We start from the raw sequence: 57,274 nt of genomic DNA on the forward strand, positions 1-57,274 counted from the left end.
CGTTGCTGCTGCTCGCCTATGTGGGATCGCGCTTCGTTCTCGAAGTCGTCCTCTCGCGCACGCCCTCATGAAATACCTGCTCGTTCTGGCCGTCATCGCCATTGCCATATGGTTCTGGCGCCGCGGCCGTCAGGAAGAAATGCGCTCGCGCGCACCCAAGCCGCAAGCCCCACCCGCCGTCGGGCCGCCGAAGGCCATGGTTCGTTGCGCCCACTGCGGCTTGCATCTGCCGGCCACTGACGCCATCACCGGCCCTGCTGGCATCTATTGCAGCGCAGCCCACCGCAAAGCAGCGGAAAGCCGCAGATGACTGCCTACCTGTGGTCGCGAGGCGAACCGGCCACCGATTGGAGTTCGCTCGAGAAATTCAACGCTGACAGTTCGGCGTTGCTGCGTCTTTGGCGCGGCTTCATGGCGGCACGGTGCTTTGTCGCGGCGGTGCTCCTGCTCCTTCCGGGAGTCGCCTTGGCGCTCAAGCAGCCCGTCCAGGCCCAAGGCATCGCTCTGACGATCTGCTATCTGATCGCGGTGCTGCTGGCCGCGCGGTATGCGCCTTTTCAACCGATTCGCAGGTTTGGCGGCGCGTGGCTGTCGACCATCGGCATCGACCTCGTCACGTTCACCGCGCTGCAAACACTGCAGGTGGGCGGCGTCAACTACACGCCCTTGTTCGCGCTTCCGGTGCTGATGGGGGCCGTGCTTGGCACCGGCGCAGTCGGGCTGGGCACCACTGCGGCAGCCACCCTCTTGCTGCTCGGCCACGCGGGCTGGTATTGGTTCGAGCAACCCGCAGACACCTCGCCGCGCTTTGTCCAGGCAGCTCTGACGGGCACCGGGCTCTTCGTGGTGGCCCTGATCGCCCACGAGCTGGCCCGCCGCCTCACCCGCGAGGAAGCCATGGCGCAGCGCAGCCGCAGTGCCGCGGAGATGCACGCGATGGTCAACGATCTCGTGATCGAAACACTGAGCGAAGGCGTGCTCGTGGTCGATGCCGCGGGCCGGGTGCATGCGGTCAATCCTGCAGCGGACGCGATCCTGGGCAACGGTCTCGCGCAGATTCCCCAGCCTTTCGCGCTCAGTGCCTATCCGGCCTGGGTGCCGCTTGCCCATCTCGCCCGCCAGACTTTTTCGCGGCGCGCGCCCCAGGCCACCGAGGTGCCGGTCGCGCAGCCGCAAGGCGCTCCGCGCGAAGTCCGCGTCCGCACACGCCTGACGCAGGCCCGGGACCTGCGCGCCGAAAGCCTCTGCGTGATGTTCCTGCAGGACTTGCGCGAGCTCGAAGCACGCATCCGCACCGAAAAGCTGGCGGCCATGGGCCGGATGTCGGCCGCCGTCGCGCACGAGATCCGCAATCCGCTCGCCGCGATCACGCAGGCCAGCGCCCTGCTCGGCGAGGATCTCGTCGACCCGGGTCATCGCCAGTTGACCACCATGGTTCAGCAGAACGCTCAGCGTCTGTCCCGCATCGTCGACGACGTCCTGGACGTGGCGCGGGCTCGGCAGCAACGCGTGCTGCCGCTGGGCGAGCAGGTATCGCTCGACCCGACGGTTCGCTCGCTAGCGGAGGAATGGGTCCAGCACGCGCAGCAGCAAGGCGTGTTGCTTTCGCTCGAAGCGGGCACCGACGTGCGTTTCGATGCAGAACATCTGCGGCGCATCCTCGTCAATCTGCTGGACAACGCCTCGCGCTACGCCGGGGACCGGGAGGGCTCGATCCAGGTGAGCACCCGGCGCAACGCGACAGGGCGCGCGACCCTTCAGGTCTGGAGCGACGGTGCGCCGCTCGAGCCGGCAGTGCAGCGGCATCTTTTCGAACCGTTCTTTTCCTCCGAGAGCCGCTCGAGCGGACTCGGACTGTTCCTGTGCCGCGAGCTGTGCGAACAGCACGGCGCCACCATCGGCTATGAACGCAGGGCCCTTTCCGCGGCAGGCCCCGAAGGCAACGAGTTCTTCGTGGCATTTGCATCAGTTGAAAGTCGACTGACACAATAGCGGCGTGAGCACCCCCAACCCGCCCGTGTCGCAGCCTGCCCAGATCCTGGTCGTCGACGACGAGCCGGACCTGCGCACGCTGTATGAACTCACCTTGCTGCGCGAGGGCTATCGCGTCGAGGCGGCGGGCAGCGTGTCGGAGGCTTGGCAGCATCTCGACGCCGGCCGCTTCGATGCAGTGATCACCGACATGCGCCTGCCAGACGGCCTTGGCATGGAGATCCTCCAGCGCATCCAGCAAGACCAGCGCAGCGAGCGCTGTGTGGTGATGACCGCTTACGGATCAGCGGAAAACGCCGTCGAGGCCCTCAAGGCAGGCGCCTTCGACTACCTCACCAAGCCAGTCGACCTGAAGCAATTCCGATCGGTGGTGGCTTCTGCCGTACAGGCGCCTTCGCAGCCTGCGCCGATCCGGGCCGCGCGGCCGGCGGACGACAACGGTGTGTCCATCGCAACGACGATCGGAGACAGCGGCGTCGCAGCGCTCCAACGGCTGGTGGGCGACTCCGAACCCATGCGGCTGGTCAAGGCGCGCATTGCCAAGGTGGCGCGAGGCATGGCACCGGTGCTCGTGCGCGGCGAGTCCGGCACAGGCAAGGAACTGGTCGCGCGCGCCGTTCATGCCTGCAGCCAGCGAAGCGACGGACCTTTCGTGGCCGTGAACTGCGGCGCCATTCCCGAAAACCTTCTCGAAGCCGAATTCTTCGGCGCGCGAAAAGGCTCCTATACCGGCTCTTCGCAGGACCGCGACGGCTACTTCCAGGCGGCACGCGGCGGCACCCTGTTTCTCGACGAAATCGGTGACTTGCCGCTCGCCATGCAGTCGAAGCTGCTGCGCGCCATCCAGGAACGCAGCGTTCGCCCCATCGGTTCCACGCAGGAAGATGCCGTCGACGTCCGAATCGTGAGCGCGACCCACAAGGACCTGCATGCCGAAGTGCAAGCCAGCCGGTTCCGGCAGGATCTCTTCTACCGGCTCAACGTGATCGAGATCGCTGTGCCTGCGCTGCGGGACCGTCGAGGCGATCTGCCAGCACTGTGCAACGCCTTGCTCGCGCGCATCGCCCGCGATGCCGGCATGCCGGTGCCTACGCTTTCCGCCCAAGTCCTGCAGAGGCTCGCCGAACATCCGCTGCACGGCAACGTTCGCGAGCTTGAAAATCTCCTGCACCGTGCGGTGGCGCTCAGCGATGGCGATGTGCTTCACCTCGATCTCATGGGGGGCGCAGGCACGGCAGTTCCGTCCGAATCCCAGCAGACGGGACCCGCGCCGCTTGCCGAGCCCGTGCCAGCGGCCGCCGCGGCCCCTGTCAGCATCCATCCCCGGACGCCGTCCGCCGTACCACGCGATCTGCAAAGCTATCTGGACGAGCAAGAGCGCCAGATCCTGGTGCGGGCGCTGCAGGAAACAGGCTTCAACCGAACTGCCGCCGCCGCGCGCCTCGGCCTGAGCCTGCGACAGATTCGCTATCGGATTGCGCGCCTGGGCATCACCACACCGCATGGCGACGATGCCAGCGGTCTAGGCGCCGATGAGTGAAGCCGACACAGCACTTTGGGAATCGGGGTGGTATCGCTTCGCTCGCCGCTTGCCGTCCCCCAATTTCGGGGCGCGACCCAGAGGCGCGAACATCGACCTGATCGTGCTGCATTCAATCAGCCTGCCGCCGGGACATTACGGCGGCGATGAAGTTCAGCAGCTCTTCACGAACAGCCTCGACTGGGATGCGCACCCTTATTTTTCGGGCATCCGCGGCCTCGAAGTCTCTGCGCATTTCTATGTGCGGCGCAATGGCGAACTGTGGCAGTTCGTGAGCTGCGACGATCGCGCATGGCATGCCGGCGCCTCGTGCTGGCGTGGACGCGAGAACTGCAACGACGATTCCATCGGCATCGAACTCGAAGGGCTCGAAGGCGACGCCTTCGAGCAAGCGCAGTACGAAACCCTGGCCAGCCTTTGCCCATCGATCGCGCAGCGCTACGCGATTTCGTACATCGCAGGCCACGAACACATCGCTCCCGGCCGCAAGGAAGATCCGGGGCCGGGCTTCGACTGGCGCTTGCTTCGTGAGCAACTCGGCTGGCAACAGGCGATGTTTCCGCCGGCCGCGCTTGGCTCTTGAAGTTTTTTTCAATGGCAAAGTAACAGCCGATGCGCGGGCCTTGAGGCACGTGCGTCCCTCGGTGGCTCGGCGGCAGCGCAGTATCCATGCGCTTTCCCAGCGTAAATCGGCCTGGAATGCGCATGGGCAGGGGACCTCGCTGCCTTGTCCCAACCGGGATGCGGCTTCGCTGCCGATCAAAAGGCCGGCGAGAATTTTCACATCCGTTGCTAATTGTCGAAAACGCTATATCTAGTGGCTTGTAGCCCTCTTTGCCACTAGATATAGTGTGCCCTGCCCCGGCACTCACTGCCGGAAACAGCGGCCCGACAACGCCGCACCGAACAAGAATCGCCCATACGAGGATCGCATGCAAACTGCACTGAACACCCCTTCCACCTCTCGCGCCGTACCCTCGACGCCGCAAAGCCGGGATGTCGCCGGCTCCCCCGCCGGCAACGCGCTGGCCCACTACCAGATCATCCGCCGCAATGGCGCGGTCGTGCCCTTCGAGCCGAACAAGATCGCCATCGCGATGATGAAAGCGTTCCTGGCCGTGCATGGCACGCAGGGCGCGGCTTCGGCCAGCGTGCGCGAGACCGTCGACACACTGACGCAGGCCGTCGTGCGCGCCATGGTGCGTTCGCGTCCGGGCGGCGGCACGTTCCACATCGAAGACGTGCAGGACCAGGTCGAACTCGGCCTCATGCGCGGCGGCCATCATGAGATCGCCCGCGCCTATGTGCTGTACCGCGAACGCCGCTCGCAGGAGCGCACCAAGCAAGGCGAACAGGACGCGCCCGTGGCCCAGCCCGCGCTGCACGTACTCGACCGCGGCGAAAGAGTCGCGCTCGACCTGAACGAGCTCAAGGCCCTCATCGAATCGGCCTGCACCGGCCTGGGCGACACGATCACGGCCGACCCGATCCTCGCCGAGACGATGCGCAACCTCTACGACGGCGTTCCGCTCGACGAGGTCTACAAGGCGTCGATCCTCGCCGCACGCACGCTGATCGAGAAAGATCCCGACTACACCTTCGCCACCGCGCGCCTGCTGCTGCACACGATCTTCAAGGAAGTGATCGGCCGCGAAGTGCCGCCAGCCGACCGCGCGCAAGCCTACGCCGACTACTTTCCCCAGTTCATCAAGAAGGGGGTCGACAACGAGCTGCTGGACGAGAAGCTGCTGCAGTTCGACTTGGCCCGCCTGGGCGCCGCGCTCAAGCCGGAGCGCGACATGCAGTTCGACTACCTCGGCCTGCAGACGCTCTACGACCGCTATTTCCTGCACGTGCGCAAGACGCGCATCGAGCTGCCGCAAGCCTTCTTCATGCGCGTCTCGATGGGCCTCGCGCTCAACGAGATCGACCGCGAAGCCCGCGCGATCGAGTTCTATGAAGTGCTGTCTTCCTTCGACTTCATGTCGAGCACGCCGACGCTGTTCAACAGCGGCACGCTGCGATCGCAACTGTCGAGTTGCTATCTCACGACTGTGCCCGACGACCTCGACGGCATCTACGAGTCGATCAAGGAAAACGCGCTCCTGTCCAAGTTCGCTGGCGGCCTGGGCAACGACTGGACGCGCGTGCGCGCCCTCGGCAGCCACATCAAGGGCACCAACGGCGAATCGCAAGGCGTCGTGCCCTTCCTCAAGGTGGTGAACGACACCGCCGTCGCGGTGAACCAGGGCGGCAAGCGCAAGGGCGCCGTGTGCACCTACCTGGAAAGCTGGCATCTCGACATCGAGGAATTCCTCGAGCTGCGCAAGAACACCGGCGACGATCGCCGCCGCACGCACGACATGAACACCGCGAACTGGATCCCCGACCTGTTCATGCGCCGCGTGATGGAAAAGGGCAACTGGACGCTGTTCTCGCCATCGAACGTGCCCGACCTGCACGACAAGTTCGGTGCCGACTTCGAAGCGGCCTACGTCGCCTACGAAGAAAAGGCTTCGCGCGGCGATCTCAAGCCAAGCCGCACCATCCCGGCCTCGGACCTGTGGCGCAAGATGCTCACGATGCTGTTCGAAACCGGCCATCCGTGGATCACGTTCAAGGATGCCTGCAACGTGCGCTCGCCCCAGCAGCACGCCGGCGTCGTGCATTCGTCGAATCTCTGCACCGAGATCACGCTGAACACCAGCGACACCGAAACCGCGGTCTGCAATCTCGGCTCGGTCAATCTGCTGCAGCACCTGAAGAACGGCAAGGTCGACCAGGAAAAGCTCAAGCGCACCATCTCGACGGCGATGCGCATGCTCGACAACGTCATCGACATCAATTACTACGCGGTCAAGAAGGCACGCGACTCGAACCTGCGCCACCGTCCGGTCGGCCTCGGACTGATGGGCTTCCAGGACGCGCTGTACGAACTGCGCATTCCCTACGCCTCACAGGAAGCCGTTCAGTTCGCCGACGAATCGATGGAAGCGATCTGCTACTACGCCTACTGGGCCTCGACGGACCTGGCGCGCGAGCGCGGCAAATACTCGAGCTACAAGGGCTCGCTGTGGGACAAGGGCGTGCTGCCCTCCGACACGCTCGACCTGCTCGAGAAGGCGCGCGGCGGCTACGTGGAAGTGGACCGCTCGTCCACCCTCGACTGGGATTCGCTGCGCCAGAAGATCAAGTCCGACGGCATGCGCAATTCGAACTGCGTGGCCATCGCACCGACGGCAACCATCTCCAACATCATCGGCGTGGACGCGTCCATCGAGCCCTGCTTCGGCAACCTCTCGGTCAAGTCCAACCTCTCCGGCGAGTTCACCGTCATCAACCATTACCTGGTGCGCGACCTCAAGCGCCTGGGCCTCTGGGACGATGTGATGGTGATGGACCTCAAGCATTTCGACGGCTCGCTGCGCCCCATCGATCGCGTACCGCAGGACATCAAGTCGCTCTACGCCACGGCGTTCGAGATCGAGACCACGTGGCTCGTCGAAGCCGCTGCACGTCGCCAGAAGTGGATCGACCAGGCGCAATCGCTCAACATCTACATGGCCGGCGCATCGGGCAAGAAGCTCGACGACACCTACAAGCTTGCATGGCTGCGTGGCCTCAAGACCACCTACTACCTTCGCACGCAGAGCGCGACGCACGCGGAGAAATCCACCGTGCAATCGGGTCGGCTCAACGCGGTGTCATCGGGCAGTGGCGATTCGTCATCGGGCATGAGCGCGCTCGAAGCCGCGGCACTCGCAGCACAAGCGCAGTTGAGTGCGATGCCCGCAACCGACATCGCATTCTGCGGCGTCGATGATCCGACGTGCGAAGCATGCCAATGATGTCGGCGTGAAGTGGAGGTCGTTTGCGGCATCGCCTGACAATTTGCGATGCAAGCGAACAACATAACGACAACATAATTGGAGCGCGATGTGAAGGAGCACTTTGCAACTCACATCGTTGCTCACATAATTTGAGCATTGGATTTTTCTATGTTGACCTGGGACGAAGAAGTCAAGCCCTCCTTGCCAAAGGATCTGCAACAAGGATTGCGGCACACATCGAACAGCGGCACGCAAGTCGGCCGCTCGTCGGAGTTTCCGACTTCGCAAATTGCTTCCCACATTTCTCCTGCTTCGCTTTCCCCCGTTTCGATTTCGTCGCCCGCCGTGCGCACGCTCGATGACGGCGCAGCGGTGCGACCCGCACCAGCAGCCACGCGGCGCGTCAACGCAGCAGACAAGCGCATCATCAACGGCCAGACCGACGTCAATCAGTTGGTTCCGTTCAAGTACAAGTGGGCTTGGGAAAAGTATCTCGCCACCTGCGCCAACCATTGGATGCCGCAGGAAGTGAACATGACGCGCGACATCGCGCTATGGAAAGATCCCAACGGCCTGACCGAAGACGAGCGCCGCATCGTCAAGCGCAACCTCGGCTTCTTCGTGACGGCCGACTCGCTGGCCGCCAACAACATCGTGCTGGGCACCTATCGCCACATCACGGCGCCCGAGTGCCGGCAGTTCCTGCTGCGCCAGGCGTTCGAGGAAGCGATCCACACGCACGCCTACCAGTACATCGTCGAATCGCTCGGCCTGGACGAGAGCGAGATCTTCAACGCCTACAACGAAGTGCCGTCGATCCGCGAGAAGGACCAGTTCCTGATCCCGTTCATCGACGCCATCAGCGACCCGAACTTCCACACCGGCACGCACGAAAACGACCAGACCCTGCTCAAGTCGCTGATCGTCTTCGCCTGTCTCATGGAAGGTCTCTTCTTCTACGTCGGTTTCACGCAGATCCTCGCGTTGGGCCGCCAGAACAAGATGACCGGCGCTGCCGAGCAATACCAGTACATCCTTCGCGACGAATCGATGCACTGCAATTTCGGCATCGACCTGATCAACCAGCTCAAGCTCGAGAATCCGCACCTCTGGACCGCCGAGTTCAAGGCGGAGATCAAGGCCCTCTTCATGAAGGCCGTCGAGCTCGAATACCGATACGCCGAAGACACGATGCCACGTGGCGTCCTCGGCATGAACGCCTCCATGTTCAAGGGCTACCTGCGGTACATCGCCAACCGGCGCGCACAGCAGATCGGCCTCGAAACGCTCTTCCCGAACGAAGAAAATCCGTTCCCCTGGATGAGCGAAATGATTGACCTGAAGAAGGAGCGCAATTTCTTCGAAACCCGTGTGATCGAGTATCAGTCGGGTGGCGCCCTGTCCTGGGATTGAATTTTTTCGACAAGAACAAAGTGAATTCAAGAATCGCCCTCACGAACGAATCGCACCGGAGAGTGCGGCATCGATGAGGGCTCAGGTGTTCATGGTGCTGGGGCTTGCTCCAACGCCATGAATCGCTTCACGCTGACCAACATGCGTGGAGTGCTTCAAAAGGTTGATTTTTTCAACTTGATCAAGGAGAAATAGAAATGGCAACTGCAAAGAAAGCTCCGGCCAAGAAGGCCGCTGCGAAGAAGGCTCCGGCAAAGAAGGTCGCGGCCAAGAAGGTTCCGGCTAAAAAGGTCGTAGCCAAGAAGGCCCCGGCGAAGAAGGCTCCGGCAAAGAAGGTCGCGGCCAAGAAGGCTCCTGCGAAGAAGGCGCCCGCCAAGAAGGTCGTAGCCAAGAAGGCCCCGGCGAAGAAGGCCGCAGCGAAGAAGGCTCCTGCCAAGAAGGTAGCAGCCAAGAAGGCTCCTGCGAAGAAGGCGCCTGCCAAGAAGGCCGCTGCAAAGAAGGCTCCCGCCAAGAAGGCCCCTGCGAAAAAGGCTGCAGCCAAGAAGCCTGCCGCCAAGAAAGCAGCGAAGAAGCCTGCTGCCAAGAAGGCCAAGGCGCCCGCCAAGGCTGCTGCAGCGCCTGCCCCTGCTCCCACTGCGGCGCAGACGACGCTGAACCCCCAGGCAGCTTGGCCGTTTCCTACGGCCAGCAAGCCCTGAGTTTCTCAGCAGCGCTTAAGGCAAAGCCCGGTACCGCAAGGTGCCGGGCTTTTTTATTTGTGCGGGGCTGGGCGGCTGGCCGCCGCGCAGGTCAGAGGCCGAGCGCCTTCAGGTCGACCTTGTAGTTTTGCGGGCCGCGCTGTGCGATCTTGAGCGCGCCCAACTGATTGCCCAGCGCCGCGCAGCGCGCGAGCGGCCAACCCTCTTCGAGGCCGAAGAGCAATGCGCCGCGCCATGCGTCGCCGCAGCCCGTCGGCTCGACGACTGCTTCCGGTGTCACTGCCTGCACATGCTCGCGTTCGCCGTTGACCCAGACTTCGCAACCCTCGGCAGCCAGCGTGACCACGAGACCGCGCACCCGTTTGGATATCTCCGCAAGGCTCCATCCGGTGCGCTGGGAAAGCATCTTTCCTTCGTAGTCGTTGACCACGACCCAGCTCGCCAGATCCACGAAGTGCGCCAGCTCCTTGCCGTCGAACATCGGCAGGCCCTGGCCCGGATCGAACACGAAGGGGATATCGGCCGCCTTGAACTGCTCCGCATGCTGCAGCATGGCTTCGCGGCCATCGGGCGCCACGATCCCGAGGCGGATGTCCTCGCGTGCTGCGATGCGCGTGATGTGTGCCTGCTGCATCGCGCCGGGATGGAACGCCGTGATCTGGTTGTTGTCGCGGTCGTTCATGATCATCGCCTGCGCGGTGAAGGTGTCCGCGACCTGGCGGACGAATTCAGTGCTGATGCCGAGCGAACGCAGGCGCTCCAGATAATCGGCACCGTCGCTGCCGACGGTTGCCATTGGCAAAGCAGTGCCGCCGAGTGCGTTGAGGCTATAGGCGATGTTGCCAGCGCAGCCGCCGAAATCGCGCCGCAAGCCGGGCACGAGGAACGACACGTTGAGGATGTGCAATTGATCAGGAAGAATCTGGTCGGCGAACCGGCCCTCGAAAGTCATGATCGTGTCGAACGCTAGGGACCCGCAAATCACTGCTGCCATGGATGATGAACGATGAACGTTGGTTGTTGAATGGAACGGAAGGCGAACAGAGGCTCAGGGATAGAGCGCTTCGAGCCGAAACCCGGCGACCGGCGGCAGAGACTGCACCTCGGGCCCGGTGAGCTTCAACGCGAGCGACGCCGCACGCTCCGTGCGGGCCGGCAGAACGACCGGCGCTCCGAATTCCGCCGGCATGAGCACGCGACGAACGACGGCTCTCTCCTGTGTGTCGAGAAGCGACAGCTCGACTGCCGGCATCGCAAGCGGCACGTCCGCAGCATTGCGAAGCGTGAAGCTCAGCTGATAGCCTTCGTCGTTCTTGCCGCGCGCGAACGACGCGCCGTCGACCTTGATGTCGTTGATCTGGCGCAGCGCGGAGAGCTCGCAGCCCAGCAGCTTGCACATCGATGCGAGCGCGGGCCGAGCCGCCGGCTGGCGAGCGGCGATCAGGTCGCGCTCTTGATAGACCACCTGGGCCGCCAGCAGCGCGGCAGCAAGAATGGCGAGTACGACCATCGAACGCCGCACTGCTGCCCCCTGCCAGAAGCCTCTCTTTTCTTCCGCGCCGAAGAGCGACGGGATGTCCGTTGCACTGGCGTCGCGCGCTTCGGGTTCGCTGGCGGCAAGGATCACGGGTGCGGCATCCGCAGCCGCGGCCTTCTGCTCGCGGGCCTTCGCTTTGGCAATCTTGGCGGACTTGATGTGCGCACGCCGCAATGCCTTTTGGAACTGGACGTCGGTGGCGGCGTCCAGCAGCGCGCCTTCTGAGTTCGCCTTCACCGCTGAAGGCGAAGGCGCCGGTGAAGGTGCGGGGACGGGCGAAGACAGGCTCAGGTCGATATCGGGAAAAGAAATCGGCGGTGGGAGAGGTGGACGCACCGCGATGCGACCCTCATCCTCCAGCGTCAGAGATTCCGGATCGGGCCAGTGCTTGTCATCGGCAAGCCTGGGCGGCAGAGGCGAGGCGTCTTTTGCGGACTCTTCAGGGGGGTTGAATTCAGGAGCTTCCGAGACCTCCGGAACATCAGAGAGCTCCGGGTGCGACGGTCCGTGGTCGTCGTCGAAAAAGTCTGTATCCGCTTCATTCCGAGCGGCTTCTTCGGGAACGGGCTCGGGAACGGGTTCAGGATCGGGCTGAGCTTGAGTCTCGACATCGCCATCGATCGTTGCTGGCACGGCCGCTTCGTCAACCGTGCTTTCTTCAGGCGCCGGCGCAGTGGTGTCGTGCAATTCAATCGTCGCATCGAACACCTCGCTGCAGCGCCCGCAGCGCACCCATCCATCGGAAATGCGAAGCTGGTCCCTCACCACCTTGAAAGTGGTGGCGCACGCAGGACAGCGGGTGACCAGACTCATGTGGCGAAGATTGTAGGGGTGGCACCCACCCGAAACCGGCTGGTCGCGACGCGGACCCGTTTGGCGAGCTAGATGCTCTTCATCAAGATCCAGCCGTCCTCACTGTCGCTCACCTCCAGCGTCGCATAAGGCGCGTAGGCCAGCTTGAGCTCGTCGGCCTGGCGCTCGAGGATGCCGGCCAGCACCAGGGTGCCGCCCGATGCGACATGGGCGCACAGCAGCGGAGCCAACACCTTCAGCGGCGTCGCGAGAATGTTCGCGAGCACGATCTCGTAGCGGCCCGTCGCGGCCTCGGGCAGCCCTGCGTTCAGATTCACGCCGTTGGCCTCCGCGTTGAGCCGCGTCGATTCGACCGCTGCTTCATCGATGTCGACCGCATCGATCTGGACAGCGCCGAACTTCGCCGCCCCGATCGCGAGGATGCCCGATCCACACCCATAGTCGAGCACGCGACGGCCAGCCAGATCCCCCTGCGATGCGATCCACCGCAAACACATGCGCGTGGTCGGATGCGTGCCGGTGCCAAAGGCCAGCCCCGGATCGAGCCGAATCACCTGCTTCGCCTGAGTTGGGGGCTCATGCCAGGTCGGAACGATCCAGAACTCGGGCGTGATCTCGACCGGCGAAAACTGCGACTGCGTCAGCCGAACCCAGTCCTGCTCGGGCACATCGACCACGCCCAGAACGCTGCACCCGTCGAAGAAATCCTGCGCAGCCAGCACCGAAGCCGCTTCGCGCGCCAACTGTTCGGTGGCAAACAGGGCGATCACCCGTGACCGTTGCCAGCCTTCCTTGGGCGGAGGCATGCCTGGTTCGCCAAACAGCGCCTGCTCCGCATCCGTCTGCGCGTCCGCATCTTCAACCGAGACACTCAGCGCATCCAGCGCATCCAGCGCATCACTCACAGCCTCGACGTGGTCCTCAGGCGCAAGCAATCGAAGTTCAAACACAGCACCCCCCCTTTCTCAACCACCGCACAAATCCGAGAAACACCGCGGAACCGGCTTAGCCGGGCCGCTGGTGTTGCCCCCTGCAAGGGGGTAGGCGAAGCGACACGAAGTGCGCGCAGCCTGGGGGTGTTCACCTCTTATGCGCAGCCAGCCACTCTTCAAGATAGTGGATGTTGGTGCCACCACTCATGAACTTGGCATCGACCATCAGTTCGCGGTGCAGCGGCACGTTGGTCTGGATGCCTTCGATCACCGTTTCGTTCAGCGCGGTACGCATGCGCGCAAGCGCCTGCTCCCGCGTGTCGCCGTGCACGATGATCTTGCCAATCATCGAGTCGTAATTGGGCGGCACGAAGTAGTTCGTGTAGACGTGCGAATCGACGCGCACCCCTGGACCACCCGGCGGATGCCACATGGTGATACGGCCGGGCGAAGGCGTGAACTTGTACGGGTCTTCGGCATTGATGCGGCACTCGATGGCGTGGCCGCGCATCTCGATCTGGCGCTGGGTGAAGGGCAACTTCTCGCCAGCGGCGACCATGATCTGCGTCTTGACGATGTCGATGCCGGTGGTGAATTCCGTCACCGGATGCTCCACCTGCACGCGCGTGTTCATTTCGATGAAATAGAACTCGCCGTTTTCGTAGAGAAACTCGAAGGTGCCGGCGCCGCGATAGCCGATTCGCTTGCAAGCGGCAGCGCAGCGCTCGCCGATCTTTTCGATCAGCTTGCGAGGAATGCCGGGGGCGGGGGATTCTTCGATCACCTTCTGGTGGCGCCGCTGCATCGAGCAGTCACGCTCGCCGAGGTACACCGCGTTCTTGTGCTTGTCGGCCAGTATCTGGATTTCGATGTGGCGCGGGTCCTGGAGAAACTTCTCCATGTAGACCGCCGGATTGTTGAAAGCCGCGCCGGCTTCCGCCTTGGTCATCTGGATCGCATTGACCAGCGCCGCTTCGGTGTGAACGACGCGCATGCCTCGTCCACCGCCGCCGCCTGCCGCCTTGATGATGACGGGGTAGCCGATGGCGCGCGCGATGCGCTTGTTGGCGGTCGGGTCGTCCGACAGTTCACCGTCCGAGCCGGGCACGCAAGGCACGCCGGCCTTGATCATGGCTTGCTTGGCGGACACCTTGTCGCCCATGAGGCGGATCGATTCGGGGCTGGGTCCGATGAACTGAAAGCCGCTCTGCTCCACGCGCTCGGCGAAGTTGGCGTTCTCGCTCAAAAATCCGTAGCCGGGATGGATGGCCTCGGAATCCGTCACCTCGGCGGCCGAGATGATGGCGGGCATATTCAAATAGCTTTGCGCGGACGGCGCGGGGCCGATGCACACGGCCTCCTCGGCCAGCTTGACGTATTTGGCTTCTCGGTCGGCCTCGGAATACACCATCACCGCCTTGATGCCGAGTTCGCTGCATGCCCGCTGGATCCGCAGGGCAATCTCGCCGCGGTTGGCGACCAGGATCTTCTTGAACATGGTCACTCGATGATGAACAGCGGCTGGCCGTACTCGACCGCCTGGCCGTTCTCGACGAGGATTTGTGTGACGGTGCCGCTCTTGTCGGCTTCGATTTCGTTGAGGATCTTCATCGCCTCGATGATGCAGACGGTGTCGCCTTCCTTCACCTGAGTGCCGATCTCGACAAAGGCTGCGGCGCCAGGACTCGAAGAGCGGTAGAAGGTGCCCACCATGGGAGACTTGACTGCGTGACCCGCCGCGGCTGCTTCAGGCGTGGCTGCTGGGTTGGCTTGTGCAGGAGCGGGGCCGGCGCCGATCGCGGGGGCCGCCGCGGCAGGCGAGGCGACAGCTTGCACGTATTGCACTGGTGCGGCCGTGCCGCCCTTGACGATCCGGACCTTCCCCTCGGTCTCGGTGATTTCCAGTTCGGAAATGTTGGATTCAGACACTAGGTCGATCAGTGTCTTGAGCTTGCGTAGATCCATGGGACTCCAGCGTCGGCTTTGCCGATTATTAGAACTTAACTCGCCTGAAAACCGGTCTTTTTCGGCGTTTAGGCGCCATCTACCGAATGTGGGGCTGGATTCTAGCCGTGAAATCAGGCACGCCGCCAAGCCTGGAGGTCGCCTGGTTCGAGCTTGCCCATTTTACGCGCCGCGACTGAGCCGCTGCTGTCGATCACCAGCGTGAAGGGGAGTCCCCCCGACGTGTTGCCAAGCTGCTTGACGAGCTCGGTGCCCTGGAGCCCGGCCAAGCCGACCGGATATGTCACCGGCGTCTTGCCAAGGAATTTGCGGACGGAGCTCGGCTGGTCGATGGCCAATCCGATCACTTGCCAACCGTTGGCTCCGTTTTCCTTGAAGAAAGCATCGATCAGCGGCATTTCCTCGACGCAAGGCGGACACCAGGTCGCCCAGAAGTTGACCAACAGCGGCTTGCCGCGCAAGCTCTCGAGGACCAGCTCGCCGCCCTCGGGCCGATCGAAACGCTGCGCCCAAAAGGTCTCGTCCATGCGATCGGCGGCGCCTTGCGAATCCCTGCTGCGCCAATAGGCACCGCCGATTCCGGCCGCGGCCGCCACTGCGGCAACCGCGCCATAAAGCAGGCCGCGACGAGTAGGGCCGGGGGTCATCCGTTTTCCTGTTCTTTCTCTACCAGCCGCCGCAGCGCGGCCAGATTGCCGCGGGGCACCCGACCCTGGGCGTCCGGCTTGAGCGCCCCGCGCAGGTCGTCGAGGTCGTAGACCAGCAAGTGCACGCCGATCTCTTCACCGAGCGCCCGGCTGGTCGCATGAACGCTGAGCGCTTCGACCTGCTCTCCATGGAAGCCGGTGACCATGCGGGGTTCATAGTCCACGTGGTGATCGATCAGGGCGATTTCGGCCGATTTCGAGTCGTCGCAGAACAGCTGTATATATATGTCGGACAGGCGCGTGGCCGTGCCGTGCCATACCGCGCCGCCCACGTGAGGCCTGAATTCAGCCATGCGCTCCATCCACTCCAGCGCCAGAAGGCGCAGAGCGTGCAGCTCCTGGGGCTGCGTATCTGAACAATAGAGCCGGATGTAGTCGCGCACCTCGGCCTCGATTTCGTCGTTGTTGGGCAGAGCGGTGCGCGCAGGCAAGGCCAGGTCGCGCAGCGCCCGGCGCTTGGCCGGCCCGTATTCAAGCCCCTCCTCGACGACGAGGCGGGCAGCGGTAGCGGCGATTTCCTGCTTGGACGAGTCCATCGGAGCATTTTGCCCCCACTCGCACGGGCGCAGAAGACCGCGGCGCCAGCATCCCTAGAATCGGCCGATGCACATTCACATTCTCGGCATCTGCGGCACCTTCATGGGAGGTCTCGCGGCGCTGGCGCGCGAAGCCGGCCACCGGGTGACCGGCTGCGATGCCGGCGTCTATCCGCCGATGAGCGACCAATTGCGCGCCCTCGGCATCGACCTGATCGAAGGCTTTGGCGCTGACCAACTGGCCTTGAAACCCGACGTGTACGTGGTCGGGAACGTGGTTTCGCGGGCTCGCCTGCCCGACGGCTCGCCCAAGTTCCCGCTGATGGAAGCGATCCTCGACGCCGGTGTCAGCTACACCAGTGGTCCGCAATGGTTGGCGGAACACGTGCTCCAGGGCCGTCACGTCATGGCCGTCGCCGGTACGCACGGCAAGACGACCACCACTTCGATGCTTTCGTGGATCCTCGAGCGCGCCGGCCTGGCCCCTGGATTTCTCGTGGGCGGCGTGCCGCTGGATTTCGGCGTATCGGCCCGGCTCGGGCGCGACAGCGCGGCGCCCTTCGTGATCGAAGCGGACGAATACGACACCGCCTTTTTCGACAAGCGCAGCAAGTTCGTCCACTATCGGCCGCGCACGGCCATCCTCAACAACCTGGAATTCGATCACGCAGACATCTTCGATGACCTCGCGGCGATCGAAAGGCAGTTCCATCATCTGGTCCGCACCGTACCCGGCTCCGGCCGCATCGTGGTCAACGCAACCGAGGAAAGCCTGCAACGGGTGCTGGCACAAGGGTGCTGGAGCGAGCTCGCGCGCTTCGGCGCCGGTGGCGAATGGCAGGCGCGCGGGACGCACGACGCCTTCGACGTGCTCCGCGACGGCGCGGCTGTCGGCCGCGTCGAATGGGCGCTGACCGGTTTGCACAACCAGATGAATGCTCTGGCGGCCATCGCCGCGGCCGAACACGTCGGCCTGGCGCCAGCCGCCGCTGCGGATGCATTGGGCAGCTTCCGCAACGTGCGCCGTCGGATGGAATTGCGCGGCACCGTGGACGTCGGCCAAGGAGAAGTCACGGTGTATGACGACTTCGCCCATCATCCGACGGCGATCCGGACCACGCTGGATGGCCTGCGGCAGAAGCTCGACACCGGCGGCAAGGACCGTGAGCGCATCCTCGCCGTGTTCGAGCCGCGCAGCAACACGATGAAGCTGGGAACCATGGCGGCGCAGTTGCCCTGGAGCCTGGAAGCGGCGGACTTGTCGTTCTGCCACAGTGGCGGCCTCGACTGGGACGCCGCTGCGGCGCTCGCCCCCATGGGTGCACGCGCCAAAGTGGCTGGCACCATCGACGCGCTGATTGCACAGGTGATTGCGGCGGCGCGCCCCGGCGACCACGTCGTCTGCATGAGCAACGGCGGCTTCGGCGGCATTCACGAGAAGCTGCTTTCGGCGCTCGGCGCGACGCATTGAGCCGCACGCGGGACTAACATGCGCACCATGCGTGCGCAGCAGCTCATTGAAACCCTGAACCTTCGCCCTCACCCCGAAGGCGGCTGGTATCGCGAGATCTTCCGCTCGGCGGCGCAAGTCCAACCGCACGATGGCAGGCCCACGCGCGACGCACTGACGACCATCTATTTCTTGCTCGAAGCGCACCAGCACTCGCGTTGGCACCGGGTGCAGTCAGACGAAGTCTGGATCCACCTGGAAGGCGCGCCGCTTTCGCTCTGGGTCAGCGACGCGGCGCTGCGCACACCGCCTGCGCATGTCCGGCTTGGCCCGGTTGACGTGCATGGCACGCGACCGCAACACACCGTTCCGGCCGGCCAGTGGCAAGCTGCCCGCCCTATGGGTGCGGAAGGCGGGGCCGACTACACGCTGGTGAGTTGCACCGTCGGGCCGGGCTTCGATTTCAGCGATTTTTCGTTCATGCAGCCCGACGGCGAAGAAGCCTCGCTCCTGCGGCACCACTGGCCGCAACTCGCTGCGCTGATCTGACGCCAAGCGCGCAAGCAGCGCCCCCTTCCTTCAGCCCCGGCGGTGCTTGACCGCTTGCGACAGCAGGTCGAGCACCTGCGTCGAATCTTCCCAGCCGAGGCAGGCGTCCGTGATGCTCTTGCCATATTCGAGCGCCGAGACGGAGTCCTTGCCGGGGGTGAACTTCTGCGCGCCGGCATGCAGGTGACTCTCGACCATCAGGCCGAAGATGCTGCGACTGCCACCAGCGATCTGATCCGCGATGTCCTTGGCAACCTCGATCTGCTTCTGGTGCTGCTTGCTGCTGTTGGCATGACTGCAATCGACCATCAGCCTCGGCGGCAGCTTGGCGGCTTCGAGGTCCTTGCAAGCCGCGGCGACGCTGGCGGCGTCATAGTTGGGCGCCTTGCCGCCGCGCAGGATGACGTGGCAATCCTGGTTGCCGTTCGTCTGCACGATGGCGACCTGGCCATTCTTGTGTACCGAGAGGAAGTGATGGCCCCGCGCCGCCGCCTGGATCGCATCGGTGGCGATGCGGATATTGCCGTCGGTGCCGTTCTTGAAGCCGATCGGCGCCGACAGGCCGGAAGCCAGTTCGCGATGCACCTGGCTCTCGGTAGTGCGCGCCCCGATGGCGCCCCACGCGATCAGATCACCGATGTACTGCGGAGAGATCACGTCCAGGAATTCGCTGCCAGCCGGAAGGCCCAGGCGGTTGATGTCGATAAGGAGCTGTCGTGCAATCCGCAGGCCCTCGTCGATGCGGTAGCTCTCGTCCAGGTAAGGATCGTTGATGAGGCCCTTCCATCCGACGGTCGTGCGCGGCTTTTCGAAGTAGACGCGCATCACGATCTCCAGAGTGCCGGCGTACTTCTCGCGCTCGGCCTTCAGGTGCCGCGCGTAGTCGAGAGCCGCCGCAGGGTCGTGGATGGAGCATGGCCCCATCACCACCAGCAGGCGATCGTCCTTGCCGGCCATGATGTGGTGGATCGCCCGGCGGGTGCCGGTGATCAGCGATTCGGCCGGCGTCCCCCTGATCGGGAAGAAGCGGATCAGGTGTTCGGGAGGAGGCAACACAGTGATGTCCTTGATGCGTTCGTCGTCGGTCCGGCTGGTCTTTTCGACGTTCGCATACCAGGTGTCGCTGGGCGGGGCGGCTTTCGTGCTCATCTGCGTTCCTTCTGTCGTGGTCTTGGTTTCGTGAGGGCAATAAAAAACCGCCGGGCTTTTGGCACCGGCGGTTTTGGGAGGTTCTGCTTGTCTGCTTGCTTTACGCGCGCGCCTCTCGTCCGCCGGAATCCGGGAACCAAAAGTAGGCAAAGAAATAAGCGCGAGGTGCAGACATGGGCGTGAAATGTAGCACGGCTGGTTCTCAGGCGGTGCCGCCGACTGTCAGTCCGTCAATGCGCAAAGTGGGCTGGCCGACGCCGACCGGTACGCTCTGGCCTTCCTTTCCACAGGTGCCGACGCCGGTGTCGAGCGACATGTCGTTGCCGATCATCGTGACGCGCGTGAGCGCATCGGGTCCGTTGCCCACGAGCGTCGCACCCTTGACCGGGTACTGGATCTTGCCGTTTTCCACCCAATAGGCTTCGCTCGCCGAAAACACGAACTTGCCGCTCGTGATGTCGACCTGGCCACCGCCGAAGTTGGTGGCGTAGAGGCCCTTCTTGATGCTGGCGACGATTTCCTCCGGCGCGCGATCGCCGCCGAGCATGTAGGTGTTGGTCATGCGGGGCATCGGCGCATGCGCATAGCTTTCGCGACGGCCATTGCCCGTGGGCTTGGTCTTCATCAGGCGCGCGTTGAGCGAATCCTGGATGTAGCCCTTGAGGATGCCGTCTTCGATCAGCACGTTGCGCTGGGTGGCATTGCCTTCGTCGTCGACGTTCAGCGAACCGCGGCGGTCGGCGATGGTGCCGTCGTCGAGCACCGTCACGCCCTTGGCCGCCACGCGCTGGCCGATACGGCCCGAGAAGGCGCTCGAGCCCTTGCGGTTGAAATCGCCCTCCAAGCCGTGGCCGATGGCCTCGTGCAGCAGGATGCCCGGCCAACCTGGGCCGAGGACCACGGTCATCTCGCCGGCGGGCGCAGGGCGCGAATCCAGATTGGTGAGCGCCGACTTGACAGCCTGGTCGACGTATTCGGCGATGTGTTCATCGTCGAAGTAAGCGAGGCCGAAGCGGCCACCGCCTCCGCCCGAACCCACTTCCCGGCGGCCGTTCTGCTCGGCGATCACAGTGACCGACAAGCGCACCAACGGCCGCACATCAGCGGCCAACGTGCCGTCGGCGCGAGCCACCAGCACGACGTCGTATTCGCTCGCAAGACCCGCCATGACTTGTGCCACGCGCGGATCGCGAGAGCGCGCGAGCTTCTCGACCTTTTCGAGGAGCTGGACCTTGGCGGTGCTGTCGAGCGTGGCGATGGGGTCGATGCCGCCGTACAGCGAACGGCTGCTCGCGATCTTGCGCGCGGGAGCCTTGACCCGGGCCGTGCGTCCGGCAGCCGAAATGCTGCGGACCGTGCGGGCGGCATCGAGAAGCGAAGCCTCGGAGATGTCGTCCGAATAGGCAAACGCGGTCTTTTCGCCGCTCACCGCACGTACGCCGACGCCCTGGTCAATGCTGAAGCTGCCGGTCTTGACGATGCCTTCTTCGAGGCTCCAGCCTTCGCTGCGCGTGTACTGGAAGTAGAGATCGGCGTCGTCCACCTTGTGCGCCGTGATTTCGGCGAGCGCACGCGAGAGGTGCGATTCGTCGAGTCCAAAGGGCGTGAGCAGGAGCTGCTGCGCCGTGGCGAGGCGCTCGATGGTGGGTTCGCGAGAGATCATCGAAACATTCTAGGCTCAGCCCCCAAGGCTTCGCTGGCGTATGTCACGACTGCTCAGGACTGCATCAGCCGTCTGGCGCGGGAGATCGACATCAGGATTCCGAGCCCCAGGCCCAGCGTCACCATGGCGGTGCCTCCGTAGCTGATGAAAGGCAGCGGCACGCCCACGACCGGAAGAATGCCGCTCACCATCCCCATGTTCACGAAGGCGTAGGTAAAGAAAATCATCGTGACCGCACCAGCCAGCAGCCGCGAGAAGAGCGTGGGCGCATTCATGGCGATCACCAGCCCGCGGAAGATCAGGAAAATGAAGGACGCAATCAGCGCCAGGTTGCCCGCTAGACCGAATTCCTCGGAATAGGCAGCGAAGATGAAGTCGGTCGTGCGCTCGGGGATGAACTCCAGGTGCGTCTGCGTGCCCTGCATGAACCCCTTGCCGCCGACGCCACCGGAGCCGATCGCGATCATCCCCTGGATGATGTGAAAGCCTTTGCCGAGAGGGTCTTTCGTCGGGTCGAGCAAGGTACAGATGCGTTGCTTCTGATAGTCGTGAAGGATCCGCCAGTCGAAGCCGTCGGCACAGAGCTGCGATTCGAAGCCGACGATGAGGGAGACGGCGATCAGCCCGATCACCACCGGCGGCACGATCAGCTTCCACGAAAGACCCGCGAAGAAGATCACCGACAGTCCCGTTGCCAGCACCAGCAGTGCGGTCCCGAGGTCGGGCTGCTTCATGATCAGGCCCACCGGTATGGCGAGCAGAATGGTCGCGACGACGAAATCGAGCGGGCGCAGCTGGCCTTCCCGCCGCTGGAACCACCACGAAAGCATCAGCGGCATCGCGATCTTGAGAATCTCGCTCGGCTGGATCACGACGCCCACGTTGATCCACCGTTGTGCACCCTTCTTGGTGATCCCGAAGACTGCCACCGCCACCAGCAGCCCAATGCCCAACGTATAGAGCGGAACGGCGAACACCATCAGCCGCTGCGGCGGAATCTGCGCCACCACGAACATGATGAAAGCCGCCAGCAGCATGTTGCGGCCGTGATCCGCAAAGCGGGTGCCGTGGTCGTAACCCGACGAATACATGGTCAGCATGCCTGCACAGGCGAGCAGCAGCACGGCGAAGGCAAGAAATCCGTCGAAACCCTGGAACACGGGCAACAGACGTCGCGCGAGCGAGGGTTGTTGGAACACGGCAGACATGGGCCGGGATTATCCGGCCGACAGCACTCCTGAGGGCCGCCAGGGGCTCTGTAATTGCTCGTTCGAACGCAACTCCTTCCGGCAGCCTCCTGATAATGAATGCATGGCCCCTGTGACCCACCTGCTCTATCTGCACGGCTTTCGTTCTTCGCCACGTTCGACCAAGGCGAGCCAGATGGCCCGCTGCATCGCGGAGCGACACCCGAGCGTGAAGTGGTGGTGCCCCCAGCTTCCGCCCTCGCCGCGCGAGGCAATGGATCTGGTGATGGACGGAATTGCCGATTGGCCAGCCGCGACCATGGCCGTGGTGGGCTCGTCGCTCGGCGGCTTCTACGCCACCTTCGTCGCTGAAAAGACGGGCTGCCGCGCCGTGCTGCTCAATCCCGCGGTGAACGCGGCGCGCGATCTCGCTCGATACGTGGGCGACCAGACGCTTTGGCACGATCCAGGCGAGCATTTCTATTTCCGCGCCGAATACATCGGCGAACTGCGCGCGCTGGAGGTCGCTCTCCTGAAGCACCCGGAACGGGTGTTCGCGGTGATCGCCAAGGGAGACGAAGTGCTCGACTGGCGGGAAATGACCGCCCGCTATCCCGGAAGTCGCGTGAAGCTCATCGAGGGCGAAGACCACGCCCTGTCGAACTTCGAGCGCTCCCACCTGCGCGACGTGCTCGGATTTCTCGATCTCCCCTGAGCGCTTTGGCAACGGGAATGCGCTGCGCTGCGTGGGACAATCCGCGCCATGTTTGTTTTGTTCGAAGAAGCCGGAAAGTACCTCGGCGGCCGCGTCCTGTCGGAGAGCGATGCCTCTGCGCAGGTGGAGCTCGAGACCGGTAAGCGCGTCAAGGTCAAGGGCGCCAACATCGTGTTGCGCTTTGAAAAGCCAACGCCCGCGGAGCTGATCGCGGAAGCGCGCACCCTGGCGGCCGGCATCGACCTCGACCTCGCCTGGGAATTCGCTCCCGAAGGCGAATTCGGTTTCGGCGAACTGGCCGCCGAATACTTCCAGGCGCATCCGACGCTCGTTCAACAGGCGGCGGCGCTATTGGCGGTGTTCGATGCCCCGCACTACTTCCGTCGCGCCGGAAAGGGCCGCTTCAAGAAGGCGCCAGCCGAAATCGTCCAGCAGGCGCTGGCCGCCATCGAGAAGAAAAAGGCGGTTCAGGCGCAGATTGCCGAATGGTCGGGTCAACTGGCAGCGGGCGAGTGCCCGGCGCCTGTGCGCGAGCAGCTTTTCAAGATCCTGTTCCGGCCGGACAAGAATGCCCCCGAATACAAGGCAGTCGTCGAAGCCGCGCGCGCCACCCAGCGGCCGCCGCTCGAACTCCTGAAGCAGGCGGGCGCGATCGACTCGTCGTATGAATTCCACTGGCGGCGATTCCTTTTCGAGAACTTCCCCAAGGGCACCGGCTTTCCGACGCTCAACGCGCCGGAAATTGGCGACGAGTTGCCGGTCGCCGACGTCCAGGCTTTTTCGATCGACGACTCGCAGACGACCGAAATCGACGATGCGCTGTCAGTGCAGGGCCTCGGCAGCGGCACGGTGACGGTCGGTGTCCACATCGCCGCGCCGGGCCTCGCGCTCGTGCCGGGCAGCGCCATCGACCAGGTCGCGCGCACGCGGATGTCCACCGTCTACATGCCGGGCCACAAGATCACGATGCTGCCCGACCATGTGATCGAGGCCTACACCTTGCAGGAAGGCCGCAATTGCCCGGCGGTTTCTCTCTACGCCATTTTTGACGAAGCCACCTTGGCGTTGAAGACCACCGAGACGCGCCTCGAACGCGTGCCCGTCATTGCCAACCTGCGCCACGACCAGCTCGATGCGGTGGTCACGCAGGAATGGCTCGAAGACCCCGCGGTGAACGCTGACGGCACACCTGAAATCGCCAGCCGAGTGCGCGAGCCGCTGACTTTCCTGTTCCGCCTCGCCAAGCAATTGAAGGGGCAGCGGGAAGTGATCCGGGGCAAGCCCGAAAGCTTCAACCGGCCGGACTACACATTCCGCCTGGTGGGCAACGAAGGCGAACCCACCGGCAACGAACAGGTGCAGATCGGCACGCGGCGCCGCGGCGCGCCGCTCGACCTGATCGTCTCCGAAGCAATGATCCTCGCCAACAGCAGTTGGGGCGGCTGGCTCGGAGAACTCGGCGTTCCCGGGCTCTACCGGAGCCAGGCGAGCCTCGCGCCCGGCATCAAGGTTCGCATGGGGACGCGAGCGCTGCCGCATGCCGGGCTCGGCGTCAAAAGCTACGCATGGAGCACGTCGCCCCTGCGCCGCTACATCGACCTCGTCAATCAGTGGCAGATCATCGCCGCCGCGCGCCACGGCAAGACGGCAGCACTGGCAGCGCCTTTCAAGCCGAAGGATGCCGACCTGTTCTCCATCCTCTCCGGCTTCGACGCTGCCTACAGCGCTTACAACGCGCACCAGGGCGGCATGGAGCGCTTCTGGACGCTCAAGTACATCCAGCAGCAGGGCATCACCGAGCTCGACGCCACGCTGGTGAAGGATGTTCCGAACGGCGCATTGGTCCGTGCCGACACGCTGCCGCTGGTGTTCCAGGTGACCGGAACGCAGGGCCTCCAGCGTGGGGCGCACGTGCGCGTCAAGCTCGGCGAAATCGACGAGATCGCGCTCGACGTGCACGGCACCGTCATCGCGCGTCTCGACGACACGGCCGCCGAAGCCGCGACCGAAGAAGAGAGCGGCGAGGACGAGGAAGAAGTCGCCGGCCCCATCGCGATCGCCGTGGATCTCGCAGACAGCGAGGCGGCACCCGAAAACACGCCCGCATGAGGGGAGAAGCCCGTCAATGAACCTGCGTGACTTCAGCACGCTGCAGATTGCGCTCGGCCTGTCGGTCATTGCCCATGCGGCCCTGCTGACCGTTCGCTTCGTCGATCCGGAGTCCTTCAATCGCGTCTTCAAGGAAACGCCGCTTGAAGTCATTCTGGTCAACGCCAAGAGCAACGAACGGCCTGATAAGGCCAAGGCGATTGCACAGGCTTCACTCGCGGGCGGCGGCGATCTGGACAAGGGCCACGCCACGAGCCCGCTGCCGCCTTCGGCCTTCAGGACCATCGGCGACTCGATGGAAGACGCGCAGCGCCAGGTCGAATCGATGCAAGAGCAGCAGATGCTTTTGCTGGCGCAGATCAAGCAGCAGTTGGCCACCATGCCGGCACCTGACCCGCGCAGCCAGGGCAACCCCACCGAAGCAGCTGCGCGCGAGGAAAAGCGCCGGCAGCTGATCGATATGCTGGCCGCTATCGAACGCCGCGTGAACGAGGAGAACGCGCGCCCCAAGAAGCGCTATCTCAGCCCAGCCACGCGCGAAGCAGCCTACGCGTCCTATGTCGATGCATTGCGCCGCAAGATCGAAGCGCGAGGGACCGAGAACTTCCCCGAAGCCGCGGGCAAGAAGCTCTACGGAGAACTCACCATGCTGGTGACCGTCAACTTCGATGGCACGATCCTCGGAACCGAGATCGTCGAAAGTTCGGGGGACAAGACACTCGACCGGCGCGCGCAAGCCATCGTGCGCAGCATCGGCGGCTTCGGCAAGTTCAATGACGCGATGCGTCGCCAGACCGACCAGATCGTGCTGCCGTCGCGCTTCAAGTTCACGCACGACGAGACGCTGGAGACGCAACTTTCGTCGAGGCAATGACTGAATGAAGGGGAGAGGCAACATGGACCTGTACTGCGTGATGGGCAACCCGGTCGAGCACAGCCGCTCGCCGTGGATTCATGCGCGCTTTGCCGCACTGACGGGACAGACGCTGGACTATGGCCGCCGCCTTGCGCCCATCGACGGCTTTGCCGATGCCGTGGCCGCCTTTCGCGCCGACGCATCGGGCATCGCGCGCGGCTGCAACGTCACCGTGCCCTTCAAGTTCGATGCGGCTGCGTTGTCTCAGCACCTGACGGCGCGCGCCGCGCTGGCCCGCGCCGTCAACGTGCTGAGCTTTCGCGATGACGGCATCCATGGCGACAACAGCGACGGCATCGGGATCGTCAACGACATCACCTTGCACGCGGGCGTATCCATTGCGGGCAGCGAATTGCTCTTGCTCGGCGCGGGCGGCGCATCCGCCGGCGTCCTTGGTCCGCTGATCGAGGCCCGGCCGCGCCGGATCGTCGTCGCCAACCGCACGCTCGCCAAGGCCATCGCGCTGGTGCAGCGCCACGCGGCGCTCGCGCTGCAGCACCACGTCGCACTGGAGGCGCAAGAACTCGACGCCATACCGGGCACATTCGACGTGCTGATCAATGCGACCGCGTCGAGCCTCGGCGGTGGAGAAGTGCCGGTCGCGGCCGGTGTCCTGAAGCCTGGCGCACTCGCGGTCGACATGATGTATGGCCCCTCCGCGGCCGGCTTCATGAACTGGGCTCGCGAACAGGGCGCCGTGCCGCGCGACGGCCTCGGCATGCTGGTCGAACAAGCCGCCGAAGCCTTCGAGACGTGGCGCGGCGTGCGCCCACCCACTGCTCCGGTGCTCGCCGAACTGCGAGCCATCGTCGACGCGAAGTGAAGCCGCTCCTTCGCTGGCTCGGCTGTCTCCTGATTGCTGCCTTCGCCCTGCAGTTCTTCTTCATCGCACGCATCGCGGCCATGGTGGTCATCGATCCGCAATCGACCGCCTTCCAACGCTCCGAAGCGTGGCGGCTCGCAACCCAGGGCCGCACCAACGGCGGCAGCGAATGGCAGCAGCGCTGGGTTCCTTATGCGCAAATCTCTGATTCACTCAAGCGCGCAGTGATCGCCAGCGAAGACAGCGAGTTCATCTATCACCAGGGCGTCGAGTGGGAAGCCATCGAGCGCGCCCGCCAACGCAACGCCAAGGCCGAAGAAATTGCCGCGAAACGTGCTGCCCAGATGCGAGCCCGCGGCAAGGAACCCCGCCCGGCCCAACTGCGCGGTGGTTCTACCATCACGCAGCAGATTGCCAAGAACCTCCTGCTTTCCGGCGAACGAACCCTGCTGCGCAAAGCCCAGGAATTGATGCTCGCCACCGCCTTGGAACTGCTCCTCAGCAAGGAGCGAATCCTCGAGATCTACCTCAACAACGTCGAATGGGGCGAAGGCATCTTCGGCGCCGAAGCCGCTGCCCAGCGCTACTACAAAAAGCCTGCCTCCAAACTAAGCGTCAGCGAGTCAGCCAAACTCGCCGTCATGCTCCCCAGCCCGAAGTTCTTCGAACGCCGCCAAGCCTCAGGCTACTTGGCCAACCGCTCCGGCACCATAGCCGCCCGCATGCCCGCCGCAGACCTCCCCTGACCCGACCACCCCAGCGGCCGGCGAAACCAGGCCCCCTCGTGAAACACCGCGGAACCGGCTTCGCCGGGCCGCCGGTGTTGCCCCCGGCAGGGGGTGGAGAGCGACACGAAGTGCGCGAGCCTGGGGGCGAGTCAAAATACCCCATGCTCGCCAAGTTCACGGGATGGGGATTGCTGGCCATGATCAGGTTGCTCACCGGCGCACAAGCGCGCTGGTGGGGTTGCCCTCCGAAGGCCGAGCAGCGCATCTACTTCGCCAACCATCAAAGCCATCTGGACCTCGTCATGATCTGGGCTGCGCTGCCCGAAGAGCTGCGCAGCATCACGCGCCCCATCGCAGCGCGCGATTACTGGGCCACGACACCCTTCAAGCGCTGGATCACGACCGAAGTCTTCAATGCCATCTACGTCGAAAGAGGCGGCGGCCCTGCGACCGTGCCGCCCGCGCCACCGGCGCCCATGCAGCCCGAACGCATCGAGCCCTCGTTCGACGTTGCGCCACCTTCGCCCGTCGAGCCTGTCGCCGAGCCGTGGTCGGTTCAAGCCGAGTTGCCGCTCGCCCAGCCTGCCGCAAGCCCAGAGCCGCCCAGCATCCCGCCCGGAAGCGCAGAGGCGCTGGCGCCGCTGCAACCGCTGATCGACGCGCTTCAAAGCGGTGACTCGATCATCATTTTTCCCGAGGGCACACGCGGCCACACTGGCGAGCCGCAAAAATTCAAGTCAGGCCTTTTCACGCTGGCCCAGATGTTTCCTGACGTGGTGCTGGTGCCGGCATGGATTGACAATGTGCAGCGCGTAATGCCAAAGGGCGAAGTGGTTCCGGTGCCTATCCTTTGCTCTGTCACTTTTGGCGCGCCAATCGGGCTTGAAGAAGGCGAGGAGCGTCGTCCCTTTCTCGACCGCGCTCGCGGTGCCGTGATTGCGCTGCGAGATGTCTAGATGAACGAATACCTTCGAAACCTCTCATCGACCCATCAGGTCGCCGCCCTCTTCTTCATTGTTTTCGGTCTGCTGTTCGTGGTGAGTACCGCGGCGTTCATGCTGACTTTCAGGGAGCAGCGCAATCCGATGCACAACGAGGTCTGGCAGCGCGAGCTTCGGCATTTCCGCTCGCTGCTGCGAACGACCTGGGTGATGGTGGTCGTGTTCTGGATCGGATGGGCGCTGGGCGAAACTGTTGCGACCTTGCTATTTGCGATCATTTCCTTCCTCGCGCTGCGGGAGTTCATCACTTTGTCGCCGACGCGGCGGGGCGATCACCGCAGCCTGATCCTGGCCTTCTTTGTCGTGCTGCCGATCCAGTTCTGGTTGGTCGCGACGGCGCACTTCGATCTGTTCACGGTGTTCATCCCGGTCTATGTCTTCCTTGCGATTCCGGTGGTCAGTGCGCTGGCAGACGATCCGAGCCACTTTCTCGAACGCAATGCCAAGCTGCAGTGGGGAATCATGGTCTGTGTCTATGGCATGAGCCATGTGCCGGCGCTGCTGCTGTTGTCGTTCTCGGGCTACGAGGGCAAAAATGCCTTTCTGGTGTTCTACCTGGTGTTCGTGGTGCAGACATGCATGCTGGTGCAGCATCTGGTGTCGCGAAGAAAATCGATGCCCCCAGCGGGCGAACCCATGCCTGAGCCTCCGAAGGGCTGGCTGGGTGCCATCAGGCGCCGGTTGTTCTTTCAGCCGCCGGTCGCGCCCCATGTGAGCCGCAGCTTCAACTGGACGAGTTGGGCGCTGGGCATGATCATCGCGAGCTTTGTGGGCGCGCTGTTCTCGTTCATCACGCCATTCAAGTACGGCCAGGCGCTCGCGATGTCGTTGATCGCTTGCGTGGCGGGCTCGATGGGCCATCTGGTGATGAAGGCGCTGAAGCGCGATCGCGGGATCCCGAACTGGGGGCAGCGGGGTGTCGGCGTCACCGGGGCCAACGGTCTCCTGGATCGCGTCGATGCACTTTGCTTTGCAGCACCGGTGTTCTTCCACGCCGTTCGCTGGTATTTCAACGCGTGAGCATCGAATGCGCATCCTAGGTATCGACCCCGGTCTGCAAACGACGGGCTTCGGCGTGGTCGACGTGGACGGCCATTCGCTGCGCTATGTGGCGAGCGGAACCATCAGCACCCGTCATCTGACAAAGGGCGAGTTGCCGACGCGGCTCAAGGTGCTCTTCGACGGCATTGGCGAAATCAACGAACGCTACAAGCCGGATGCGGCTGCGGTGGAGATCGTGTTCGTCAACGTGAATCCACAATCGACCCTATTGTTGGGACAGGCGCGGGGCGCGTGCTTGACGGCACTGGTCACCTGCAATCTCACGGTGGCCGAGTACACGGCGCTGCAGATGAAGCAGGCTGTCGCGGGGCACGGACGCGCTGCCAAGGCGCAGGTGCAGGAGATGGTGAAGCGGCTGCTTCAATTGCCGGGTGTGCCGGGCAGCGACGCTGCGGATGCGCTAGGTATCGCCATCACGCATGCGCATGTGGGGAGCTCGATGGCGCGACTCGGGCAGGCTACTGTGCTTTCTCGGAGTACGAGTGGGATGTATCGGCAGGGGCGGACTCGGTAGGAGCGGACTCGGTAGGGCTGCGCTTGATGTTGTTGAGGGGCCTTGTTGGGGGCCGCCCGGTATGCCCTGTGGGCTGTGGCGACCCCGCTGCGCCGGTCCTTCGGACTTCCCTGCAGTGCTCGACTCAGGCGGGGTCCGCGTGAAACTCGCTGCGCTCAGACACACGCGGCCCTGATCCGCCTGAGTCTCCGCGCTTCGGCGGCGCAGAAGGGTCGCCACAGCCCACAGGGCATACCGGGCTCAGTGGTTGTGCGGCCGATGCGCGCGTCTCGAACGTCCACGGCATGCCAGCTGGTCACAGCCACGGCGGCGGACCAATCACCCCCACCTTACCGGCGGAGGCGGGCGGTGTGCCCTGGGCCGGCCGTTGAGGCACCGCCGAGCAGCGCAGCGGTACGCGGATCAGGGCTCGCGACTGTTTGAGCCGAAGGCGAGTTTGAGCGGGACCCCGCGTACCGCGAGCAGCGCAGGGAAGCCGCGCAGCGGCCGGTGACGTCGGCCGGCCCAGGGCACACCGCCCGCCTCCGCCAACCCCAACCCAAATCCCTAAAACACCCGTTCAGCAATCAACACAGCAAAGAATCCAAACGCCGCGAGCAAGGTCCATTTAAGAACGATCCATCCGAACCGCCGGTACTTCACCTGCCCAGTCCCCGCATAAAAAGCGAACGAGGCCCCGGCCACCAACAGAAGCAACAGGATGGCCCAGCGAAACAGCAGCATCTGCGCTTCTTGCTACCAGGCGCGGGCGACTTCGGTAAACCCGACCGGCGCGCGTCGCTCGTCGTCGAAGGTCACGATTTCGTGCGCATCGTCGTGCGCCAAAAGCTCGCGCAGGAGCTTGTTGTTGAGTGCGTGACCCGAACGGAAGGCACTGTAGGCCGCGAGCAATGGCTGCCCGATGACGTAGAGATCGCCCATGGCATCGAGGATCTTGTGTTTGACGAACTCGTCGTCGTAACGCAGGCCACCCGCATTCAGCACCTTGGTGTCATCCATCACGATCGCGTTGTCGAGACCACCGCCGAGGGCCAGCCCCTTCGAGCGCATGTACTCGACCTCCTTGGTGAACCCGAACGTCCGGGCGCGCGCGATGTCGCGGCTGTACGAGCCGCTGCCCAGGTCGAATTCGACGCGCTGCCCGGTCGAGTTCACGACGCGATGGTCGAAGTCGATCTCGAAGCTGAGCTTGAACCCGTGATACGGCTCCAGGCGCGCCCACTTTTCGTCGGGGCCTTCGCCTTCGCGAACCTCGACCATTCGCGTCACGCGAATGAAGCGGCGAGCCGCGCTCTGCAACTCGATGCCTGCGCTCTGCAGCAGAAAAACAAAGGACGACGCCGAGCCGTCGAGGATCGGCACCTCGTCGGCCGTGATGTCGATCAGCAAGTTGTCGATACCCAGGCCGGCGCAGGCCGACATCAGATGCTCGACCGTTTGCACCTTGGCGCCGCGCGAAGACACGGTGGATGCAAGCCGCGTGTCCGTGACCGCCTCGGCAGTCATCGGAATCTCGACCGGCTCGGGCAGGTCCACGCGCCGGAACACGATGCCGTGGTTCACCGGCGCCGGGCGAAGCGTGAGCTCCACGCGTTGTCCGCTGTGGAGTCCGACGCCGACCGCGCGCGTGATCGATTTGAGGGTACGTTGTGGAAGCACGGGCGCGATTTTAGGAGCGCGAGACGTCCGGCGTACCGCCCGCCTCGCTATGTCCCCGATAGCTTCCACTGCCGCCCCATCAATCCGCCTGACGGCGCAGGAAGGCGGGGATCTCGAAATCGTCCATGCCGCCCGACGACAGCGCGTCCACCTTGGCGGCGGCCATCGTGCGGTTGGTACGCCACACACTGGGCACTGCCATGCCGTCGTAGTTCGGCTGGCCGGCCGCATGGCCCACACCGCCGCCGAGCGTCGGAACGGTGAACGGGATGTTGTCGGTGCCAGTGCGGATCACCTCCAGCGTCGGCGCCTGACGACGAGCATCCTGGCGCGAGAGGCCGGTTGCAACCACGGTCACGCGCATCTCGTCACCGAGGTTGTCGTCGTAGGCGGCGCCGTAGATCACATGCGCGTCGGGCGAGGCATAGGCGCGGATCGTGTTCATCGCCAGCTTCGATTCGCTCAGCTTCAGCGATCCCTTCGATGCCGTCACCAGCACCAGCACGCCCTTGGCGCCGGACAGGTCGATGCCCTCCAGCAGCGGGCAGGCCACCGCCTGCTCGGCGGCGATGCGGGCGCGATCCGGGCCGCTGGCCGCAGCCGTGCCCATCATGGCCTTGCCGGGTTCGCCCATCACGGTGCGCACGTCTTCGAAGTCGACGTTCACGCCGCCGTACTCGTTGATGATTTCCGAAATGCCGCCGACGGCGTTCTTCAGCACATCATTGGCATGCGCGAAGGCCTCGTCCTGCGTGACGTCCTCGCCCAGCACGTCGAGCAGCTTCTCGTTGAGCACAACGATCAGCGAATCGACGTTGGCTTCGAGTTCCGCCAGGCCGGAGTCGGCGTTCGTCATGCGACGGCCGCCTTCCCAGTCGAAAGGCTTGGTCACCACGCCCACCGTGAGAATGCCCATTTCCTTCGCGACCCGCGCGATCACGGGCGCGGCGCCCGTGCCCGTGCCGCCGCCCATGCCGGCAGTGATGAACAGCATGTGCGCGCCCGCGATCGATTCGCGGATGTCGTCGACTGCCGCCTCCGCCGCATCGCGACCCTTCTCCGGCTTGCTTCCGGCGCCCAGCCCGTTGGTGCCGAGCTGGATGGTCTTGTGCGCATTGCTGCGCGACAGCGCCTGTGCGTCGGTGTTCGCGCAGACAAACTGAACGCCCTGTACGCCGCGCTCGATCATGTGCGCGACGGCGTTGCCGCCGCCTCCGCCCACGCCGATCACTTTGATCTGCGTTCCCTGGTTGAACTCTTCGATCTCGATCATTTCGATAGCCATGTTCTGACTCCTTGAATATGCAGTTGCCATGTTTATGAATAAATTTGTTGTTGGAACCGTGAACGATGAAAGGGTGGCCCGGTTCTTCGCCATCGCTCGTTGAAATGAAGGGGCGGCCCGGCACGCGCCAACCAGAGTGATGCGCCATTCATAGCGAAGCTCCCATTCCAGGAACGCCGCGGCTCCGCCGGGCCGCCGGCGTTGCCCCCTTGAAGGGGGTGTGCGGCCACACGCAGTGGGCAAGCATGGGGGTCATCAAAAGTTCCCCACGATGAAGTCCTTGAAGCGGCCGAAAGCGGTCTTGACCGACCCGTTCTTCTGCGCCACCTTGAATCCGCGCAAACGCGCATAACGCGCTTCTTCGAGCAAACCCATCACGGTCGCCGCACGCGGTTGTGCAACCATGTCAGACAACGCGCTTGAATACTTCGGAATACCGCGCCGAACCGGCTTCAGGAAGATGTCTTCGCCCAGTTCGACCATGCCCGGCATCACCGCACTGCCGCCGGTGAGCACCACGCCCGAAGACAACACCTCTTCGTAGCCCGACTCGCGAATCACCTGCTGGACCAGCGAGAAGATTTCCTCGATGCGCGGCTCGATCACGCCGGCCAGCGCCTGCTTGCTGAGCAAGCGCGGACCGCGGTCGCCAAGGCCGGGCACTTCGACCTGCGTATCCGGGTCGGCCAGCAGTTGCTTGGCATAGCCGTTCTCGACCTTGATGTCCTCGGCGTCCTTGGTCGGCGTGCGCAACGCCATCGCGATGTCGCTGGTGATGAGATCGCCGGCGATCGGAATCACAGCCGTATGGCGAATCGCGCCGTTGGTGAAAATCGCGACGTCGGTCGTGCCGGCGCCGATGTCGACCAGCACCACGCCGAGTTCGCGCTCGTCCTCAGTCAGGACGGCCTGGCTAGAAGCGAGCGGGTTCAGCATCAGCTGGTCGACTTCCAGCCCGCAGCGCCGCACGCACTTGATGATGTTTTCAGCCGCGCTCTGGGCGCCGGTCACGATGTGCACCTTGGCTTCGAGGCGCATGCCGCTCATGCCAATCGGCTCCTTCACGTCCTGGCCGTCGATCACGAATTCTTGCGGCTCCACCAGCAGCAGCCGCTGGTCGCTGGAAATGTTGATCGCACGCGCCGTCTCGACCACCCGTGCGACATCGGCGGGCGTGACTTCCTTGTCCTTGACCGCCACCATACCGCTCGAATTGATGCCTCGGATGTGGCTGCCGGTGATGCCGGTGTAGACGCGGCTGATCTTGCAGTCGGCCATCAGTTCGGCCTCCTTGAGCGCCTGCTGGATGCTCTGCACGGTGGCGTCGATGTTCACCACCACGCCACGCTTGAGCCCGTTGCTGGGCGCAATGCCCAGCCCCGCCAGCTTGAGCTCGCCGTTGGACAGCACCTCGGCAACCACCGCCATCACCTTGGCAGTGCCGATGTCTAGCCCGACGACGAGATCTTTGTAATCTTTGGACATGAAGCTTCCTCTGTTCGCTCTCTCTTGCTGCTCTACTTTTTCTTCAGGTCGGGAACGACCGTGGTGACGCCGCGCAGCCGCAGCGCATACCCTTCGTTGTGCCGAAGATCGGCGCCCTCGACCGCCGCCATCGTTCTTCCGTACTGGCTCGCCACCGGCGTCACTGTGCGCAGAAAACGCTGCGTACGCGCCACCACTTCTTCGCCTCGCCCGCGCCCGAGTTCGACCGTCGCACCGGTATCGAGCGTCACGCGCCAGCTCCCGCGACTCGACAGCGACAGCGCGTCGATCGAGAGGTCATAGGGCTGGAACAGCGGCGCCAGCACGCGGTACATGCCAAGCACCTGTCCGGCCTGTTCGGCCGGACCATCGAGGTGCGGCAGGTCGTCATCGACTTCGGCCACGTTGGCTTCGAACACTTCGCCGAAGCCATTGATCAGCTTGGACTCGGCTTCGTCGCCCCAATGTGCAACAGGCTGGTGCTCGGTGAGCGTCACGCGCAGCTTGTTGGGAAACTCGCGCCGCACGACCGCCTTGCGCACCCACGGAACCGATTCGAAAGCCGTGCGCGCGCGCGAGAGGTCGACCGTGAAGAAATTGCCGGCCAGTTGCGGCGCCACGTTGGCGCGCAGCGTCACCGCGTTGTTGTGCGTGACTTCGCCATCGACCTTGATGCCCGAGAGCGGAAAGAAGGGCTGGCGCAGCACCCACCACGCACCCGCCGCCAGCAGCATGAGCGAGAACAGCGCGAACACCAGGCTCGCGGTCACGTTCATGAGCTTGACGTCGAAGGGCGCGGGGATGCTATTGGTCATGCCGCTCCTTCGTCTCTGGCCGGTTTCGAATCGAGAGTCGCCGTAGCCAGCACACGCACGCAAAGCTCTTCATAGGAGATGCCGGCCGCCCGCGCCGACATGGGCACGAGCGAGTGGCTCGTCATCCCGGGCGACGTGTTCATTTCCAGCAGGAAGGCCTTGCGGTCGCTGGCCCTGATCATCAGGTCGGCGCGACCCCAACCGCGGCAGCCGAGCTGGTGATAGGCGGCCAGCGTGATGCGTCGGATCTCCTGCTCTTCGTCGGCAGGCAGGCCACTCGGGCAGTGGTACTTGACGTCGTCCGTGAAGTACTTGTTCTGGTAGTCGTACGCGCCCTCGGGTGCGGCGATGCGCACCACGGGCATCGCCACTGCATCGAGGCCGCTGCCGAGCACTGCGCAGGTGACTTCCTCGCCTTCGATGAACTCTTCACACAGCACATCCGAGTCGTACCGCACCGAGAGCGACACCGCATCCTGCATCTGCCTGTCCACGTCATTTGGACCCATCACCTTGGTCACGCCGATGGACGAACCTTCGCGCGGCGGTTTGACGATCAGCGGCAGGCCAAGCACATCCGGCACTGCGTTGATCTGCTCGCGGCTCTGCTGGTCAAAGGCCAGGCGAACATAGCGCGGCGTCGGCAGGCCGTCAGCCTCCCAGATGCGCTTGGTCATGACCTTGTCCATCGCCACGCTCGACGCCATCACGCCAGAGCCGGTGTATGGAATGCCAAGGAGTTCGAGCGCGCCCTGCACCGTGCCGTCTTCTCCATGCCGGCCATGCAGCACGACGAAGCAACGCGCGAAGCCTTCGCGCTTGAGCTCGACCAGCTCGCGCTCGGACGGATCGAAGGCATGCGCATCGACGCCTTGCGAAAGCAGCGCATCCAATACACCCGTTCCCGACATGATCGAGACTTCGCGCTCGGCCGAACTGCCGCCGAACAACACGGCCACCTTGCCGAAGGATTTTGGATCAATCACGTTCACAGTCCACTCCCCTTTCGAGCAACCTGCTCGGACTTGCCGGACGCCATCGCGCCGAGTTCAACCACTTTTGCTGGCACCGCGCCGATCGAGCCAGCCCCCATGCAGATCACCACGTCGCCTTCGCGCGCGTTGTCCAGGATGGCTTGCGGCATGGCGCCGATCTCATCGACGAACACCGGCTCGACCTTGCCGGCCACGCGCAATGCGCGGGCGAGCGAGCGACCATCGGCGGCCACGATCGGCGGCTCGCCGGCCGCATAGACCTCGCCGAGCAGCACGGCGTCCGCCTGGCCGATGACCTTGACGAAATCCTCGAAGCAATCGCGCGTTCGCGTGAAGCGGTGCGGCTGAAAAGCAAGCACCAAGCGGCGGCCCGGAAATGCACCCCGAGCGGCGGCAATGGTCGCGGCCATCTCCACGGGGTGATGACCGTAGTCGTCGATCAGCGTGAAGCTGCCGGCGCCGGCCTCGCCCCGCGCAGGCACTTCGCCGTAACGCTGGAAGCGCCGCCCCACACCCTTGAAGTCGGCGAGCCCGCGCTGCACGGCCTCGTCCGGCACATTGAGTTCGACGGCCACGGCGATGACCGACAGCGCATTGCGCACGTTGTGCTCGCCCGGCAAATTCAGCACGATGTCCAGGTCCGGCAGCGTGACGCCGTTGCGGCGCTGCGCAGTGAAGTGCATCTGCGAGCCGACGGCCCGCACGTTGACTGCACGCACCTGCGCGTCCTCGCTGAAGCCATAGCTCGTGACGGGGCACGACACCTCGGTCACGATCTCTCGCACCGCCGGATCATCGGTACACAAGATCGCCACGCCATAGAAAGGCATGCGATGCAGGAAGTCGACGAAAGCCTTCTTGAGCTTCGCGAAGTCGTGCCCGTAGGTCTCCATGTGGTCGGCGTCGATGTTCGTGACCACGGCCATGACCGGCAGCAGGTTCAGGAACGACGCATCGGATTCGTCCGCCTCGACCACGATGTAGTCGCCACTGCCGAGCTGCGCGTTGGCGCCCGCGCTGTTGAGACGACCGCCGATGACGAAGGTCGGATCGAGCCCCGCAGCCGCGAGCACGCTCGCCACGAGGCTGGTCGTCGTGGTCTTGCCGTGCGTGCCAGCGATGGCGATGCCCTGCTTGAGGCGCATCAGCTCGGCCAGCATCAGCGCGCGCGGCACCACGGGGATGCGCTTCTCGCGCGCAGCCACGACCTCGGGGTTGTGCGCGTGCACGGCGGTCGAGGTGACGACGGCGTCCGCGCCGGCGATGTGCGCGGCGTCGTGTCCGACGTAGGTCGCGATGCCGAGACCGGCCAGGCGCCGCAGCGTCGCACTGTCGGCGAGGTCTGAGCCCGAGATCTTGTAGCCGAGGTTGAGCAGCACCTCGGCAATGCCGCTCATGCCGGAGCCGCCGACACCCACGAAATGAATATGCCGGATCGCATGCTTCATGAGCGGCCTCCGCGGCTGAGTTCTTCGCACGCGCGGACCACGGCATCTACCGCCTCGGTCTTGCGCATCGTCTGGGCCTTCAAGGCCCGTTGCAGGAGCGCGTCGCGCCCGGTTTTCTGTAGCAAGTCGGCCAACAATTCTGGGGTGAGTTCGGACTGTTGAACGAGCCAGCCACCACCCGCGTCGACAAGAAAGCGCGCATTGGTGGTCTGGTGGTCGTCCACAGCGGAGGGGAAAGGCACGAACAGCGCTGCTGCGCCGACGGCCGCGATTTCGGTGACGGTGCTCGCGCCGGCACGCGCGACGATCAAGTCGGCATCGGCGTACGCGCGGGCGGTGTCTTCGATGAAAGGTGTGAGTTCGCCGTCGACGCCGGCCGCTGCATAGTTGGCGCGGAGTTCGTCGATCTGCTTCGCGCCGCTCTGGTGCGTCACCTTCGGGCGTTGCGTGGGCGCGATCATGGCCAATGCTTTCGGCACCACCGCATTGAGCGCCTTCGCGCCCAGGCTGCCGCCGACGACCAGCAGTCGCAGCGGACCGGTACGGCCCGCGAAACGCTCGGCAGGTTCGCCCTGCGCTGCAAATGCCGCGCGCAACGGATTGCCGACCCACTGCGCCTTCTTCAGCACATTCGGAAAAGCGGTGAAGACGCGATCGGCCACGCTCGCAAGCAGTTTGTTGGCAAGTCCCGCCACGGAGTTCTGCTCGTGGAGCACCAGCGGCTTGCCCAGCAGCACGCTCATCATTCCACCCGGAAAGGTGATGTAGCCACCCAGGCCCACCACCACATCGGGCTTCACACGCCGCACGACACCGATGCTCTGCCAGAAGGCGCGCAGCAGTCGCATCGGCAGCAGGGCGAGCGTGACGGGACCCTTGCCACGCACACCGCCGAACTGCACGGGCTCGAAGGCGAAGCCACGCGGCGGTACAAGCTGGTGCTCCATGCTGCCGGGCACGCCGAGCCAGTGCACGCGCCAGCCGCGCTCACGCAATGCTTCGGCCACGGCGAGCCCCGGGAAGATGTGCCCACCCGTGCCACCAGCCATGACGAGTGCCGTCCTGCTCATACTCGCCCTCCGCGCATGAGGACGCGGTTCTCGTAATCAATGCGCAACACGACGGCCAGCGCAATGACATTCATCAAGATGGCCGAGCCGCCGAAACTCATCAGCGGCAGGGTCAGCCCCTTGGTCGGCAACGCGCCCAGGTTCACACCCATATTGATGAATGTCTGGAAGCCCATCCAGATGCCGACGCCCTGTGCCACGAGCCCCGAGAAGACGCGATCGAGCGCAATTGCCTGACGGCCGATGTGCATGATCCGGCGCGTGAGCCACAGGAACAGCGCAATGGCGAGCAACACGCCCACGAGACCGAATTCCTCGCCGATCACCGCCAGCAGAAAATCGGTGTGCGCCTCGGGCAGCCAGTGCAATTTTTCGACGCTGCCGCCCAGCCCGACCCCGAAGACTTCGCCGCGCCCGATCGCGATCAGCGAATGCGAAAGCTGGTAGCCCTTGCCGAGCGCGTGTTCTTCGCTCCAGGGGTCGAGGTAGGCAAAGATGCGTTCGCGCCGCCAGGGACTGGTCGCCACGATCGTGCCGAAGGCGACCACCACCAGGGTAGCGATCACGAAGAACATGCGCGCGTTCACACCGCCCAGGAACAGGATGCCCATCGCGATCACTGCGATCACCATGAAGGCGCCCATGTCCGGCTCGGCCATTACGAGCATGCCGACCACGACCACGGCAATGCCCATGGGCAGCACGGCGCGGAAGAAGCGCTCCTTGATCTCCATCTTGCGCACCATGTAGCTGGCCGCATAGAGAACCATCGCGAACTTGGCCAATTCCGAGGGCTGGAAACGCATGATGCCGAGCGGCAGCCAACGGCGCGCACCATTGACGTTGATGCCCAGGTGCGGAATCAGCACGGCCACCAGCAGCAACAGCGACGCCACGAAGAGCCACGGCGCCGTCCTCTCCCAGGTCTTCATCGGAATCTGGAAGGTCAGCAAGCCAGCGACGAATGCGACCACCAGCGATGCCGCGTGCCGCGAGATGAAGTAGGTCGGGCTGTAACCGGCGCGCGCGAAGCGCGGGTTGTCCGGCAATGCGATCGACGCCGAATACACCATCACCAGACCCCACGCCAGGAGCGCGACGGTGACCCACACCAGCGCCTGGTCGAATCCCAGCACGCGCACCGGCGCTGCCTTCGTCTGCGTCATGCCCGCGTTCCCGAGACGCACGGGCAAGTGCATCGGCAATGCGTCGATGCCGCTCTTGGCGCGGCTGAACCAGCCGGCGAAGCGGCTGGCCTTGCCTGAAGTGCCGGAGGTGGCGGACGTCGTGCTCACGCAGGCCCCCCGTCGGCGAGCGCCTGCACGGCGTCGCAGAACACCGTCGCGCGATGCGCGTAGTCCTTGAACATGTCGAAGCTCGCGCAGGCCGGCGAGAGCAGCACCGCATCGCCGGGCTGCGCGAGACTGGCGGCCAGCGTCACGGCCTCGGGCAAAGAGGCGGCGGCTTGCATCGAGACGCCTGTGGACGCCAATGCGGCTTCGATGATCGGCGCGTCGCGGCCGATCAGCACCACGGCGCGTGCATATTGGCGCACCGGCTCTGCAAGCGGCGCAAAGTCCTGTCCCTTGCCCTCGCCGCCGAGGATGACCACCACGCGGCGCTCCTCGCCAAGCCCAATCAACGCGGCGACGGTCGCTCCTACGTTGGTTCCCTTGCTGTCATCGAAGTACTCGACCTCGTTGATGATCGCCACCGGTTCGACGCGGTGCGGCTCGCCGCGGTATTCGCGCAAGCCGTAGAGCATCGGCGCAAGCTGGCAGCCTGCCGCCGTCGCAAGCGCGAGTGACGCCAGCGCATTGAGCGCGTTGTGCCGGCCACGGATGCGCAGCGCATCGGCGGGCATCAGGCGCTGGAAGTGGATCTCCTCTTCCTCGACGGCGGCACCGCGCTTGCGCTTCTGGGTCTCGTCCGCTTCGAGCGCGCGCACCAGCCATGCCATGCCGTTGACGCGCTCGATGCCGTAGTCGCCCGGCCGTGTCGGCATGTCGCCGCCGAAGGTGACGATGCTTCGTGCGGTCTGGCCGCGGGCCAGCTTGACGGCCGCCGGCCGCATGGCCATCACGGCTTCGTCGTCGCGGTTCAGCAGCATCACTCCTTGCTTGCCGAAGATGCGAGCCTTGGCTGCGACATAGGCCGCCATGTCGCCGTGCCAGTCCAGATGGTCCTGGGTTACGTTCAGCACCGTGGCTGCGGTCGGTTCGAAACCTTGCGCGCCATCGAGTTGAAAGCTCGACAACTCCAGCACCCAGACATCCGGCAGCGTGTCCGCGTCCATGCGCTCTGAAAGGGTGTCGAGCAAGGTCGGGCCAATGTTGCCGGCCACGGCGACCGACTTGCCAGCGCGCTCGACCAATTGGCCGGTGAGTGCGGTGACGGTCGTCTTGCCGTTCGTGCCGGTGATCGCCAGCACCGCGGGTGTGTAGCCCTTGGGCGCCGGTGGCGGAACGATGACCGGTGCCGGTGCGGGCGAATCGTCGTCCTCGTCGGCCGCCTCGGTGTCGGGCTGCTGCGTCTCCGGCTCCGTCGACGGGGCCGCCTCGGGCAGGGTCGCAGGCTCTGCGACTTCTAAGCCTTCTGCAACTTCGGCAATGCGCAAATCCGCAAGAGCGTGCGCGAAGAGATCCAGTTCCCCGCCAACATGCAGCCCCATCGCGCGCGCCGCATCGAGCACCGAAGCAATTGACGCCGGCGAGAGACCGGGGGAGCGATACACCGCGCGCACGGAAGTACCTTGGACCAGCGAAGCCGCCAAAGGTCCTCCAACGAATTGCGCTTCGGGAATTTCTTCGCGCAACATGGCGAGTTGCGGCGGCGTCTCGCGCGTGTCCGCCACGGTGATCTTCGCGCCGTGACGCGCACACCAGCGCGCCATCGCCAGGCCGGACGCACCGAGGCCCATGATCAGGACGTGAAGGTCTTGGAGATGCCGCATCGTCTTACCGGAGCTTCAGGGTGGAAAGACCCACGAGGCACAGCAGCATCGTGATGATCCAGAAGCGCACCACGACCTGCGTCTCGCGCCAGCCGCTCTTCTCGAAATGATGGTGAAGCGGTGCCATCTTGAGCACGCGCCGCCCTTCGCCAAAGCGCTTCTTGGTGTATTTGAAATAGGTGACTTGCGCCATCACCGAGATCGCCTCGACCACGAAGATGCCGCCCATGACGAAGAACACGATTTCCTGGCGCACGATGACGGCGATGGTTCCCAGTGCGCCGCCGAGCGCGAGCGCGCCCACGTCGCCCATGAAAACCTGCGCCGGATGCGTGTTGAACCACAAAAAGGCCAAACCCGCGCCGGCCATGGCCGAGCAAAACACCAGCAGTTCGCCCGAGCCCGGAATGTGCGGAAAAAGCAGGTAGCGCGAGTACACGGCACTGCCCGTGACGTAGGCGAACACGCCCAGCGCGGAGCCCACCATCACGACCGGCATGATCGCCAGGCCGTCGAGCCCGTCAGTGAGGTTCACCGCATTGCTCGCGCCGACGATCACCAGATAGGTGAGGATGACGAAGCCGATGCCGCCGAGCGGATAGCTCACTTCCTTGAAGAAGGGCACCAGCAGGTTGATCTTGGGCGGAAAGTCCAGGTCGAAGCCCGAACGCACCCAGGTGGCGAACAGTTCCAGCACGCGCCAGTTGGAGCTTTCGGAGATGCTGAAGAGCAAATAGAAGCCCGCGACCAACCCGACCACCGACTGCCAGAAGTACTTCTCGCGCGAACGCATGCCTTCGGGGTCCTTGCGCACCACCTTGCGCCAATCATCGACCCAGCCGATGGCGCCGAAGCCGAGCGTCACCCAGAGCACGATCCAGACGAAGCGGTTCGAGAGATCGAACCACAGCAATGTCGAAAGCGCGATCGAGAACAGCACCAGCACGCCACCCATCGTGGGCGTTCCGCTCTTGGTGAGATGCGTCTCCATGCCATAGCTGCGCACCTGCTGGCCGATCTTGAGCGCGGCGAGGCGGCGAATGACGTAAGGCCCGGCGAGCAGGCCGAGGAGGAGCGCGGTCAACGCCGCCATCAGCGCGCGGAAGGTGAGGTACTGGAAGACGCGCAGGAAACCAAACTCCGGCGAGACCGTCTGCAGCCATTGGGCGAAGGTCATCAGCATGCTGTGAATGGGCGCGGCTCATGCGGCATGACCGACCCCCTTGTCTTGTTGTTGTGGTGCAGCCGAAGCGACGATGGCCTGGACCACCCGCTCCATCTGCATGAAACGCGAACCCTTCACGAGCACGCTCGCGGCGCGGGGCAAACCCGCCATCACTGCCGCGTTCAGCGATTCGATGTCACCGAAATGCCGGGCCTCGCTGGCCTCATTGCCGGCGAATGCAGCCACGCTGTGTTTCGATTCCTCGCCGAGCGCATAGACGGTCTCGATGCCGCGCTCGCCGGCCCAGGCGCCGACTTCGGCATGAAACTCGGGTCCCTGGTTGCCGACCTCGCCCATGTCGCCGATCACCAGCATGCGCGGTCCAGGCAGGCTGGCGAGTACATCGATCGCCGCGCGCATCGAATCGGGATTGGCGTTGTACGTATCGTCGATGACGGTGATCGTGCGACCTTCGGCCACATGCAACTCGATGGCCTTGGAACGGCCTTTCACTGGCTCGAATGCGGCGAGCCCGTCGGCGATCTTGTCGGGCGAAACACCGCTCGCGAGCGAACAGGCAATGGCCGCCAGCGCATTGACGACGTTGTGGCGGCCCGCGATGCGCAATGCGCAGCGAACATCGCCCACCGGTGTCCGAGCCTTGAACTGCCAGGCGCCCCGCGTCCATTCGGCAGTGGCGAGCGCGATGTCCGCGTCCTCGTGTTCACCGAAGGTGAGACAGCGGCGAGTCGCACCTTCGCGCGCAATCGACTGCCACAGCGGCGTGAATTCATCGCCGAACGGAAACACCGCCGTTCCGCCATCGGGCAACACCGAAAGGACGGAGGCGTTTTCGCGCGCCACGGCCTCGACCGTCGCCATGAATTCCTGATGCTCGCGCTGGGCGTTGTTGACCAATGCGATCGTCGGGCGGGCGATGGCGGACAGGCGGGCGATCTCGCCCGGATGGTTCATGCCGAGTTCGACCACAGAGCGCTGATGCCGCGCACGAAGCCGCAGCAGCGTCAGCGGCACACCGATCTCGTTGTTGAAGTTGCCCGCCGTCGCGAGGGCGCCTTCGCCGCAGGCCGTGCGAAGAATCGAGGCGATCATCTGCGTCACGGTGGTCTTGCCGTTGCTGCCGGTCACTGCAATCAAAGGCAGGTCGAACTGCGAGCGCCAGCCGGCGGCCAGCGCGCCGAGCGCGGCCAGGGTGTCGGGCACTTCCAGGCCGGCGAGACCGGCCGCTTCGAGGCCGCCGTGTGCAATCGCGGCAACCGCGCCGCGCGCGCGCGCGCTGGCAAGAAACGCGTTCGCGTCGAAGCGCTCGCCCTTGAGCGCCACGAAAAGATCGCCAGCTGCCAGCGTCCGCGTATCGGTATGTACGCGAAGGATCGGTGTGGCGGGGTTGCCGATCAGGCGCGCGCCTGGAATCCAGTTCGCCGCCTGGGCCAGCGTCATCATCGAATCGGAAGCGGACATGGTGTTCATGCCTCGCTCCTTCTGGTGAGCGCGTCAATGGCATGCGCTCGGTCCGAGAACGCGATGCGTTCGCCCGCAATCTCCTGCCATGCCTCATGGCCGCGTCCGGCGATCAAGACCACGTCCTCGGGACGGGCCTGCGCGAGCGCATCTGCAATTGCCTTGGCGCGATCGGGTTCGACCTGCGCCGCCTCCGGACGCGCCAGGCCGAGCAGGATCTGGCTGATGATCGCGGCAGGCTTTTCGCTGCGCGGGTTGTCGCTGGTCACGACGATACGATCGGCCTGCGCCTCGGCCACCGCCGCCATCATGGGGCGCTTGACCGTATCGCGGTCGCCGCCGCAGCCGAACACGCACCACAACTCACCGCCGCGCTGTTGCGCCAACGGACGCAAACCGGCGAGCGCCTTGTCGAGCGCGTCGGGCGTGTGCGCATAGTCGACCACCGCCAGCGGATGGCCGGCGATGCTCAGGCTTTCCATGCGGCCGGGCACGCTGTCCAGGCCCGTGCAGGCGGCAACGGCTTCGTCGAGCGACATGCCGAGAGCGCGCAGAGTGCCCAGCACGCCCAGCAGGTTCGCGACGTTGTACTGGCCGATCAACTGCGTTGAAAGCCGCACCGGCAAATGGCCCTGCTCCACCACGGAGAAGGTGAGGCCCTGCGCGTCATAGCCGATGTCTTGCGCCATCAGGCGGGCGGGAGAGCCCGCGGCCGACAGGGTCCAGACATCGAGCGCGCCGACGCCGGTTTCGATCAGGTTGCCCACCAGCGCAGCGCCATGCACGTCGTCGATATTGACCACTGCGGCGCGCAAGCCTGGCCAGCGGAACAACTCCGCCTTGGCTTGCCAGTACGCATCCATGCTGCCGTGATAGTCGAGATGGTCCTGCGTGAAATTGGTGAAGACCGCGACAGCAATCCGCGTGCCGTCAAGCCGGCGCTCCACGATGCCGATCGACGATGCCTCGATGGCACAGGCGCCGTATCCGCGGTCCGCGAACCCGCGCAACTCTCGCTGCAGCAGCACCGGATCGGGCGTTGTGAGCCCGGTGTAGGTGAGTTCGGGCGGCACACCGACGCCCAGCGTGCCCACGACGGCACACGGCGCGCGGCCGGAGCGCGACAGCGACTGCGCCAGCCACCACGCCGTGGAGGTCTTGCCGTTGGTGCCCGTGACGGCGAGGACGTCGAGTTGCTCGGACGGGTTGTCGTAATACGCCGCTGCGATCGGCCCGGTGGCGGCCTTCAGGCCGGCGTAGGTGGCGATGGCCTCGCCATCGAATGCAAATGCATCGCTGCCCTCTTCTTCGACGAGGCAAGCCGCGGCGCCCTGCGCAAGGGCATTGGCGACGAAGCGCCGCCCGTCGGTGGCGGCGCCGGGCCACGCGATGAATCCGTCGCCCGCGCCGACGGCACGGCTGTCGGCGTGCAGCACCCCGCGCACGCGGGCCTGCAGCCAGCGCGCGGCTTCAGTGGGGTTGCGAAGCATCGTCGTCATCAGAAGCTCTCATCCACGCCCGTGGTCACGACCAGGGGTTTGACAGCGAGATCTGGCGCCACGTTCATCATGCGCAGCGTTTGCTGCACGACCTCGCTGAACACCGGAGCGGCCACGGTGCCGCCGAAATACTGGCCGTTGCTCGGCTCGTCGATCATGACCGCCACGATGATGCGCGGCTTGTCGATGGGCGCCATGCCCGTGAACCACGAGCGGTATTGCTTGCTGGCATAGCCCCGGCCCACCTGCTTGTGCGCCGTGCCGGACTTTCCGCCCACCGAGTAGCCCACGGTCTGCGCGAGCGGGCCCGTGCCGCCCGGGCCGGCAGCCATCTGCAGCATCTTGCGCACCGCCAGCGCGTTCTGGGCCGAGAAAACCTTGACGCCGACCGCCGGCTCCGAGCTCTTGAGGATGGTGACCGGGATGACGCTGCCATCGTGCGCGAAGGCCGTGTACGAATGCGCCATCTGGAACAGCGACGCCGACAGGCCGTAGCCATACGCCATCGTCGCCTGCTCGACCGGTTTCCATGACTTCCATGGACGCAGGCGCCCCGTGACGGCACCCGGGAACTGGATCTGCGGCTTCTGCCCATAGCCGAGCGCCGTGTAGGTGTCCCACATCTCGTGTGGGGTCATCTTCTGCGAGATCTTGAGCGCGCCGATGTTGCTCGACTTCTGGATGACGCCTTCGACCGTCAGCGAGCCGTAGTTATGCGTGTCGCTGATGGTGAAGCCGCCCAAGCTGTAGCGGCCGGGCGAGGTCTCGATCACGGTCTTCGGCGTGATGCGGCCGGCTTCAAGTGCCGTGGCAACAGTGATCGGCTTCATGGTCGATCCTGGCTCGAAGACGTCCGTCATGGCGCGATTGCGCAACTGCTCGCCCGTGAGGTTCTGCCGCTTGTCGGGCACGTAACTCGGATAGTTGGCCAGCGCGAGCACTTCGCCCGTGATTGCATCGAGCACGACCACGCTGCCCGCCTTGGCCTTGTGCAGCGTGACTGCGTCGCGCAGCTTCTGATAGGCAAAGAACTGCACCTTGCTGTCAACGCTGAGCTGGATGTCCTTGCCTTCGACCGGCGGCACCTGTTCGCCGACGCCTTCGACGACGCGCCCGAGCCGGTCCTTGATGACGCGGCGCGAACCGGGCTTGCCCGCCAGGTCCTTGTTGAAGGCGAGTTCGATGCCTTCCTGGCCGTTGTCCTCGACGTTGGTGAAACCCACCACGTGCGCGGCCGCCTCGCCCTCGGGGTACTGGCGCTTGTATTCCTTGCGCTGGTAGATGCCCTTGATGTTCAGCTCGGCAATCTGCTTGGCGATCGGCTCGTCCACCTGCCGCTTGATCCAGACGAACGTCTTGTCTTCGTCTTCGAGCTTCTTGTCGAAGTCTTTCTGCGGCATACCGAGCAGCTTGGCCACCTGCTTGAGCTTGGCCCTGACCTCGGCATCGTCGCGCTCGATGTCCTCGGGGATCGCCCAGATGCTGGGCGCAACCACGCTCTGCGCAAGCAGCAGTCCGTTGCGGTCGATGATCCGGCCGCGATTGGCCGGCAGCTCGAGCGTGCGCGTGAAGCGCACCTCGCCCTGGCGCTGGAAGAAGTCGTTGCCGATCACCTGCACATAGGCGGCGCGGCCCGCGAGCACGACAAAGCCCAGCGCGATGCCGCCGACGATGAACTTGCTGCGCCAGACCGGGGTCTTGCTGGCGAGCAGTGGGCTGGTCGTGTATTGAACGCTGCGACGGGTCATAGGCCCCCCGACTTGAGGCGGCTCGACATCGAACTCATCAATGCGCCCCCTTCGTAGCAGCAGTTCGCGGCGCGGACGCGGTGGGCGCGGGCGCAGCGATGGCGGGGATCACGGTGCCGTCTTCGCGCACGTACTGCGTGATGGCCGGCGTGGTCGTGCGCATCTTGAGCTGCTCCTTGGCGAGCTTCTCGACGCGCAGCGGCGTGGCCTGCGCCCGTTTCTCTACCTGCAGGCGATCGTGGTCCAGTTCGAGCCGGCGCGTTTCGAGCTCGACCCGGTGGAACTCGGTGAAGAGCTGGCGCGACATGTACTGCGTGTGCACGAGATAGATCGCCGAGCCCAGCACGGCGATCAACAGGAGCAGGTTGAGTCGAGCCATGATCTGCTCAGCCCTCGTCCGAAGTGCGCTCGGCGATGCGCAGGATCGCGCTGCGCGAGCGCGGATTGCCATCGACCTCGGCCTGGGACGGCTTGACCCGGCCAACAGAGCGCAGTTTCATTGCCTTGGGCACGGCGAAGGGCGCGCGACGGTCGTAGACCTCGCGTGAATGCTTCGCGATGAACTGCTTCACGATGCGATCTTCCAGCGAATGGAAACTGATCACCGCGAGCCGGCCCTGGGGTTGCAGCACGACGAGACTCGCTTCTAGCGCCTGTTGCAACTCTTCAAGCTCGGCATTGATGAAAATCCGAAGAGCCTGAAATGTGCGCGTTGCAGGGTTCTGGCCCGGCTCGCGGGTTTTGACCGCGCCAGCCACGAGCTGGGCCAACTCGGCGGTGGTTGAAACTGGGCCCCGTTCTTGTCGGCGAGCAACAATCGCCTTTGCAATCTGAACAGCAAACCGTTCTTCGCCATAGTCACGAATCACCTCCGCAATCTGCTGTGGTTCGGCCGTTGCCAGCCACTCGGCCACACTCTCGCCGCGCGTGGTGTCCATGCGCATGTCCAGAGGGCCGTCGAAACGAAAAGAAAAACCCCGCGCGGGGTTGTCGATCTGGGGAGAGCTGACACCGAGGTCCATCAGCAGGCCTGACACGCTCGCAGGCGGCAGCTCTCCAAGGTCCTTGAATCCCTGGTGGCGGATGGAAAAACGCGCATCCTCGATGCGCGCTGCTTCGGCCACCGCTTCCGCGTCCTTGTCGAACGCGATGAGGTGGCCCGCCGGCGCCAGCCTTGCCAGGATTTCCCGGCTGTGGCCGCCTCGCCCGAAGGTTGCGTCGACATACGTGCCGGTGCTGTCCGATCCTTCGGGAAAGAGGGCTTCCACCGCCTCTTTCAACAAGACGGTCGTATGGGTCCATGGCTGTTCCACTTGGGGCCTCAGAACGAGAAGTCCTGGAACACATCGGGCATCTGGCCCTGGGTCGCTTCAGCTTCCTTGGCGTCGTAGGTGGCCTTGTCCCAGAGTTCGAAATGATTGCCCATGCCGAGCAACAGGGCATCGCGGGAGATGCCCGCCGCGGCGCGCAGTTCGGGCGACACGAGCACACGGCCGGTGCCATCCATCTCGACGTCCATGGCGTTCCCAAGGAAGACGCGCTTCCACCACTGCGCCGACATCGGGAGGGCCGCGATGCGATCGCGGAACTTCTCCCATTCGGGGCGCGGGAACACCATCAGGCAGCCGTGAGGGTGCTTGGTGATCGTGAGTTGGCCGTCTGCCGTCGCGCTCAGGACGTCACGATGCCGGGTCGGCACGGAGAGCCGCCCCTTGGCATCCAGACTGAGCGATGAAGCGCCTTGAAACACGACCACGAAACCCCGGTTGCGGAGGCCGCCGCGTACCTGAACGCGGCATTCCCCGACACTTTTTCCCACTTAACTGCACTTTTTTGCACTGTAGCAGGAAACGCCTACCTCGCAACCCACGGTCGTCTGTATTTTTTGTAATGGAATCAACAACTTAGCGGTGTTTTTGCAACCGGCAAAACCGCGAATTTCGTTGTAAGTGAAGCACTTAGCTCGCGCAATGAATGTGTTGCGTGAAGCGTGTATCCGCGCAGGTGCCAATCAGAGGATGAAACGCGAAAGGTCTTCGTCGTGACTAAGTGCCGAAAGACGCGCATCCACGTAGGCCGCATCGATGTGCACGGCCCGGCCGCCGAGCTTGGCCGCATCGAAGCTGACCTCGTCGAGCAAGCGCTCCATCACAGTCGACAACCGGCGCGCGCCGATGTTCTCGGTGCGTTCGTTGACGTCGAAGGCGATGCTGGCGAGCCGGGTGATGCCGTCGGGCGCAAATTCGAGCGTCACGCCTTCGGTGGCGAGCAGCGCCTGGTATTGCTTGACCAGCGATGCGCGTGTCTGCGTCAGGATGCTTTCGAAGTCGGACACCGACAGCGACTGCAGCTCGACGCGAATCGGAAACCGCCCCTGCAGTTCGGGAATCAGGTCGCTGGGCTTGCTCAGGTGGAAAGCACCGCTGGCGATGAAGAGGATGTGATCGGTGCGCACCACACCGTACTTGGTGCTCACCGCCGTACCTTCGACGAGCGGTAGCAGGTCGCGCTGCACGCCTTGCCGGGAAACGTCGGTGCCCTGCGTCTCGTTGCGGGTGGCCACTTTGTCGATTTCATCGATGAAGACGATGCCGTTCTGCTCGGCGTTCTGAATGGCCTGGCTGCGGATTTCGTCTTCGTTGACCAGCTTGGCTGCCTCTTCGTCGATCAGCAGGCGCATGGCTTCCGCGATTTTCAGTTTGCGCGTCTTGCGCTTGACTTGGCCGAGTTGGCCGAACATGCCGCGCAACTGCTCGGTCATTTCCTCCATGCCGGCAGGCCCCATGATCTCGAGCGGCGTGCGGGTTTCGGCAAGGTCGATCTCGATCTCCTTGTCATCGAGTTCGTTTTGGCGAAGCTTCTTTCGAAAAGCCTGCCGGGTCGTGCTGCCGGCGTCGGAAGCGCCGCCGCCGTCAGGGAGGCGGGCCGGGGGCAGCAGTACGTCCAGGATTCGATCCTCTGCAGCATCCTCGGCGCGCATGCGGACCTTGCCGCTTTCGGCTTCTCGGGTCTGCTTGACCGCCATTTCGGCGAGGTCGCGAATGATGGAGTCCACGTCCTTGCCGACGTAGCCTACCTCGGTGAACTTGGTCGCCTCGACTTTGATGAAGGGCGCGTCGGCCAGCCGCGCCAGGCGGCGCGCAATCTCGGTCTTGCCGACGCCCGTCGGGCCGATCATGAGGATGTTCTTGGGCGTAATCTCGGCGCGCAGCTTTTCCTCGACCTGCTGCCGACGCCAGCGATTGCGCAGTGCAATCGCCACGGCGCGTTTGGCGTCGGGCTGGCCGACGATGTGGTTGTCGAGTTCGGAAACGATTTCCTGGGGGGTCATTGGCATGGGAGCGTTTCTCAGTCAGGCTTTCACAGGGTCTCTACCGTGTGGTGCATGTTCGTATAGATGCAGAGTTCGCCTGCGATCTCCAGCGCCTTCTTGACGATCTGGTCGGCGGGCAGGTCCGTGTGATCGACCAGCGCCTTGGCGGCAGCTTGCGCATAGGCGCCGCCGGAGCCGATCGCGATGATGCCGTTCTCGGGCTCCAGCACGTCGCCGTTGCCGGTGATGATCAGCGAAGTCGTCGCGTCGGCCACGGCCAGCATGGCTTCGAGCCGGCGCAGCACGCGATCGGTGCGCCAGTCCTTGGTGAGTTCGATGGCCGCGCGCGCCAGGTGCCCCTGGTGCTTTTCGAGCTTGGCCTCGAAGCGCTCGAACAGGGTGAAGGCGTCAGCCGTGGCTCCGGCAAAGCCGGCAAGCACCTTGCCGTGATAGAGCCGTCGCACCTTGCGTGCGCTGCCCTTGATGACGATGTTGCCCAACGTGACTTGACCGTCGCCGCCGATGGCAACCTGGTCGCCACCGGCGCCCTTGCGACGCACGCTGATGATGGTGGTTCCGTGAAATTGTTCCATGGGGCATTATCCCGCCCGAGGCCTGCCCACTTCCGAGGGCAGCCTACCGTCGCCAGGGGTCAATCCCTCGTCTTGACGCTCGCATGGTCGGTGATGCCGACGACGCCGAAGAAACATGCAACGAGGCGGTGGGCTTGCGTGAACTGGACGTTCTGGCCGCGCGCGTGGCGGCCGGTCACCCAGTTCAGCAGCGAACCAGCCGCTGTGAAGTCGACCCGGACGAGAGCCGCACACGAAATGCTCGGCGCCGCCGCGTCGCCCAGCTCGTCATCAAGCCGCTGCAGGGTCGAGAGCGATTCACCGACGAGATCGCCCGCCAGCGCCCCGCTGGCGGGCGGCTCCCCAGAACGGTGGGCCTCGCCCGACGTGATGCTCAGGGATGGCTTGGAAATCTTGGGGGTGTCGAGCGCCGCATAGTCGCCCTTGGGATCTTCCCAGGGCGGCGGTGACACCTCATAGGTGATGCAGTAATTGAGCGCAAGCAGCTCGAACTCGTCGGCCCGATGCATCACCCGAAGCGCCGCCATGTGCAACTGCCACCAGATGGCATCGATGCCTCGGTCGTTGGCCGGTGTCGCTTCGGCAAGCACCAAAAGCAACTGATCGGCGCCGGAAAACCGCAGCTGGACGGCCGAATCTGCCCAATGATTGAACAAGGCGCGCAGCGGGCCTGCGGCCTCGGCCTCGATGGCGCCCAGCGCGCTCCAGTCGAGCTTCCAGAAAGGACCGGCGGCCGCCAGTGCGCGCGTGAGCTCGATCAGGCCTTCGCGCGAAAGGCGCGCGGGGCTCGACCAGTCGGCGGTGCCGCCGCCAGCGACGACGGGCCTGGCCTGCGAAGCGGTCGCCGCGCGAGCCGTGCTTGCCAATGCCCGAAACGACATCCACTCGGGCGCCGAGCGCTTCATGCGCTGGGCATAACGGGTGCTGGTGACCACATACTTCTCGGCATCGCCGGTGGCTCGATAGAAGTCAAGCAGCGTCCGCCAGACATCGTCCTGATCGGCGCTCGGACTGTCCGGAGCCAGCGCCTGCAGCAGGATCGCCTCGGCTCCGGCATCGTCCCCATGGGCGAAGCGGATCGAAGCTTCCTCGATGCAGCCGTCTTGAGCCTGAGCCGGAGCCGGGACGGCCTGTCCGGGAACCCCGCGCTGCGGCACGCCGGGCACGGTGTCGGCGTAGGCACGCGCATGCTGCTCAGCCATGGGCGCCCCGCCGCTGGGAGCACCGTCGGCCTTTGCCTCGCCTTGCCCGCCGCGGGCCTTCCACCACTGCTGGGACATCTGCTCTTCGATCTCGTCGATCTTCTTGAGCGTGAGTGCCCTGCCGTCGGACTTGCCCGAGGTGCTGCTGACGTTGAAGGAGGACGCCGTACCGGCGGCATCGCCTCCGCCGGCCGCTTCGCGCTGCCGGAGCTTGCGGAGCATGTCGAATTCACGGCGGCGCACGAAGTCGTTGCGCTGCCGCCGCTCGATCATCTCCTTGAGCATTTCACGGCTGTAGCCGTTTTCGAGCGTGGAGGAGTCGTCGGCGTCGAGTTCGGACCAATCCTTGAGCGGATTGCGCACGAACTTCGCAACCTTGGACAGCAGGCGACCGGTTTCTTCCTTGGCCATGCGCTTCGTTTTCTCCTTCGCCTGCCGCGGCGATCAGTCGCCGAACATTTTCTGCTTGAGTTCGCGGCGCTGCTGGGCCTCTAGCGACAGCGTGGCCGTCGGGCGGGCCAGCAGGCGGCCCACACCGATGGGTTCGCCGGTTTCGTCGCAGTAGCCGTAGTCACCGGCATCGATGCGCTGGATCGACTGCTCGATCTTCTTGAGAAGCTTGCGTTCTCGGTCGCGGGTGCGCAGTTCGAGCGCGTGCTCTTCCTCGATGGTGGCCCGATCGGCCGGATCGGGCACGACCACGGTGTCCTCACGCAGGTGCTCGGTCGTCTCGCCGGCGTTTTCAAGGATGCCGCGCTTGAGTTCCTGCAGCTTCAGGCGAAAGAACGCCATCTGCTTTTCGTTCATGTATTCGGAATCCGGCATCGCGATGACTTCGGCATCGGTCAACTCTTCGGCCGACTTGGACTTCCAGTTGTTGGCGAGCTTGGGATCTTTCTTGATCGCGACGGGCGGCGGCGGCACCAGCGGGTTGGACGAAATCTGCACGAAGCTCGATTTCGCCGCGGTGGAGGCCACCGTCTGGGGCATGGAAGGCACGGTCAGCTGTGACAGCCGCGAGACGCGTCCGCCGCGCGCGGGTGCGGGCGTAGGGGTCGGGGCAGTCGTGGCGGTTGCCGGAGAGGTCACCGTGGCGGAAGAAGAATCGGAGGCGGCAGCCGTTTTTTTCATGGGAGTCGGTGGTGCAGGTGGCGCGGTGTGAGGGCCGGCCGGTTTGGATGACGAGACGCCCGCGCTCACGACCTTGGTCTTGCTCGTGGCGGGGACCTTGGACTGCGCTGCGGACTGGGGGGGCTTTTCGGCGGAAACCTTCTTCGCGGCGGGCACAGCCTGCTGGGCAACCTCCGTCTTCTTGACGGCCGGCTTCGACGCTGGCTTGGCTTTGGCGACAGGTTGCTTCACAGTGACTGGCTCCTTCGACGAACTCGAACGCACATTCTCAGTGGTGTCTCCCCCGTGGAAACCACGGGCGCTCGCCGTTCGCGAACCCAGGGGTTATACCCCTGAAAACGGCCCGAAAACGCGTGCAGTCCTATACCGGAAGTCACACACCGCCTCTAAAAAAAGGACAGGGTCACCCCGGAACAGGCGCGCGATTGTATAGAGAAGTCGAAGCGGGCGGCGTAATCGTCCGCCGGAATCACCGGCGGCCCGGCGCAGGCCTCAGACCAGGCACTGATCGAGGCCCTGCTCCAGGATCTCGCGAGGCAGGTCGATGCCGATGAACACCATGCGGCTGTTGCGCTTTTCGTCGGGGCCCCAGGCCGGCCCGAGGTCGCTGCCCATCAGTTGATGTACGCCCTGGAAGATCACCTTGCGCTCGGTGCCCCGCATATGCAGAACGCCCTTGTAGCGGAGCATGCGGGGGCCGTAGATGTTGACGATCGCCCCGAGAAAATCTTCGAGGCGAGCCGGATCGAAGGCGCGATCGGCGCGATAGACGAAGCTCTTCACGTCGTCGTCGTGGTGGTGGTGATGCCCGTGGCCTTCGTGTTCGTGCGATGGATGGTCGCAATGCTCGCCGTGCGCGTGATCGTGGTCGTGACCGTGCTCGTCTTCCTCCTTCAGGAAGTCCGGGTCGATGTCCAGCTTGGCATTGAGGTTGAAGCCTCGCAGGTCGAACACGTCTTTCAGGGGCACTTCACCGAAGTGCACCTTCTGCTGCGGTGCGCGTGGGTTCATGTGCTTGAGCCGATGGATCAGCGCCTCGGTCTCTTCGGCGGCGACGAGGTCGCTCTTGCTGATGAAGATCTGGTCGGCAAACCCCACCTGGCGGCGAGCTTCCTGCCGGTCGTTGAGCTGCTGAGGGGCATGCTTGGCATCGACCAGCGTCAGGATCGAGTCGAGCAGGTAGCTTTCGGCGATTTCGTCATCCATGAAGAAGGTCTGCGCCACCGGACCGGGGTCGGCGAGGCCGGTCGTCTCGATCACCACGCGATCGAAATCCAGCAGACCCTTGCGCTTCTTGGCCGCCAGCAGTTGCAAGGCCTCGCGCAGGTCTTCACGGATGGTGCAACAGATACAACCGTTGCTCATCTGCACGATCTGCTCCTTCGATTCGGTCACCAGGATGTCGTTGTCGATGTTCTCTTCACCGAATTCGTTCTCGATGACGGCGATCTTCTGGCCGTGGGATTCGCTCAGGATGCGCTTGAGCAACGTGGTCTTGCCGGCGCCGAGGAAGCCAGTGAGGATGGTGGCGGGAATGAGGGCCATTGAATGCTCCGGGGATCAGGATCGAGAGAGATCGGGGACAGAAAGTTTAGCCACGGCCAGCCGGCCATGCGCTGCCAGGGTCAACCGCTATTTGCGCACCACCACCAGCCCCTTCAAGTACTCCCCTTCCGGGAACTCGATCGTCATCGGGTGGTCGGGGGCGGCGCCGAGGCGCTCGGTGATGTAGCCGTCCACACGGGCGTCGATACCCGCGGAGGCCACGATCTTGTGGAACAGGTCTGCGCCGATGCCGCCCGAGCACGAAAAGGTCAGAAGGTGCCCACCCGGCGCGAGCAGCTTGAACGCCTGGCGGTTGAGGTCTTTGTAGGCGCGTGCGGCACGCTCGGCATGCGCAACCGTGGGCGCGAATTTAGGCGGATCGAGCACGATCGCGTCGAAGCTTCGTCCCTCTTCGACGAAGCGGCGCAATGAAGCATTGACGTCGGCATCGAGGAACTGCGCCTGCACATCGCTGAAGCCGTTCATCGCCAGATGCGCCCGTGCGCGCTCCAGCGCGGGCATCGACGAATCGATGGACGTGAGTTCGGCACCCTCTATGGCGCCGGCCGCCTTCAGGCCCGAAAGCGCCGCGACGGTGAAACCACCGGTGTAGCAAAAGCAGTTGAGCACCCGCCGAAAACGGCGTTGCGCGGCCAGTTCGGCAAATCGCTTGCGGCTGTCGCGCTGGTCCAGGTAGAAGCCGGTCTTGTGGCCAGTCGCGACGTCGAGCCCGAGTTGCCAATCGTGCTCGCGGATCGTGAGCTCGGTTGCGCCCGTCCCTCGCAGCCAGCCTGTGACGGGCTGCAATCCCTCGCGCTCGCGGCCGCTGGCGTCGGAGCGCTCATAGAGCTTCTGAAGCCCGGTCGCTGCGAGCAGCGCATCCGCCAGCACGGCCTTCCAGCGCTCGACGCCGGCCGACAGGAATTGCGCGACCAATGTGTCGCCATACCGGTCGACGATGAGGCCCGGCAGGCCGTCGGCCTCCCCGTGGATCAAGCGTACGCCGTCGCTCTGGATGTCGAACAATCCGCGTGCCGCGACTGCGCCCTCTACGCGCCCGGAAAAGAACCCTGCATCGATGCGCTGCTTTTCATCGAAGCTCCATGCACGCGCGCGGATCTTGGAATGGGGGCTGAAAGCGGCCCATGCAAGGAAATTGCCTTCGTCAGATTCGATGCGCACCGTTTCACCCGCATCGCCGCCGCCCTTGGCGATCGCTGATTCGAACACCCAAGGATGTCGCCGCAACAGCGAGCGCTCCTTGCCGGGCCTGAGACGGAGGTTCTTCATGCTTTCCTGCCCTTGTTCTGATTGTTCTGCTTGTTTTGTTTGTTCTGGCTGTTCACGCTGTTCTGACGAGCGGGTTCCTCGCGCGCCTGAGCCCGGGGATGCGCCGCATCGTAGGTCTTCGCCAGATGCTGGAAATCCAGCCGCGTGTAAACCTGGGTCGTGGAGATGTTGGCGTGCCCCAGCAGTTCCTGTACGGCGCGCAAATCGCTGCTCGATTGCAGCACATGACTTGCGAACGAGTGCCGCAGCATGTGCGGATGCACCGGCGTCGCCAAGCCGGCCTTGAGGCTGCGCCGCCGCAATTGCTTCCATACCGAATGGTTGGAGAAGCGCAGGCCGTTGCGGCCAATGAAAAGCGCCGCCGCACTCGCAGGCTCGCGCAGCCGCGCCGATTCGAGCGCGGGGCAATCCTCTCGCACCGCCAGCCAAGCCTGCAAGGCTTCGATTGCCTTGCTGCCCACCGGCACCAGTCTTCGCTTGCTGCCTTTGCCCAGCACATTGGCTTCCGCGGCGTCGAGGTCGATCCAGCCCCGCGCCTTGCCGCTCGCTCGCACGTCCAGCCCCGTCAACTCGCTGACGCGCAGACCGCATCCATAGAGCAGTTCGACGATCGCACTGTCGCGCGCCTCGGACCACGGGTCGGCGTCCGCATCGTGGAGGTCCGCCAATCGGACCGCGTCGTCCACGGCAAGCGCCTTCGGCAGTGGCCGGTCGGACTTGGGCGCGTGAACGTCCTGCACGGGGTTCGAACCCACCAGCCGCTCGTT

52 protein-coding genes (2 of these 52 only partly in view) are annotated in these 57,274 nt (G+C 64.4%); 18 read left to right on the forward strand and 34 right to left on the reverse strand.

Annotated elements, in window-relative coordinates; translation table 11 throughout:
* The 8 genes from AC1DSF_RS21080 to AC1DSF_RS21115 all read left to right on the forward strand — a co-directional run.
* Nucleotides 1-71 carry the final stretch of a cytochrome C assembly family protein gene (locus AC1DSF_RS21080; protein ID WP_478126026.1) on the forward strand. It extends 742 nt beyond the left edge of the window, so only the last 71 of its 813 coding nucleotides appear in the window; its start codon lies beyond the left edge, outside the window; it ends in the stop codon at nt 69-71.
* Nucleotides 68-310: a PP0621 family protein gene (locus AC1DSF_RS21085; RefSeq protein WP_478126025.1), complete on the forward strand. Its 243-nt coding sequence runs from the start codon at nt 68-70 to the stop codon at nt 308-310. Before AC1DSF_RS21080 ends, AC1DSF_RS21085 begins: the two co-directional genes overlap by 4 nt.
* Entirely contained in the window at nt 307-1,992 is a 1,686-nt protein-coding gene (locus tag AC1DSF_RS21090) for a sensor histidine kinase (protein ID WP_478126024.1), read from the forward strand. The genes AC1DSF_RS21085 and AC1DSF_RS21090 overlap by 4 nt, the downstream gene beginning before the upstream one ends.
* A 25-nt stretch (nt 1,993-2,017) precedes the next feature.
* Complete coding sequence (locus tag AC1DSF_RS21095) at nt 2,018-3,532, forward strand: sigma-54-dependent transcriptional regulator (RefSeq protein WP_478126316.1); 1,515 nt, start codon at nt 2,018-2,020, stop codon at nt 3,530-3,532.
* A complete protein-coding gene (gene ampD, locus AC1DSF_RS21100; RefSeq protein WP_478126023.1) occupies nt 3,525-4,115 on the forward strand; it encodes a 1,6-anhydro-N-acetylmuramyl-L-alanine amidase AmpD in 591 nt (196 codons plus the stop codon). The genes AC1DSF_RS21095 and ampD overlap by 8 nt, the downstream gene beginning before the upstream one ends.
* Nucleotides 4,116-4,464: 349 nt before the next feature.
* Complete coding sequence (locus tag AC1DSF_RS21105) at nt 4,465-7,380, forward strand: ribonucleoside-diphosphate reductase subunit alpha (RefSeq protein ID WP_478126022.1); 2,916 nt, start codon at nt 4,465-4,467, stop codon at nt 7,378-7,380.
* A 150-nt stretch (nt 7,381-7,530) separates the two neighbouring features.
* Nucleotides 7,531-8,775, forward strand: a complete 1,245-nt coding sequence (locus tag AC1DSF_RS21110) for a ribonucleotide-diphosphate reductase subunit beta (protein WP_478126021.1) — start codon at nt 7,531-7,533, stop codon at nt 8,773-8,775.
* Nucleotides 8,776-8,972: 197 nt separating this feature from the next.
* Nucleotides 8,973-9,473, forward strand: a complete 501-nt coding sequence (locus tag AC1DSF_RS21115; protein WP_478126020.1) for a histone H1-like DNA-binding protein — start codon at nt 8,973-8,975, stop codon at nt 9,471-9,473.
* 91 nt (nt 9,474-9,564) lie between these two features.
* Here the strand turns inward: AC1DSF_RS21115 and AC1DSF_RS21120 are convergent, their stop codons facing one another.
* The 7 genes from AC1DSF_RS21120 to AC1DSF_RS21150 all read right to left on the reverse strand — a co-directional run bounded on the left by AC1DSF_RS21120 (nt 9,565) and on the right by AC1DSF_RS21150 (nt 15,963).
* Nucleotides 9,565-10,467 carry a carbohydrate kinase family protein gene (locus AC1DSF_RS21120; RefSeq protein WP_478126019.1) on the reverse strand — a complete coding sequence of 301 codons (903 nt, stop codon included), beginning with the start codon at nt 10,465-10,467 and terminating at the stop codon, nt 9,565-9,567.
* 54 nt (nt 10,468-10,521) lie between these two features.
* On the reverse strand, nt 10,522-11,823 hold the full coding sequence (locus AC1DSF_RS21125; RefSeq protein ID WP_478126018.1) for a zinc-ribbon and DUF3426 domain-containing protein: 1,302 nt from the start codon (nt 11,821-11,823) through the stop codon (nt 10,522-10,524).
* A 68-nt stretch (nt 11,824-11,891) separates the two neighbouring features.
* The gene (prmA, locus tag AC1DSF_RS21130) at nt 11,892-12,773 is read right to left on the reverse strand and encodes a 50S ribosomal protein L11 methyltransferase (RefSeq protein ID WP_478126017.1); all 882 of its coding nucleotides are present in this window, start codon (nt 12,771-12,773) and stop codon (nt 11,892-11,894) included.
* A gap of 130 nt (nt 12,774-12,903) precedes the next feature.
* Nucleotides 12,904-14,253 (reverse strand): acetyl-CoA carboxylase biotin carboxylase subunit, encoded by a 1,350-nt coding sequence (gene accC / locus AC1DSF_RS21135; RefSeq protein ID WP_478126016.1) that lies wholly within the window; start codon nt 14,251-14,253, stop codon nt 12,904-12,906.
* Between the two features lie 2 nt (nt 14,254-14,255).
* Nucleotides 14,256-14,720 (reverse strand): acetyl-CoA carboxylase biotin carboxyl carrier protein, encoded by a 465-nt coding sequence (accB, locus tag AC1DSF_RS21140; protein ID WP_478126015.1) that lies wholly within the window; start codon nt 14,718-14,720, stop codon nt 14,256-14,258.
* A gap of 113 nt (nt 14,721-14,833) precedes the next feature.
* Nucleotides 14,834-15,367, reverse strand: coding sequence for a TlpA family protein disulfide reductase (locus AC1DSF_RS21145; protein ID WP_478126014.1), 534 nt, complete (start codon nt 15,365-15,367; stop codon nt 14,834-14,836).
* Entirely contained in the window at nt 15,364-15,963 is a 600-nt protein-coding gene (locus tag AC1DSF_RS21150; protein ID WP_478126013.1) for a hypothetical protein, read from the reverse strand. The genes AC1DSF_RS21145 and AC1DSF_RS21150 overlap by 4 nt, the downstream gene beginning before the upstream one ends.
* A 67-nt stretch (nt 15,964-16,030) precedes the next feature.
* On the opposite strand from AC1DSF_RS21150, the gene mpl reads away from it, so the two are divergent.
* Entirely contained in the window at nt 16,031-17,434 is a 1,404-nt protein-coding gene (gene mpl, locus AC1DSF_RS21155; RefSeq protein WP_478126012.1) for a UDP-N-acetylmuramate:L-alanyl-gamma-D-glutamyl-meso-diaminopimelate ligase, read from the forward strand.
* Nucleotides 17,435-17,452: 18 nt separating this feature from the next.
* On the forward strand, nt 17,453-17,962 hold the full coding sequence (locus tag AC1DSF_RS21160) for a cupin domain-containing protein (protein WP_478126011.1): 510 nt from the start codon (nt 17,453-17,455) through the stop codon (nt 17,960-17,962).
* Between the two features lie 30 nt (nt 17,963-17,992).
* Here the strand turns inward: AC1DSF_RS21160 and AC1DSF_RS21165 are convergent, their stop codons facing one another.
* The 3 genes from AC1DSF_RS21165 to rodA all read right to left on the reverse strand — a co-directional run bounded on the left by AC1DSF_RS21165 (nt 17,993) and on the right by rodA (nt 21,982).
* Nucleotides 17,993-19,111, reverse strand: a complete 1,119-nt coding sequence (locus AC1DSF_RS21165) for a 3-deoxy-7-phosphoheptulonate synthase (protein WP_478126010.1) — start codon at nt 19,109-19,111, stop codon at nt 17,993-17,995.
* A 202-nt stretch (nt 19,112-19,313) separates the two neighbouring features.
* Nucleotides 19,314-20,774, reverse strand: coding sequence for a metalloprotease TldD (tldD, locus tag AC1DSF_RS21170; RefSeq protein WP_478126009.1), 1,461 nt, complete (start codon nt 20,772-20,774; stop codon nt 19,314-19,316).
* A gap of 53 nt (nt 20,775-20,827) precedes the next feature.
* The gene (gene rodA, locus AC1DSF_RS21175; protein WP_478126008.1) at nt 20,828-21,982 is read right to left on the reverse strand and encodes a rod shape-determining protein RodA; all 1,155 of its coding nucleotides are present in this window, start codon (nt 21,980-21,982) and stop codon (nt 20,828-20,830) included.
* A gap of 103 nt (nt 21,983-22,085) precedes the next feature.
* Between rodA and AC1DSF_RS21180 the strand changes: the two genes are divergently transcribed.
* From AC1DSF_RS21180 to ruvC, 8 genes are all read left to right on the forward strand, one after another.
* Entirely contained in the window at nt 22,086-22,676 is a 591-nt protein-coding gene (locus AC1DSF_RS21180) for a YqiA/YcfP family alpha/beta fold hydrolase (protein ID WP_478126007.1), read from the forward strand.
* 48 nt (nt 22,677-22,724) lie between these two features.
* Entirely contained in the window at nt 22,725-24,785 is a 2,061-nt protein-coding gene (locus AC1DSF_RS21185; protein WP_478126006.1) for a ribonuclease catalytic domain-containing protein, read from the forward strand.
* Between the two features lie 16 nt (nt 24,786-24,801).
* Nucleotides 24,802-25,659, forward strand: coding sequence for an energy transducer TonB (locus AC1DSF_RS21190; RefSeq protein WP_478126005.1), 858 nt, complete (start codon nt 24,802-24,804; stop codon nt 25,657-25,659).
* A 22-nt stretch (nt 25,660-25,681) separates the two neighbouring features.
* The gene (gene aroE / locus AC1DSF_RS21195) at nt 25,682-26,524 is read left to right on the forward strand and encodes a shikimate dehydrogenase (RefSeq protein WP_478183386.1); all 843 of its coding nucleotides are present in this window, start codon (nt 25,682-25,684) and stop codon (nt 26,522-26,524) included.
* Nucleotides 26,521-27,270 carry a monofunctional biosynthetic peptidoglycan transglycosylase gene (mtgA, locus tag AC1DSF_RS21200; RefSeq protein ID WP_478183387.1) on the forward strand — a complete coding sequence of 250 codons (750 nt, stop codon included), beginning with the start codon at nt 26,521-26,523 and terminating at the stop codon, nt 27,268-27,270. The genes aroE and mtgA overlap by 4 nt, the downstream gene beginning before the upstream one ends.
* 143 nt (nt 27,271-27,413) lie before the next feature.
* Nucleotides 27,414-28,208: a lysophospholipid acyltransferase family protein gene (locus tag AC1DSF_RS21205; protein WP_478126315.1), complete on the forward strand. Its 795-nt coding sequence runs from the start codon at nt 27,414-27,416 to the stop codon at nt 28,206-28,208.
* The gene (locus tag AC1DSF_RS21210; RefSeq protein ID WP_478183388.1) at nt 28,209-29,273 is read left to right on the forward strand and encodes a phosphatidate cytidylyltransferase; all 1,065 of its coding nucleotides are present in this window, start codon (nt 28,209-28,211) and stop codon (nt 29,271-29,273) included.
* A 7-nt stretch (nt 29,274-29,280) separates the two neighbouring features.
* Nucleotides 29,281-29,829 carry a crossover junction endodeoxyribonuclease RuvC gene (gene ruvC, locus AC1DSF_RS21215; protein ID WP_478126001.1) on the forward strand — a complete coding sequence of 183 codons (549 nt, stop codon included), beginning with the start codon at nt 29,281-29,283 and terminating at the stop codon, nt 29,827-29,829.
* A gap of 546 nt (nt 29,830-30,375) precedes the next feature.
* Here the strand turns inward: ruvC and AC1DSF_RS21220 are convergent.
* The 24 genes from AC1DSF_RS21220 to AC1DSF_RS21335 all read right to left on the reverse strand — a co-directional run.
* The gene (locus tag AC1DSF_RS21220) at nt 30,376-30,552 is read right to left on the reverse strand and encodes a hypothetical protein (protein ID WP_478126000.1); all 177 of its coding nucleotides are present in this window, start codon (nt 30,550-30,552) and stop codon (nt 30,376-30,378) included.
* A gap of 12 nt (nt 30,553-30,564) precedes the next feature.
* Entirely contained in the window at nt 30,565-31,488 is a 924-nt protein-coding gene (gene lpxC, locus AC1DSF_RS21225; protein ID WP_478125999.1) for a UDP-3-O-acyl-N-acetylglucosamine deacetylase, read from the reverse strand.
* Between the two features lie 79 nt (nt 31,489-31,567).
* A complete protein-coding gene (gene ftsZ / locus AC1DSF_RS21230; protein WP_478125998.1) occupies nt 31,568-32,773 on the reverse strand; it encodes a cell division protein FtsZ in 1,206 nt (401 codons plus the stop codon).
* A gap of 255 nt (nt 32,774-33,028) precedes the next feature.
* The gene (gene ftsA, locus AC1DSF_RS21235) at nt 33,029-34,258 is read right to left on the reverse strand and encodes a cell division protein FtsA (protein WP_478104541.1); all 1,230 of its coding nucleotides are present in this window, start codon (nt 34,256-34,258) and stop codon (nt 33,029-33,031) included.
* Nucleotides 34,259-34,290: 32 nt separating this feature from the next.
* Nucleotides 34,291-35,073 carry a cell division protein FtsQ/DivIB gene (locus AC1DSF_RS21240; RefSeq protein WP_478183389.1) on the reverse strand — a complete coding sequence of 261 codons (783 nt, stop codon included), beginning with the start codon at nt 35,071-35,073 and terminating at the stop codon, nt 34,291-34,293.
* Nucleotides 35,070-36,065, reverse strand: a complete 996-nt coding sequence (locus AC1DSF_RS21245) for a D-alanine--D-alanine ligase (protein WP_478125996.1) — start codon at nt 36,063-36,065, stop codon at nt 35,070-35,072. The genes AC1DSF_RS21240 and AC1DSF_RS21245 overlap by 4 nt, the downstream gene beginning before the upstream one ends.
* Nucleotides 36,062-37,516, reverse strand: a complete 1,455-nt coding sequence (gene murC, locus AC1DSF_RS21250; RefSeq protein WP_478183390.1) for a UDP-N-acetylmuramate--L-alanine ligase — start codon at nt 37,514-37,516, stop codon at nt 36,062-36,064. The genes AC1DSF_RS21245 and murC overlap by 4 nt, the downstream gene beginning before the upstream one ends.
* Entirely contained in the window at nt 37,513-38,586 is a 1,074-nt protein-coding gene (gene murG / locus AC1DSF_RS21255; protein ID WP_478183391.1) for an undecaprenyldiphospho-muramoylpentapeptide beta-N-acetylglucosaminyltransferase, read from the reverse strand. Before murG ends, murC begins: the two co-directional genes overlap by 4 nt.
* Nucleotides 38,583-39,881: a putative lipid II flippase FtsW gene (ftsW, locus tag AC1DSF_RS21260; RefSeq protein ID WP_478125993.1), complete on the reverse strand. Its 1,299-nt coding sequence runs from the start codon at nt 39,879-39,881 to the stop codon at nt 38,583-38,585. Before ftsW ends, murG begins: the two co-directional genes overlap by 4 nt.
* Nucleotides 39,878-41,539 (reverse strand): UDP-N-acetylmuramoyl-L-alanine--D-glutamate ligase, encoded by a 1,662-nt coding sequence (gene murD, locus AC1DSF_RS21265; protein ID WP_478183392.1) that lies wholly within the window; start codon nt 41,537-41,539, stop codon nt 39,878-39,880. Before murD ends, ftsW begins: the two co-directional genes overlap by 4 nt.
* Nucleotides 41,540-41,543: 4 nt before the next feature.
* Nucleotides 41,544-42,722: a phospho-N-acetylmuramoyl-pentapeptide-transferase gene (gene mraY / locus AC1DSF_RS21270; protein WP_478125991.1), complete on the reverse strand. Its 1,179-nt coding sequence runs from the start codon at nt 42,720-42,722 to the stop codon at nt 41,544-41,546.
* 18 nt (nt 42,723-42,740) lie between these two features.
* On the reverse strand, nt 42,741-44,195 hold the full coding sequence (locus AC1DSF_RS21275; protein WP_478125990.1) for a UDP-N-acetylmuramoyl-tripeptide--D-alanyl-D-alanine ligase: 1,455 nt from the start codon (nt 44,193-44,195) through the stop codon (nt 42,741-42,743).
* Nucleotides 44,192-45,685: a UDP-N-acetylmuramoyl-L-alanyl-D-glutamate--2,6-diaminopimelate ligase gene (locus tag AC1DSF_RS21280; protein ID WP_478125989.1), complete on the reverse strand. Its 1,494-nt coding sequence runs from the start codon at nt 45,683-45,685 to the stop codon at nt 44,192-44,194. The genes AC1DSF_RS21275 and AC1DSF_RS21280 overlap by 4 nt, the downstream gene beginning before the upstream one ends.
* The gene (locus AC1DSF_RS21285) at nt 45,685-47,433 is read right to left on the reverse strand and encodes a peptidoglycan D,D-transpeptidase FtsI family protein (protein WP_478125988.1); all 1,749 of its coding nucleotides are present in this window, start codon (nt 47,431-47,433) and stop codon (nt 45,685-45,687) included. The genes AC1DSF_RS21280 and AC1DSF_RS21285 overlap by 1 nt, the downstream gene beginning before the upstream one ends.
* A gap of 37 nt (nt 47,434-47,470) precedes the next feature.
* Nucleotides 47,471-47,812 carry a cell division protein FtsL gene (ftsL, locus tag AC1DSF_RS21290; protein WP_478125987.1) on the reverse strand — a complete coding sequence of 114 codons (342 nt, stop codon included), beginning with the start codon at nt 47,810-47,812 and terminating at the stop codon, nt 47,471-47,473.
* A 7-nt stretch (nt 47,813-47,819) separates the two neighbouring features.
* On the reverse strand, nt 47,820-48,746 hold the full coding sequence (gene rsmH, locus AC1DSF_RS21295) for a 16S rRNA (cytosine(1402)-N(4))-methyltransferase RsmH (RefSeq protein ID WP_478125986.1): 927 nt from the start codon (nt 48,744-48,746) through the stop codon (nt 47,820-47,822).
* 8 nt (nt 48,747-48,754) lie between these two features.
* Nucleotides 48,755-49,183: a division/cell wall cluster transcriptional repressor MraZ gene (gene mraZ / locus AC1DSF_RS21300; protein ID WP_478126314.1), complete on the reverse strand. Its 429-nt coding sequence runs from the start codon at nt 49,181-49,183 to the stop codon at nt 48,755-48,757.
* A 261-nt stretch (nt 49,184-49,444) separates the two neighbouring features.
* The gene (gene hslU / locus AC1DSF_RS21305) at nt 49,445-50,770 is read right to left on the reverse strand and encodes an ATP-dependent protease ATPase subunit HslU (protein ID WP_478125985.1); all 1,326 of its coding nucleotides are present in this window, start codon (nt 50,768-50,770) and stop codon (nt 49,445-49,447) included.
* A gap of 23 nt (nt 50,771-50,793) precedes the next feature.
* Nucleotides 50,794-51,339, reverse strand: a complete 546-nt coding sequence (gene hslV, locus AC1DSF_RS21310) for an ATP-dependent protease subunit HslV (RefSeq protein ID WP_478125984.1) — start codon at nt 51,337-51,339, stop codon at nt 50,794-50,796.
* 59 nt (nt 51,340-51,398) lie between these two features.
* On the reverse strand, nt 51,399-52,952 hold the full coding sequence (locus AC1DSF_RS21315; protein WP_478125983.1) for an STAS domain-containing protein: 1,554 nt from the start codon (nt 52,950-52,952) through the stop codon (nt 51,399-51,401).
* Nucleotides 52,953-52,985: 33 nt separating this feature from the next.
* The gene (gene dksA / locus AC1DSF_RS21320) at nt 52,986-53,903 is read right to left on the reverse strand and encodes an RNA polymerase-binding protein DksA (RefSeq protein WP_478125982.1); all 918 of its coding nucleotides are present in this window, start codon (nt 53,901-53,903) and stop codon (nt 52,986-52,988) included.
* A 261-nt stretch (nt 53,904-54,164) separates the two neighbouring features.
* Nucleotides 54,165-55,217 (reverse strand): CobW family GTP-binding protein, encoded by a 1,053-nt coding sequence (locus tag AC1DSF_RS21325; protein ID WP_478183393.1) that lies wholly within the window; start codon nt 55,215-55,217, stop codon nt 54,165-54,167.
* A gap of 87 nt (nt 55,218-55,304) precedes the next feature.
* Nucleotides 55,305-56,507 carry a class I SAM-dependent rRNA methyltransferase gene (locus AC1DSF_RS21330; protein WP_478183394.1) on the reverse strand — a complete coding sequence of 401 codons (1,203 nt, stop codon included), beginning with the start codon at nt 56,505-56,507 and terminating at the stop codon, nt 55,305-55,307.
* Nucleotides 56,504-57,274, reverse strand: the 3' portion of a protein-coding gene (locus tag AC1DSF_RS21335; protein WP_478183395.1) for a tyrosine recombinase XerC. It continues 288 nt past the right edge of the window; 771 of the gene's 1,059 nt are visible here — the last part of the coding sequence; its start codon lies beyond the right edge, outside the window — the gene reads right to left on this strand; it ends in the stop codon at nt 56,504-56,506. Before AC1DSF_RS21335 ends, AC1DSF_RS21330 begins: the two co-directional genes overlap by 4 nt.

The organism is Variovorax sp. 01N429 (genome assembly GCF_056399425.1).

Excerpts from the sequence above, each read along its gene's own strand:
- AC1DSF_RS21145 (WP_478126014.1), bottom strand. The coding sequence starts at position 15,367 with ATGACCCCCGGCCCTACTCGTCGCGGCCTGCTTTATGGCGCGGTTGCC.
- AC1DSF_RS21125 (WP_478126018.1), bottom strand. The coding sequence starts at position 11,823 with ATGAGTCTGGTCACCCGCTGTCCTGCGTGCGCCACCACTTTCAAGGTG.
- ftsL (WP_478125987.1), bottom strand. The coding sequence starts at position 47,812 with ATGGCTCGACTCAACCTGCTCCTGTTGATCGCCGTGCTGGGCTCGGCG.
- accC (WP_478126016.1), bottom strand. The coding sequence starts at position 14,253 with ATGTTCAAGAAGATCCTGGTCGCCAACCGCGGCGAGATTGCCCTGCGG.
- murG (WP_478183391.1), bottom strand. The coding sequence starts at position 38,586 with ATGAGCAGGACGGCACTCGTCATGGCTGGTGGCACGGGTGGGCACATC.
- AC1DSF_RS21285 (WP_478125988.1), bottom strand. The coding sequence starts at position 47,433 with ATGACCCGTCGCAGCGTTCAATACACGACCAGCCCACTGCTCGCCAGC.
- mpl (WP_478126012.1), top strand. The coding sequence starts at position 16,031 with ATGCACATTCACATTCTCGGCATCTGCGGCACCTTCATGGGAGGTCTC.
- AC1DSF_RS21280 (WP_478125989.1), bottom strand. The coding sequence starts at position 45,685 with ATGACGACGATGCTTCGCAACCCCACTGAAGCCGCGCGCTGGCTGCAG.
- AC1DSF_RS21275 (WP_478125990.1), bottom strand. The coding sequence starts at position 44,195 with ATGAACACCATGTCCGCTTCCGATTCGATGATGACGCTGGCCCAGGCG.
- AC1DSF_RS21325 (WP_478183393.1), bottom strand. The coding sequence starts at position 55,217 with ATGGCCCTCATTCCCGCCACCATCCTCACTGGCTTCCTCGGCGCCGGC.
- AC1DSF_RS21160 (WP_478126011.1), top strand. The coding sequence starts at position 17,453 with ATGCGCACCATGCGTGCGCAGCAGCTCATTGAAACCCTGAACCTTCGC.
- ruvC (WP_478126001.1), top strand. The coding sequence starts at position 29,281 with ATGCGCATCCTAGGTATCGACCCCGGTCTGCAAACGACGGGCTTCGGC.
- AC1DSF_RS21180 (WP_478126007.1), top strand. The coding sequence starts at position 22,086 with ATGGCCCCTGTGACCCACCTGCTCTATCTGCACGGCTTTCGTTCTTCG.
- accB (WP_478126015.1), bottom strand. The coding sequence starts at position 14,720 with ATGGATCTACGCAAGCTCAAGACACTGATCGACCTAGTGTCTGAATCC.
- tldD (WP_478126009.1), bottom strand. The coding sequence starts at position 20,774 with ATGATCTCTCGCGAACCCACCATCGAGCGCCTCGCCACGGCGCAGCAG.
- AC1DSF_RS21190 (WP_478126005.1), top strand. The coding sequence starts at position 24,802 with ATGAACCTGCGTGACTTCAGCACGCTGCAGATTGCGCTCGGCCTGTCG.
- AC1DSF_RS21150 (WP_478126013.1), bottom strand. The coding sequence starts at position 15,963 with ATGGACTCGTCCAAGCAGGAAATCGCCGCTACCGCTGCCCGCCTCGTC.
- AC1DSF_RS21240 (WP_478183389.1), bottom strand. The coding sequence starts at position 35,073 with ATGACCAATAGCATCCCCGCGCCCTTCGACGTCAAGCTCATGAACGTG.
- AC1DSF_RS21105 (WP_478126022.1), top strand. The coding sequence starts at position 4,465 with ATGCAAACTGCACTGAACACCCCTTCCACCTCTCGCGCCGTACCCTCG.
- murC (WP_478183390.1), bottom strand. The coding sequence starts at position 37,516 with ATGAAGCATGCGATCCGGCATATTCATTTCGTGGGTGTCGGCGGCTCC.
- hslV (WP_478125984.1), bottom strand. The coding sequence starts at position 51,339 with ATGGAACAATTTCACGGAACCACCATCATCAGCGTGCGTCGCAAGGGC.
- ftsA (WP_478104541.1), bottom strand. The coding sequence starts at position 34,258 with ATGTCCAAAGATTACAAAGATCTCGTCGTCGGGCTAGACATCGGCACT.
- ampD (WP_478126023.1), top strand. The coding sequence starts at position 3,525 with ATGAGTGAAGCCGACACAGCACTTTGGGAATCGGGGTGGTATCGCTTC.
- aroE (WP_478183386.1), top strand. The coding sequence starts at position 25,682 with ATGGACCTGTACTGCGTGATGGGCAACCCGGTCGAGCACAGCCGCTCG.
- AC1DSF_RS21110 (WP_478126021.1), top strand. The coding sequence starts at position 7,531 with ATGTTGACCTGGGACGAAGAAGTCAAGCCCTCCTTGCCAAAGGATCTG.
- AC1DSF_RS21165 (WP_478126010.1), bottom strand. The coding sequence starts at position 19,111 with ATGAGCACGAAAGCCGCCCCGCCCAGCGACACCTGGTATGCGAACGTC.
- AC1DSF_RS21085 (WP_478126025.1), top strand. The coding sequence starts at position 68 with ATGAAATACCTGCTCGTTCTGGCCGTCATCGCCATTGCCATATGGTTC.
- ftsZ (WP_478125998.1), bottom strand. The coding sequence starts at position 32,773 with ATGGCTATCGAAATGATCGAGATCGAAGAGTTCAACCAGGGAACGCAG.
- murD (WP_478183392.1), bottom strand. The coding sequence starts at position 41,539 with ATGCGGCATCTCCAAGACCTTCACGTCCTGATCATGGGCCTCGGTGCG.
- AC1DSF_RS21120 (WP_478126019.1), bottom strand. The coding sequence starts at position 10,467 with ATGGCAGCAGTGATTTGCGGGTCCCTAGCGTTCGACACGATCATGACT.
- AC1DSF_RS21205 (WP_478126315.1), top strand. The coding sequence starts at position 27,414 with ATGCTCGCCAAGTTCACGGGATGGGGATTGCTGGCCATGATCAGGTTG.
- AC1DSF_RS21185 (WP_478126006.1), top strand. The coding sequence starts at position 22,725 with ATGTTTGTTTTGTTCGAAGAAGCCGGAAAGTACCTCGGCGGCCGCGTC.
- hslU (WP_478125985.1), bottom strand. The coding sequence starts at position 50,770 with ATGCCAATGACCCCCCAGGAAATCGTTTCCGAACTCGACAACCACATC.
- rodA (WP_478126008.1), bottom strand. The coding sequence starts at position 21,982 with ATGTCTGCCGTGTTCCAACAACCCTCGCTCGCGCGACGTCTGTTGCCC.
- mraY (WP_478125991.1), bottom strand. The coding sequence starts at position 42,722 with ATGCTGATGACCTTCGCCCAATGGCTGCAGACGGTCTCGCCGGAGTTT.
- AC1DSF_RS21210 (WP_478183388.1), top strand. The coding sequence starts at position 28,209 with ATGAACGAATACCTTCGAAACCTCTCATCGACCCATCAGGTCGCCGCC.
- AC1DSF_RS21315 (WP_478125983.1), bottom strand. The coding sequence starts at position 52,952 with ATGGCCAAGGAAGAAACCGGTCGCCTGCTGTCCAAGGTTGCGAAGTTC.
- AC1DSF_RS21090 (WP_478126024.1), top strand. The coding sequence starts at position 307 with ATGACTGCCTACCTGTGGTCGCGAGGCGAACCGGCCACCGATTGGAGT.
- AC1DSF_RS21115 (WP_478126020.1), top strand. The coding sequence starts at position 8,973 with ATGGCAACTGCAAAGAAAGCTCCGGCCAAGAAGGCCGCTGCGAAGAAG.
- AC1DSF_RS21330 (WP_478183394.1), bottom strand. The coding sequence starts at position 56,507 with ATGAAGAACCTCCGTCTCAGGCCCGGCAAGGAGCGCTCGCTGTTGCGG.
- AC1DSF_RS21220 (WP_478126000.1), bottom strand. The coding sequence starts at position 30,552 with ATGCTGCTGTTTCGCTGGGCCATCCTGTTGCTTCTGTTGGTGGCCGGG.